Origin of the sequence: Chryseobacterium sp. YR221, assembly GCF_900176315.1 — a bacterium.
GTDB classification, from domain to species: domain Bacteria; phylum Bacteroidota; class Bacteroidia; order Flavobacteriales; family Weeksellaceae; genus Chryseobacterium; species Chryseobacterium rhizosphaerae.
The window spans coordinates 230,686-288,356 of record NZ_FWXM01000005.1; the positions used below are offsets into that span (position 1 = coordinate 230,686).

Annotated in this window: 51 protein-coding genes and 13 tRNA genes (2 of these 64 only partly in view); 9 read left to right on the top strand and 55 right to left on the bottom strand. The window is 36.4% G+C overall.

All coding sequences use genetic code 11. The features are described 5' to 3' along the window. The 4 genes from B8967_RS16095 to B8967_RS16110 all read right to left on the bottom strand — a co-directional run. Positions 1 to 2,443, bottom strand: partial view of an MGH1-like glycoside hydrolase domain-containing protein gene (locus B8967_RS16095; protein WP_084086747.1) — the 5' portion only. Its footprint begins 212 nt before the window's first position; 2,443 of the gene's 2,655 nt are visible here — the first part of the coding sequence; it begins with the start codon at positions 2,441 to 2,443; the stop codon falls past the left edge of the window. Positions 2,444 to 2,518: 75 nt separating this feature from the next. Further along, the gene (locus tag B8967_RS16100; protein WP_047489343.1) at positions 2,519 to 3,328 is read right to left on the bottom strand and encodes a glucose 1-dehydrogenase; all 810 of its coding nucleotides are present in this window, start codon (positions 3,326 to 3,328) and stop codon (positions 2,519 to 2,521) included. Positions 3,329 to 3,401: 73 nt separating this feature from the next. Beyond that, positions 3,402 to 3,875, bottom strand: a complete 474-nt coding sequence (locus B8967_RS16105; RefSeq protein WP_084086748.1) for a GNAT family N-acetyltransferase — start codon at positions 3,873 to 3,875, stop codon at positions 3,402 to 3,404. 8 nt (positions 3,876 to 3,883) lie between these two features. Next, positions 3,884 to 4,501, bottom strand: coding sequence for a DUF1684 domain-containing protein (locus tag B8967_RS16110; protein ID WP_084086749.1), 618 nt, complete (start codon positions 4,499 to 4,501; stop codon positions 3,884 to 3,886). Positions 4,502 to 4,633: 132 nt separating this feature from the next. Here B8967_RS16110 and B8967_RS16115 point away from each other — a divergent pair, with 132 nt between their 5' ends. Beyond that, positions 4,634 to 6,214, top strand: coding sequence for a GMC family oxidoreductase N-terminal domain-containing protein (locus B8967_RS16115; RefSeq protein ID WP_084086750.1), 1,581 nt, complete (start codon positions 4,634 to 4,636; stop codon positions 6,212 to 6,214). Position 6,215: 1 nt separating this feature from the next. Here B8967_RS16115 and B8967_RS16120 read toward each other — a convergent pair whose 3' ends face one another. The 4 genes from B8967_RS16120 to B8967_RS16135 form a co-directional block, all read right to left on the bottom strand. Further along, on the bottom strand, positions 6,216 to 7,082 hold the full coding sequence (locus B8967_RS16120) for an AadS family aminoglycoside 6-adenylyltransferase (protein ID WP_084086859.1): 867 nt from the start codon (positions 7,080 to 7,082) through the stop codon (positions 6,216 to 6,218). A gap of 3 nt (positions 7,083 to 7,085) precedes the next feature. Further along, positions 7,086 to 7,484 (bottom strand): hypothetical protein, encoded by a 399-nt coding sequence (locus tag B8967_RS16125; protein ID WP_047489356.1) that lies wholly within the window; start codon positions 7,482 to 7,484, stop codon positions 7,086 to 7,088. A gap of 76 nt (positions 7,485 to 7,560) precedes the next feature. After that, on the bottom strand, positions 7,561 to 9,066 hold the full coding sequence (gene mqo / locus B8967_RS16130) for a malate dehydrogenase (quinone) (protein ID WP_084086751.1): 1,506 nt from the start codon (positions 9,064 to 9,066) through the stop codon (positions 7,561 to 7,563). Positions 9,067 to 9,364: 298 nt separating this feature from the next. Then, the gene (locus B8967_RS16135) at positions 9,365 to 10,387 is read right to left on the bottom strand and encodes an NAD(P)H-dependent glycerol-3-phosphate dehydrogenase (protein WP_052188629.1); all 1,023 of its coding nucleotides are present in this window, start codon (positions 10,385 to 10,387) and stop codon (positions 9,365 to 9,367) included. A 244-nt stretch (positions 10,388 to 10,631) separates the two neighbouring features. Here B8967_RS16135 and B8967_RS16140 point away from each other — a divergent pair, with 244 nt between their 5' ends. Then, positions 10,632 to 11,666, top strand: coding sequence for a M23 family metallopeptidase (locus tag B8967_RS16140; protein ID WP_047489554.1), 1,035 nt, complete (start codon positions 10,632 to 10,634; stop codon positions 11,664 to 11,666). Positions 11,667 to 11,820: 154 nt separating this feature from the next. On the opposite strand, the gene B8967_RS16145 is transcribed toward B8967_RS16140, so the two are convergent. From B8967_RS16145 to B8967_RS16165, 5 genes are all read right to left on the bottom strand, one after another. After that, a complete protein-coding gene (locus B8967_RS16145) occupies positions 11,821 to 12,996 on the bottom strand; it encodes an MBL fold metallo-hydrolase (protein ID WP_084086752.1) in 1,176 nt (391 codons plus the stop codon). Between the two features lie 18 nt (positions 12,997 to 13,014). Next, entirely contained in the window at positions 13,015 to 13,668 is a 654-nt protein-coding gene (locus B8967_RS16150; protein ID WP_047489365.1) for an NAD(P)-dependent oxidoreductase, read from the bottom strand. 59 nt (positions 13,669 to 13,727) lie between these two features. After that, the gene (locus B8967_RS16155; RefSeq protein ID WP_047489369.1) at positions 13,728 to 14,138 is read right to left on the bottom strand and encodes an Rrf2 family transcriptional regulator; all 411 of its coding nucleotides are present in this window, start codon (positions 14,136 to 14,138) and stop codon (positions 13,728 to 13,730) included. Positions 14,139 to 14,204: 66 nt separating this feature from the next. Then, entirely contained in the window at positions 14,205 to 15,155 is a 951-nt protein-coding gene (locus tag B8967_RS16160; RefSeq protein ID WP_084086753.1) for a hypothetical protein, read from the bottom strand. Positions 15,156 to 15,312: 157 nt separating this feature from the next. Continuing rightward, positions 15,313 to 15,747, bottom strand: coding sequence for an FKBP-type peptidyl-prolyl cis-trans isomerase (locus B8967_RS16165; protein ID WP_052188618.1), 435 nt, complete (start codon positions 15,745 to 15,747; stop codon positions 15,313 to 15,315). A 222-nt stretch (positions 15,748 to 15,969) separates the two neighbouring features. Between B8967_RS16165 and B8967_RS16170 the strand changes: the two genes are divergently transcribed. Beyond that, positions 15,970 to 16,980, top strand: a complete 1,011-nt coding sequence (locus B8967_RS16170; RefSeq protein ID WP_084086754.1) for a catalase family protein — start codon at positions 15,970 to 15,972, stop codon at positions 16,978 to 16,980. Positions 16,981 to 17,027: 47 nt separating this feature from the next. Here the strand turns inward: B8967_RS16170 and B8967_RS16175 are convergent, their stop codons facing one another. The 10 genes from B8967_RS16175 to B8967_RS16220 form a co-directional block, all read right to left on the bottom strand. Beyond that, positions 17,028 to 17,441 (bottom strand): nuclear transport factor 2 family protein, encoded by a 414-nt coding sequence (locus tag B8967_RS16175; RefSeq protein WP_084086755.1) that lies wholly within the window; start codon positions 17,439 to 17,441, stop codon positions 17,028 to 17,030. Between the two features lie 3 nt (positions 17,442 to 17,444). Then, a complete protein-coding gene (locus B8967_RS16180) occupies positions 17,445 to 17,972 on the bottom strand; it encodes a TetR/AcrR family transcriptional regulator (protein ID WP_084086756.1) in 528 nt (175 codons plus the stop codon). 132 nt (positions 17,973 to 18,104) lie between these two features. Then, entirely contained in the window at positions 18,105 to 19,145 is a 1,041-nt protein-coding gene (locus B8967_RS16185) for a TerC/Alx family metal homeostasis membrane protein (RefSeq protein WP_047489384.1), read from the bottom strand. 87 nt (positions 19,146 to 19,232) lie between these two features. Continuing rightward, positions 19,233 to 19,841 (bottom strand): TerD family protein, encoded by a 609-nt coding sequence (locus B8967_RS16190; RefSeq protein ID WP_047489388.1) that lies wholly within the window; start codon positions 19,839 to 19,841, stop codon positions 19,233 to 19,235. Positions 19,842 to 19,915: 74 nt separating this feature from the next. Further along, positions 19,916 to 20,863, bottom strand: a complete 948-nt coding sequence (locus tag B8967_RS16195) for a hypothetical protein (RefSeq protein ID WP_084086757.1) — start codon at positions 20,861 to 20,863, stop codon at positions 19,916 to 19,918. A 16-nt stretch (positions 20,864 to 20,879) separates the two neighbouring features. Further along, entirely contained in the window at positions 20,880 to 22,049 is a 1,170-nt protein-coding gene (locus B8967_RS16200) for a toxic anion resistance protein (protein WP_174772382.1), read from the bottom strand. Positions 22,050 to 22,051: 2 nt separating this feature from the next. Next, positions 22,052 to 22,609 (bottom strand): TerD family protein, encoded by a 558-nt coding sequence (locus tag B8967_RS16205; protein WP_047489391.1) that lies wholly within the window; start codon positions 22,607 to 22,609, stop codon positions 22,052 to 22,054. Then, a complete protein-coding gene (locus tag B8967_RS16210; RefSeq protein WP_084086758.1) occupies positions 22,599 to 23,423 on the bottom strand; it encodes a phosphoribosyltransferase family protein in 825 nt (274 codons plus the stop codon). The genes B8967_RS16205 and B8967_RS16210 overlap by 11 nt, the downstream gene beginning before the upstream one ends. A gap of 7 nt (positions 23,424 to 23,430) precedes the next feature. Next, complete coding sequence (locus B8967_RS16215; protein WP_084086759.1) at positions 23,431 to 24,099, bottom strand: HAD family hydrolase; 669 nt, start codon at positions 24,097 to 24,099, stop codon at positions 23,431 to 23,433. A gap of 330 nt (positions 24,100 to 24,429) precedes the next feature. Continuing rightward, on the bottom strand, positions 24,430 to 25,968 hold the full coding sequence (locus B8967_RS16220; protein WP_084086760.1) for a SulP family inorganic anion transporter: 1,539 nt from the start codon (positions 25,966 to 25,968) through the stop codon (positions 24,430 to 24,432). A gap of 586 nt (positions 25,969 to 26,554) precedes the next feature. Between B8967_RS16220 and B8967_RS16225 the strand changes: the two genes are divergently transcribed. Both B8967_RS16225 and B8967_RS16230 read left to right on the top strand, forming a co-directional pair. After that, on the top strand, positions 26,555 to 26,983 hold the full coding sequence (locus B8967_RS16225; RefSeq protein ID WP_047489403.1) for a transposase: 429 nt from the start codon (positions 26,555 to 26,557) through the stop codon (positions 26,981 to 26,983). 11 nt (positions 26,984 to 26,994) lie between these two features. After that, entirely contained in the window at positions 26,995 to 27,333 is a 339-nt protein-coding gene (locus B8967_RS16230) for a hypothetical protein (RefSeq protein WP_047489406.1), read from the top strand. Between the two features lie 1,359 nt (positions 27,334 to 28,692). Here the strand turns inward: B8967_RS16230 and B8967_RS16235 are convergent. Further along, a complete protein-coding gene (locus B8967_RS16235) occupies positions 28,693 to 30,207 on the bottom strand; it encodes a TROVE domain-containing protein (protein ID WP_084086860.1) in 1,515 nt (504 codons plus the stop codon). 450 nt (positions 30,208 to 30,657) lie between these two features. Here B8967_RS16235 and B8967_RS16240 point away from each other — a divergent pair, with 450 nt between their 5' ends. The 3 genes from B8967_RS16240 to B8967_RS16250 all read left to right on the top strand — a co-directional run bounded on the left by B8967_RS16240 (position 30,658) and on the right by B8967_RS16250 (position 33,428). After that, entirely contained in the window at positions 30,658 to 31,104 is a 447-nt protein-coding gene (locus tag B8967_RS16240; protein WP_047489409.1) for a VOC family protein, read from the top strand. A gap of 7 nt (positions 31,105 to 31,111) precedes the next feature. Beyond that, entirely contained in the window at positions 31,112 to 31,921 is an 810-nt protein-coding gene (locus B8967_RS16245; protein WP_084086761.1) for a helix-turn-helix domain-containing protein, read from the top strand. Between the two features lie 82 nt (positions 31,922 to 32,003). Continuing rightward, positions 32,004 to 33,428: an MFS transporter gene (locus B8967_RS16250; RefSeq protein WP_084086762.1), complete on the top strand. Its 1,425-nt coding sequence runs from the start codon at positions 32,004 to 32,006 to the stop codon at positions 33,426 to 33,428. A gap of 76 nt (positions 33,429 to 33,504) precedes the next feature. Here the strand turns inward: B8967_RS16250 and B8967_RS16255 are convergent, their stop codons facing one another. The 31 genes from B8967_RS16255 to B8967_RS16385 all read right to left on the bottom strand — a co-directional run bounded on the left by B8967_RS16255 (position 33,505) and on the right by B8967_RS16385 (position 57,078). Next, entirely contained in the window at positions 33,505 to 34,854 is a 1,350-nt protein-coding gene (locus B8967_RS16255) for an SWIM zinc finger family protein (protein WP_084086763.1), read from the bottom strand. Between the two features lie 4 nt (positions 34,855 to 34,858). Continuing rightward, positions 34,859 to 37,558, bottom strand: coding sequence for a DUF6493 family protein (locus B8967_RS16260; RefSeq protein ID WP_084086764.1), 2,700 nt, complete (start codon positions 37,556 to 37,558; stop codon positions 34,859 to 34,861). After that, entirely contained in the window at positions 37,539 to 40,070 is a 2,532-nt protein-coding gene (locus tag B8967_RS16265) for a DUF6493 family protein (protein ID WP_084086765.1), read from the bottom strand. The genes B8967_RS16260 and B8967_RS16265 overlap by 20 nt, the downstream gene beginning before the upstream one ends. Positions 40,071 to 40,386: 316 nt before the next feature. Next, positions 40,387 to 41,811 (bottom strand): helix-turn-helix domain-containing protein, encoded by a 1,425-nt coding sequence (locus B8967_RS16270; RefSeq protein ID WP_228406225.1) that lies wholly within the window; start codon positions 41,809 to 41,811, stop codon positions 40,387 to 40,389. A 116-nt stretch (positions 41,812 to 41,927) separates the two neighbouring features. After that, on the bottom strand, positions 41,928 to 42,359 hold the full coding sequence (locus tag B8967_RS22680) for an AAA family ATPase (protein WP_228406227.1): 432 nt from the start codon (positions 42,357 to 42,359) through the stop codon (positions 41,928 to 41,930). Between the two features lie 119 nt (positions 42,360 to 42,478). Then, positions 42,479 to 43,030, bottom strand: coding sequence for a 3'-5' exonuclease (locus tag B8967_RS16275; protein WP_047489426.1), 552 nt, complete (start codon positions 43,028 to 43,030; stop codon positions 42,479 to 42,481). Between the two features lie 129 nt (positions 43,031 to 43,159). Continuing rightward, positions 43,160 to 43,723, bottom strand: coding sequence for a metallophosphoesterase family protein (locus B8967_RS16280; protein WP_084086766.1), 564 nt, complete (start codon positions 43,721 to 43,723; stop codon positions 43,160 to 43,162). A gap of 205 nt (positions 43,724 to 43,928) precedes the next feature. After that, positions 43,929 to 44,942 (bottom strand): RNA ligase, Rnl2 family, encoded by a 1,014-nt coding sequence (locus tag B8967_RS16285; protein ID WP_052188620.1) that lies wholly within the window; start codon positions 44,940 to 44,942, stop codon positions 43,929 to 43,931. A gap of 5 nt (positions 44,943 to 44,947) precedes the next feature. Next, the gene (locus B8967_RS16290) at positions 44,948 to 45,511 is read right to left on the bottom strand and encodes a DinB family protein (protein WP_084086767.1); all 564 of its coding nucleotides are present in this window, start codon (positions 45,509 to 45,511) and stop codon (positions 44,948 to 44,950) included. 62 nt (positions 45,512 to 45,573) lie between these two features. Further along, complete coding sequence (locus tag B8967_RS16295) at positions 45,574 to 46,059, bottom strand: ribonuclease H-like YkuK family protein (protein ID WP_047489429.1); 486 nt, start codon at positions 46,057 to 46,059, stop codon at positions 45,574 to 45,576. A 108-nt stretch (positions 46,060 to 46,167) separates the two neighbouring features. Next, a tRNA-Trp gene (locus B8967_RS16300) sits at positions 46,168 to 46,238 on the bottom strand. An 8-nt stretch (positions 46,239 to 46,246) separates the two neighbouring features. Next, a tRNA-Gln gene (locus B8967_RS16305) sits at positions 46,247 to 46,319 on the bottom strand. A 67-nt stretch (positions 46,320 to 46,386) separates the two neighbouring features. Then, positions 46,387 to 46,459, bottom strand: a tRNA-Phe gene (locus B8967_RS16310). A 71-nt stretch (positions 46,460 to 46,530) separates the two neighbouring features. Beyond that, positions 46,531 to 46,606, bottom strand: a tRNA-Leu gene (locus B8967_RS16315). Positions 46,607 to 46,842: 236 nt separating this feature from the next. Then, a tRNA-Glu gene (locus B8967_RS16320) sits at positions 46,843 to 46,914 on the bottom strand. Between the two features lie 81 nt (positions 46,915 to 46,995). Continuing rightward, positions 46,996 to 47,079 (bottom strand) — tRNA-Tyr (locus tag B8967_RS22535). A 142-nt stretch (positions 47,080 to 47,221) separates the two neighbouring features. Further along, a tRNA-Cys gene (locus B8967_RS22540) sits at positions 47,222 to 47,303 on the bottom strand. A 259-nt stretch (positions 47,304 to 47,562) separates the two neighbouring features. Then, a tRNA-Asn gene (locus tag B8967_RS16325) sits at positions 47,563 to 47,634 on the bottom strand. A 5-nt stretch (positions 47,635 to 47,639) separates the two neighbouring features. Then, positions 47,640 to 47,713: transfer RNA gene (locus B8967_RS16330), tRNA-Ile, on the bottom strand. Between the two features lie 90 nt (positions 47,714 to 47,803). Continuing rightward, a tRNA-Pro gene (locus B8967_RS22545) sits at positions 47,804 to 47,875 on the bottom strand. Between the two features lie 68 nt (positions 47,876 to 47,943). Continuing rightward, positions 47,944 to 48,017: transfer RNA gene (locus B8967_RS16335), tRNA-Arg, on the bottom strand. 7 nt (positions 48,018 to 48,024) lie between these two features. Continuing rightward, positions 48,025 to 48,098: transfer RNA gene (locus B8967_RS16340), tRNA-Ile, on the bottom strand. A 5-nt stretch (positions 48,099 to 48,103) separates the two neighbouring features. Further along, positions 48,104 to 48,176, bottom strand: a tRNA-His gene (locus B8967_RS16345). Between the two features lie 568 nt (positions 48,177 to 48,744). Beyond that, positions 48,745 to 48,873, bottom strand: coding sequence for a penicillin-binding protein (locus B8967_RS16350; RefSeq protein ID WP_167449355.1), 129 nt, complete (start codon positions 48,871 to 48,873; stop codon positions 48,745 to 48,747). A gap of 156 nt (positions 48,874 to 49,029) precedes the next feature. Next, entirely contained in the window at positions 49,030 to 50,052 is a 1,023-nt protein-coding gene (locus B8967_RS16355) for a soluble NSF attachment family protein (RefSeq protein ID WP_228406229.1), read from the bottom strand. Next, entirely contained in the window at positions 50,042 to 51,736 is a 1,695-nt protein-coding gene (locus B8967_RS16360) for a hypothetical protein (RefSeq protein WP_047489435.1), read from the bottom strand. Before B8967_RS16360 ends, B8967_RS16355 begins: the two co-directional genes overlap by 11 nt. Further along, positions 51,726 to 54,104, bottom strand: a complete 2,379-nt coding sequence (locus B8967_RS16365; RefSeq protein ID WP_084086769.1) for a hypothetical protein — start codon at positions 54,102 to 54,104, stop codon at positions 51,726 to 51,728. The genes B8967_RS16360 and B8967_RS16365 overlap by 11 nt, the downstream gene beginning before the upstream one ends. Beyond that, on the bottom strand, positions 54,095 to 54,838 hold the full coding sequence (locus B8967_RS16370; RefSeq protein ID WP_047489438.1) for a hypothetical protein: 744 nt from the start codon (positions 54,836 to 54,838) through the stop codon (positions 54,095 to 54,097). Before B8967_RS16370 ends, B8967_RS16365 begins: the two co-directional genes overlap by 10 nt. Beyond that, positions 54,811 to 55,944 (bottom strand): AAA family ATPase, encoded by a 1,134-nt coding sequence (locus tag B8967_RS16375; RefSeq protein WP_047489439.1) that lies wholly within the window; start codon positions 55,942 to 55,944, stop codon positions 54,811 to 54,813. The genes B8967_RS16370 and B8967_RS16375 overlap by 28 nt, the downstream gene beginning before the upstream one ends. Next, the gene (locus B8967_RS16380; protein ID WP_228406231.1) at positions 55,944 to 56,591 is read right to left on the bottom strand and encodes a hypothetical protein; all 648 of its coding nucleotides are present in this window, start codon (positions 56,589 to 56,591) and stop codon (positions 55,944 to 55,946) included. The genes B8967_RS16375 and B8967_RS16380 overlap by 1 nt, the downstream gene beginning before the upstream one ends. Positions 56,592 to 56,688: 97 nt before the next feature. Beyond that, positions 56,689 to 57,078 carry a VOC family protein gene (locus tag B8967_RS16385; RefSeq protein WP_084086770.1) on the bottom strand — a complete coding sequence of 130 codons (390 nt, stop codon included), beginning with the start codon at positions 57,076 to 57,078 and terminating at the stop codon, positions 56,689 to 56,691. A gap of 310 nt (positions 57,079 to 57,388) precedes the next feature. On the opposite strand from B8967_RS16385, the gene deoD reads away from it, so the two are divergent. Next, positions 57,389 to 57,671: the 5' end (the start) of a purine-nucleoside phosphorylase gene (gene deoD / locus B8967_RS16390; RefSeq protein ID WP_047489445.1), read on the top strand. The gene runs 428 nt beyond the window's last position; 283 of the gene's 711 nt are visible here — the first part of the coding sequence; its start codon is at positions 57,389 to 57,391; its stop codon lies off the right edge, out of view.

Consider the following 57,671-nt stretch of genomic DNA (forward strand, 5'->3'; position numbering starts at 1 on the left):
GGCGTTTCCCATTTTCGTCTTTTAAAAATATTTTTGAGAGTCTTTTACTTAAAGAATCCGCTATCTGATCCAGATTAGAATAATTTCCACTTCCTGTAGGGTATTCTACCATAAAATCCGGGCTGTAGTAGAAGAAAAAACGCTGAAGGCTTTCAATAATAAGAAAATTAATAGGAAACCAAATGGGTCCACGCCAATTACTATTTCCGCCAAAAAGCCCGCTATCACTTTCTGCAGGGGTGTATTTCACACAATAATCCGTTTCATTAAGCTGTAAAGTATATGGATTTTGTTCATATTCTTTCGACAAAGCTCTGACTCCATAATCACTTAAAAATTCCTCCGTATTCAGCATCCTGCTCAACAGTCTTTTTAAACGATGGCCGCGAAGCAAAGATAAGAGGTGTTTAGAATCCTGTCCTTTAACTTCCCATCTTGAAACCAGAGAAGCGAGTTCCGGTTTATTTTCCAGTACCCATTTCATTCTCTTCTTAAAATTGGGAAGATTTTCAATCATTTCGTCATCTATGACCTCAACGGCAAACATTGGTATCAACCCTACAATTGTCCTTAACCTTAAGTACATATGGGTATTGTCACTGGAGGCAATCGCATCATAAAAAAATTCATCTTCCTCATTCCAAAGGCTGAAATTTTCATCCCCCATATTATCCAATGAATGGGCAATAGACAAGAAGTGTTCAAAAAACTTCATAGCCATTTCTTCGTACACCTTGTTATATAATGCCAGTTCGAGTGCTATTCTCATCATATTCAGTGCAAACATGGCCATCCAGCTTGTCCCGTCAGCCTGTTCGAGCTGCTCACCATTGGGAAGTGCAGAATTCCTGTCGAAAACGCCAATATTATCAAGCCCTAAAAATCCTCCTTCAAAAATATTATTCCCGTTACTGTCTTTTTTGTTCACCCACCAGGTAAAGTTCATCAGCAGTTTCTGAAATGCACTTTCAAGAAATTCAAGATCCGGTTTACCTCTTATATATTCATCAATTTTAAACACTCTAAAAACAGCCCATGCATGTACCGGAGGGTTAACATCGCTGAAATTCCATTCATAGGCAGGAAGCTGACCGTTAGGATGCATATACCATTCAAACAGGAAAAGTTTAAGCTGATGTTTGGCAAAATCAGGATCAATTAATGAAAAGCTGATAGTATGGAAAGCCAGATCCCAGGTTGCATACCATGGATATTCCCATTTATCAGGCATGGAGATAATATGGGCATTGTTTAGATGCTTCCAGTCATAATTTCTTATTTTATCCCTGGATTTTGGTGGTGACATTTCTGCAGGATCTCCTTTCAGCCATTTTTCAACATTATAATGATAGAACATTTTATTCCAGAGCATTCCTGCAAATGCCTGTCTCTGCACCATTTTTTCATCTTCTGACTGAATTCCCTTCTGTACTTCAGCATAAAATTCATCTGCTTCTTTCTGTCTCAGATTAAAAATAGGATCAAAATCATTAAAGGGTTCTTTCAATTCTTTATCCGTCATCCTGAATTCAAAGGTTTTTGACTCTTTACCTTTAAAATCTTCATCAATAAAGAACGATGCTTTTGTGCCTACATTTTGGGAGTTAACCGACTGTGCATTCCCTGTCAATATAAAATTATTAATCCCGTCTTTGCAGTATTCTGATATATTAGGTGACTGATAAAGTCTTTTGTTATTGGTTTCATTATCACAAAACAAAGTCTTTATAGATTGTTTTGCATAGATATTTTTTATTTCAAGGTCTTTATGACTTAGTCTGATATGATCTGCTTCATGGGCGCTCATCTCCGGTTGATACTCATCATAGCCCCAATTCCATGTATTTCTGAACCAGACAGTAGGCAGTATAACAAGAGAAGATTCTTTTTCAGCCTTGTTGATAATGGTAAGTCTTATTAAAATATCATTTGGACCTTCTTTAGCATATTCAACGAAAATATCAAAGTATTCATTAGTATCAAAAATTCCTGTATCAATGAGCTCATATTCAGGTTCTGTTTTATCTCTTCCTGCATTGGTTTTCACAAGATCTGCATATGGGAAAGCATTTTGCGGATATTTGTACAACATCTTCATATAAGAATGGGTAGGGGTAGAATCCAGGTAATAAAAGTATTCCTTTACATCTTCACCATGATTTCCCTGCCCGTTGGTAAGACCAAAGAACCGTTCTTTCACCATTTCATCCTTTTTATTCCAGAATCCGACAGAAAAGACCAATTGCTGAAGGTCATCACAGATGCCACATATCCCTTCTTCACCCCACCTATATGTTTTAGCTTCTGCAGTATTATGACTGGTATAATTCCAGGCATCCCCGTTCTCACTGTAATCCTCACGTACAAGTCCCCATTCACGGTTACTTACATAGGGGCCCCACTTTTTCCATGAAATATCTGAAATTCTCTGTTTTTCTGACATAATGAAATCATTAATAATTCAACATCCTCTACTTTGAAATTTTAAAACCTGCCAAACCCAACTTATAACTCTCACCTATCCTCCGGTTGAAAAGCTCTCAAACGTAGTCATTCCCCCATCAACAAAAATGCTGGTTCCGGTTATATAATCAGCAAGGTCACTGGCGAGAAATGCTGCTAAGTTTCCTATATCTTGCGGCTGTCCGATTCTGTTGTAAGGGATAAGGGTAAGAAGGGCATTAAGTGCTTCAGGAGTTTCCCAGGCCCCTTTATTTATTGGAGTTTGGATTGCTCCCGGACAAATAGAATTGACCCGGATCCTATCCGCTCCGTATTCCTGTGCTAAGGTCTGCATCAGCATTCTGACAGCCCCTTTACTCGATGCATAGTTGGCATGTCCTGCCCAGGGAATAATTTCATGAACGGAACTGATGTGAATAATTTTACCACAGGCAATAGATCGGGATGGATCAATACCCCGACGGAGAAATTCTTTGACAGCTTCTCTTGCACAGAGGAATTGCCCCGTCAGGTTGACACCAATCACGGCATTCCATTGATCTATTGTCATCTCTGTAAATTGGGCATCTTTTTGAATTCCTGCATTATTAACCAGTATATCCACGGTACCCAATTGAGAGACAACATCCTGAAACATGGCAATGACCTGGTCTTCTTTAGAAACATCACACTGGTAGGTGATACCTTTCCCTCCTGCATCGGTAATTTCTTTTAAAACAGCCTGTGCCTCTTCTAAAGATCTTTGTGAAGAGTGATTGACAACAACGGCAGCGCCTGCGGCAGCCAAAGATTTTGCAATTCCTGAACCTATTCCACTGGAGGCTCCTGTAACGATAGCCACCTGATTACGAAGTGATATTTCCATGTTTTGTCATTTGGTGATACTCAAAGTTATGGAAAGAAATCAGGAGGATGGGAATTTTGAATTTAAAATTTTCTTAAAGTTTCTTGTACATAAGATATTGAGGTCCACTTCTTCCGATTCTCGTTTTCCCTTCATAGGAATATCCCGCTTTAAGGTAAATATGATAGGCTGACTCATTTTTCTGATTCACAGCAAGAACAATTTCATTGCAATCTTTGAAATGATTTCTTATAAAATCATCCACTTTCATCATGGCTGTTTTTCCTATTCCTTTTCCCTGCATTTCAGGATTTACAGATAATGATCTCACCAGAACAGAATTTTTATTATCAGTCAGTTCGAGCTTATCTTGACCAAAATCAAGTACGAAAAAGCCGACAGGATTTCCATCCTCAAAAATGGTAACAGGAAATGCATCATGATCATCCCTTTCTTCTATTCTCTGCAAAGCTTCTTCTGCTAATGCTGTAAATTGTGATTGCTTTTCGTCCAGCGTATATGTAATGGCTGAAAGATGTTCCGGAGTAAAAAATTCTAAGCTTACCATAGTCAAATTTAGTGATGATAGATATCTTCATACATTACCCCTGCACGTATTTCCACAGGAAGTTTATTTTCTTCAGGCACAATAGGACAGTTATAATCGTAGGCATTGTAAGCACAATAAGGGTGGTAGGACTGATTAAAATCCAGTACTATTGTATTTCCTTTTGGAATTTTCAGATCCAAATATTTTCCCCCACCATAGGTTTCTTTTTCATTGGTAGCATCCCGGAATGGAAGAAAAAGATAGTCCTGATATTTCTTCTGCTTAATTAAATCCAGGCTTTGGTATAAAGTAAGGGTATAAGGCTTTCCGTCCAGCTTAAAGCTTGCCTTTCCATATTCCTGATAAGACTTTGTTTTCCCTGAAGAAGTGGGAAGATCAAAAGGTTTTGTATCTTTTGATTTAACAAATTTTGCCGTAATTCTATATTTCATATCGATTGGAAAGAAAGGATGTTCTTTAAAATTTTTAAAGTTATCTCCCCGCAAAGGCGTTTCTTTCGGATTCAGATATTCAGCATTGAGTTCTTTCTGAAATTTTTTCACATCCATCACTTCTTTAGAAGTCGTTTTTTGGGAAAAAGCCCAGAGAGGAAGGATCAGAAAGAGCCATATAATTTTTTTCATAAATGCTATAAATTATAAGTAAAACTATGAATTTTTCAGGGTATAAACAGTTAAAATTATAATAAAAAGTATAATCTGTTTTAAATAAAACACGCTTTTGTGAAGTTAGCATACTTTTGAGAAGCAAAGCTCATGGACAGGAAAAAATTCATTAAGACAAGTGTATTAGCAGTATCAGGCTTTTATTTTCTTCAATCTAATCTATTCCGGGCTGCAGAGCGGACAAGCGATAAGCAAAACAAAATTATAGAAGCTCCGATTGTTATCATTGGTAGTGGGTATGGAGGGGCTGTATCCGCTTTACGTCTTTGTGAAGCCGGAAAAAAAGTAGTGTTGCTGGAAATGGGGCTCAACTGGGAAAAGTCAGGAATTCCTTTTTCTAACCTGCTGAAACCGGGAAAAAGTTCTGCTTGGCTTAAAAAGAAAAGCATTGCCCCATTCATGAATATTTTTTCTTTAACTCCTTTTACCGGAACCCTGGACCGTTTAGATTTTGATCATATTAATATCTGGGTTGGACGGGGTGTTGGCGGTGGATCGCTCGTTAACGGAGGAATGGCAGTAACTCCTAAAGAAAGTTATTTCAAAGAAGTTTTCCCCCAGCTGGATGCAGAGAAGTTTTATCATCATTATTTCCCTTTGGTTCACGAAGAGCTTAAGGTAAATATCATTGATGAGGAGTTTTTAAAAGACTGTCCTTATTACAAATTTACACGGGTGGGAGAAGAGGAAGCTCATCAGGCTGGTTTTAAAACGATGAGAGTTCCCAATGTATATGATTTTAAATATATGGAGAAAGAATTTCGAAATGAAGTTCCCCGCTCTGCTCTTAATACTGAAGTGATCTATGGAAACAATCATGGTAAAAACAGTTTAGACAAAACCTATCTTAAGAAAGCACTGGAAACGGGAAATCTTGAAATTCTTGATCTTCACCGGGTAGATGATATAAAACTGAATGATGATAAAACCTATAGTGTAAACGTACAACAGACTGATACATCAGGCACTCTAATTGCTGATAAAATATTCCATTGTAAAAAGCTTATTCTTGCTGCAGGTACAATGGGAACTTTACAGCTTCTGTTGCGATCCAATGCTGTAAACGGATTACCTCTTCACGAAGGCATCGGAAAAAACTGGGGTAACAATGGGAACTTTATGACCGGAAGGAATTGGGTAAAGCCTCTGTCCGGAGGAACAGGAGCAAAGCAATCTACCATTCCGGTAGGTGGTATTGACAACTGGGATGATAAGGAACATCCCTTCTTTACTGAGATTGCACCTTTACCTATGGGAATGGATGTAGCCACTGCCTTGTATTTATTAATTAACAGGGTTGATAAAAAAGGAGAAGTGACGTATGATACCATCAATCGGTCTCTGAAGTTGAATTGGGATGAAAGCCATACGGTCAAAATGAAGGAAAATGCCAAATACTTTGTCAGAAAAATGAATAAAGCCAATGGAGGAACCAGAAGTCATTTCCTGTTCAATAATGGTTTTGGAGCAGATGTCTGCTATCATCCGCTCGGAGGATGTGTACTGGGTGAAAACACTAATGAATATGGTAAATTAAAGGAACATGAAAATCTCTATGTTTTAGATGGGTCATTAATCCCCGGAACAATTGGAGTAAATCCTTTTGTTACCATTACTGCCATTGCAGAATACTGTATTGAAAACCTGATCAAAGGGAGTGAATTTGCTTAAATCACGGCATTGATTTTACTTCAAGAAGATAAGTTCTGATGTCACTTTCAAGTTTAGAAGGATACGTAAAGTTCAGTTTTTGAGCTAAAGCAGTTCCCAGTTCATGAACCAGGTCAGCGAAAGCAAACAGAGCAGTCCAGTTTTCATCAATGGAACTTCCGGAAAATGTAGCCTCCATTCTACTCCATAAATCTTCCGGCAGGTATTTTTTAAAAAGCCTTCCATGCTTATTGGTAGTCATGTTATCCCAGTTATGGTCGTTACCAATATGCCATTCAACCAGACTAACCAAATATTCTGCTCTCAGGATATTCTCAGACATGAATTTAGCATAAAAAATATCACCCCGTTTCAGACATTTTGCCACATAGGTGGTATCCCACCAGAAATCATTCATCAGCTGTTGAAATTCTTTTTCATCAGGCTTATGAATCATGATAGACTGATAAGTGGGAGGTTTCAGATCTTTTGTCAGGCCATCTTTATCAATCAGCACTTTATATCCTACATCCCAATCTTCTGGAAGTGCTCCTTTTTGTACTTCTTCCATAAATTCAGACACCTGATACAGCTTAAAATCAACTTTTACATGATCTCTGTACAAAACCATTTTCATGGCATGTCTTCCTTCAAAAACAGTATCATCTTCCTCAATCATAGAAATGGGATCTCCAAAAAGCTGAAGCCAGCTATTTCCGGATTCATAGTCTTTTCGGCTTTCAAAAACCAGTTCTACATCAAGATCACTCAGGTCATCTACCGGAGCATAAGGATTCACCAATGAACTGGTCAGAAGAACAGCCCGGATATCGGGATTGTTTTCAGCCCACTGAATAATTTGTTCCAGCTTTTCCTCTCTTATTTTCATCATTCAGAATTCTGATATTTTTACACGATACACATCTGAAGAATTTCTCTTAATAGATTCTACAAAGAACCCTCCTTCTTCAGGAATCACTTCTTTTAAATCAAAACTTTTACAGTCTTTCGGAAGCCCCGAGAATATCAGGGTAAACCAAAAATCTTTCATGAAGGGAACCGGTGTCCAATAAGGGGAAATTGAGATATTTTCTGCATGAATCAGCTTACTTCTATGCTCAGACTGATTATCAAAAAGATACGTGGAATGCCAGATCCTGATCAGGTTTCCCAGGAATGGTGATGCCGGAAAACAACAATGTATAATCACCTGTTTCTCCTCTTCTATTTTTGTTTGAAGAGACTCCAGGAGTTCTTTTGCTATGAGCGGCTTTACAACTACTTCTTCCACCTTTTTATAAGTAATAAGTAGTAAGCAATGAGTAATTCTGCTTGTATTGCTTACTACCCATTGCTTACTGCTGATGTTAATATTCTAATTCTAATTTTTCTTTTGTATAATTTCTCACCTCTTCAGTAAGTTCCGGATGTTCTGCCAATTTCTTCCCGTAGGAAGGAACCATTTCAAGCAATTTACTTTTCCATTCTCCCTGAATTTTTTCCGGGAAACATTTTTCAAGAACATTCAGCATAGCATATACCGCTGTGGAAGCCCCTGGTGAAGCCCCCAACAAAGAAGCAATAGTACCACTCTTGTTTACAACCACTTCAGTTCCAAATTCCAGTTTACCTCCTTCTTTTTCGTCTTTTTTAATAACCTGAACTCTCTGTCCTGCTACTTTCAGTTCCCAGTCTTCCTCTTTGGCATCTTTTACAAATTCTCTCAAATGCTGCATTCTCTGGGATTTTGTCATGGCAACCTGCTGAATAAGGTATTTTGTCAACGGGATATTATGCCACCAGGCACCAAATAATGATTTTAAATTTTTTGTATTAACACTTTCAGGTAGATCAAGGTAACTTCCTTCTTTCAGGAATTTTGTTGAAAACCCTGCAAAAGGCCCAAAAAGAAGAGCTTTCTCGCCATCGATAATTCTAAGGTCAAGGTGTGGAACAGACATTGGTGGGGCATCCACTGTTGCCTGTGTATATACTTTAGCCTGATGTTTTTTTACCAGCTCCTGATTATGGCTTACCAACCACTGTCCTGAAACAGGGAAACCTCCATAGCCTTCGCTTTCTTTAATATCCGAACTGTCTAATAACTGAAGTGCATATCCTCCGGCTCCGATAAATACAAAATCAGCAACAACCTCCTGTTTGTGGCTATGAATTCTGTCTTTTACCTTCATTTCCCATTTACCGTCTTCTCTTGGGTCAATATCTTTCACTTCATGGTATAAGAAAACCTCTACATTAGAATCTTCAAGCAGGTGTCTTCCCATTTTTCGGGTTAACGTTCCAAAGTTGACATCCGTCCCCATATCCATTTTCGTAGCTGCCATTATTTCAGATTGATTCCTTTTACTCATTACCAAAGGAATCCATTCTTTCAGTTTCTCATGATCGGAAGAAAATTCCATTCCCGAAAAAAGAACAGAATCAACCATTTTATCATGACGCTTTCTAAGATATTCCGCATCTTTTTCACCAAATACCAAACTCATATGTGGACATGAATTGATAAACTCTTTAGGCTCTTTGATATATCCCTTTGTAATCAGATAAGACCAAAATTGTTTTGAAATTTCAAATTGTTCAGCAATACTTTCTGCTTTTGTTATATCAATGCTGCCATCCGGTTTTTCAGGGGTATAGTTTAGCTCACAAAATGCAGAGTGTCCTGTTCCGGCATTGTTCCATGCGGCTGTACTTTCTTTAGCAAATCTTCCGAGTCTTTCGAAGATCGCAATTTCAAGGCTGGGATCAAATTCATGGAGCATTGTTGCTAAAGTGGCGCTCATAATTCCGCCACCTATCAGTACAACGTCATATCTAGGTTTCGGCGTTCTGCTTGTAAGCGATTGTGACATAATTTTAAATTTTACTTCAAATTTCGGGAAAAGTTTTAAAAAGAGAAACGATTTTAACACGTTAATTTTTCAGGAAACAGACTTCTTTAGTAAACAACAAAAAATCATGGAAAATTTCAATACGTCTTCATTGAAATGATTGATAATAGCAACATTTCAAATAGTAAAAACTCAAAAATACAGTTCCGGGGCTCAGCTACTATCTTTGATCATCACAGAAATAAATCCATAAAAAAACCCAAGCTGGGAGGCTTAGGTTAAAATATATTAAAACAAGGTTTATGCAAACCTTCTTTTTTTAATTCAGTTTCGCTGTCAGTTTTTTAAATTGCTTTTCAGCATTTTTACCTTCATAAAGAATAGCATACACTGTATCAATAATTGGTAATTTAAGTTTTTTCTGTTTTGCTGTTTTATAGATGGAATCTGCGGCGTAATATCCTTCTGCCACCATATTCATCGATTGGATTGCCGATTTTACGGTATATCCTTTCCCGATAAGGTTTCCTAAGTTTCTGTTTCTTGAGAAAAGTGAATAAGCGGTTACCAAAAGATCTCCCAGATAGGCACTTTCATTCACATCTCTTGGTGCTTCATAAATGGCTTCCAGGAAGGTTTCCATTTCACGAATCGCATTGGATACAAAAACTGCTGTAAAGTTATCTCCATACCCCAATCCACTTGCTATTCCGGCTCCAATGGCAAAAATATTTTTAAGAATAGCACTGTATTCATTTCCTAAAATATCTTTACTGGTTTGAACTTTGATAAAATCTGAACTGAAAATTTCTTTTAGCTTTTCAGAAGTTTCATCCTCTACCGTTGCAATTGTAAGATAAGAAAGCCTTTCCATTGCTACTTCCTCTGCATGACATGGTCCTGCTATAACCGCCTGATTTCTGAAACCAATTTTAAATTCATCACGTAAATAGTGGGCTACCACATCATTTACTTTAGGAATAATTCCTTTAATAGCAGAGATAAAGATTTTATCTGAATACTCACACGTCATTTTATCTAACGTATCAGACAGGTAAATGGATGGCGTTGCCAAAACAATAACATCACAGGCAGAAACCAATTCATTAATATCCGTGGTCAGTTTTAAACTTTTAAGATTAAAATGAGCCGCTGTAAGATAGGTGGGGTTATGTCCACGAAGCTCAATCGCTCCTTTTACAAACTCACTTCTTACACACCAGTGTACAACTTTACAGTTTTCAACAAGCATTTTTACGATAGCGGTTGCAAAACTTCCGCTTCCTACTACCCCTACAGAAATATCTTTTTTATTCTTTTTTGGATGAGAAGATTCTGACATTATTTTCTTTTTAGCCATAAATTGGAATGTGAACTGCAAAGATATTAAAACATAGACGTAACAAAGCTTTTGAAACAATGATAAAAGCCATTTTCTGAAAAAATTAACACTTAAACACAATTAAATATCTAATTATACGTTAAATACAGAAAATCATGAATTTTAATTAAAAATAAGTCACAAAGACTAATTTTAATTAAATTTGCAGCTTCAAAACCGTTTTAAACTTACTAAGAGAGGAAATATGAAAAAATTTCTAAACAGCAAGAAGAACGTAAACATTCTCCTCGGAGGGCTTTTACTAGTAGTTTTTGCACAAGGGATATGTATTGCCAAGTTATTCTCAGAGAAGGATGACAAAAATTACGAAGTAAACCTTGTAAAAATAAACACTGAAAGGGACAGTGTAGATTATTTGAAAATGAAAACAGATCTTAATCTTGTAGATCAGACTGTTTCACAGCTCAATTCTTTCCTGAAATCTAAGGACATTTCTAATGAAAAACTGATGGTTCTCAGCCAGGACAGCATTTCAAATTCTATTTATCTCGCCAAACAGGCCAACCGATATAGTCAGTATTTAATGGATCTGCAGAAAAAACTAATGCAGGTTCCCCTGGGAATGCCTACTGACGGATATATTTCATCAAATTTTGGGATTAGAAAAAATCCTATTCCATATAAAACTGTTTATGCTTCTGTAAAAACAAGTGCTGCCACAGAGTCTAAGCCTGTAGTGGCAGCAGCTCCAAAGCCGGAAGTAAAAGCTGAACCTGTGGAAAAAATTATTGAAGTGACAGACAGCTATGGTATTAAAAGGGAAATCAAGGTAATGGTAACTCCAAAAGCGGCTCCTGTGGCTGCTGCTCCCGCTCCCACTGCTGCAAAAGCTGTTGCCGGTACCACTTCTTCTTCTAAGACCATCGCAACTGCTGAAAAAAACAACCCACCTGCTGAAGCTGATCAGATGCAGTTTCATAAAGGATTAGATATTGCTGTTGCATATGGTTCTGATGTAAGAGCTGCCGCTGCAGGAACAATCATTTTTTCCGGACAGAAAGGAGGTTATGGAAACTGTGTTATTGTTTCCCACGGAAATGGATTAGCAACTCTATATGGACATTTATCACAGCTTGTTTCAAAAGTAAATGATAAGGTAAAAGTAGGCCAGGTAATTGCAAAATCCGGAAATTCAGGCCGTTCTACAGGCCCTCACCTTCACTATGAAGTACACAAAAACAATACTCCGGTTAATCCGAAGCTGTTTATGAATTTATAAAAAAAGGCTGTCCCATCGGACAGCCTTTTTCTTGTTATATCCAATTAAAAACTTTGTGAGTTATGAAATTGATATGTATTTCATACTAAGTTTTATTGTTTATATCTTGATCTTAAAGATGCTAAAAAATAGAATCAATAGGCAGATTCTTTTTTTATTTTAAAATCTTCAGAGTTCCTTTCGGATGAGTAAATGTACCGTCAGGTCCTGCAATATTTGAATATATTATATTTTTATTATAATCCTGAATATGGGTTACATTAAAACCCAGATGAGGTTCATGCCAATATACCATAAAAACATTCTTAGCCACTTCTACTGCAGTATATTGCACCGTATCTGTGGTATCTTTCGAAGGTCCGGCTGTTCCAAGGAATGACATGGTTTTATTATCTTTAAAATCAAGGATGAATTTTGTTGTTCCAAAATCTACCTCTACTTTATTTCCAATCGCCGGATAAGGTGATTTTAAATCCCAGGCCATTTCTCCCATAAACACTTTCACACCCATTTCCAATTCCTCTTTTCCGGGAAGAGTGGTATATTTTTTCACCATAAAATCTACAATGGCAGAGCTTGTTTTATTTTCTGTAACTGCTTTTTTATAGTTTTCAAGATAACCTTTAACAAAATCCAGGGACTGAGGAGAAAGTGACTGTTCTGAAAAATGGGAAGGAATCACCTGCTGAGGTTGTAAAGCTTTCATAGCATCAATCTGTGCTATCCACTGATCAATAGCTTTTACATTTTGAGTATCGGCCATCCAAAGATGTGAACCTGTAGAAACTGAAATTCCTCCAGCCACTGTTTTTAAAGACGGGATCCAGAGAAAACTATGGGCAGGATCTTCAGGATTCTGTCTGATCTCAATTTTATTTCCTTCAAGATCAGGAATGGCAGTAACAGCTTCCGGAACTATGATTTCTGAAGGAGCATCTCCTTTCATCTGTGGTTTCCAAACGGCCATCTTATCATCTTTTGAAGCAGCTATCAAATAGGCAGTCTGAGCTGTTGAAATAATCCTAGCATTTGGAAAGGCTTTTTTGATCACATCCAATCCAAAATAAAAATCTGGGTCACTATGTGAAATATAAACGGTTTTCAGATTTTTACCTGTTGCTTTTATTTCTTTCACCAATTGTTCCGCATATTGTTTCTGAAACTGAGCATCAACAAGCATGGCATCTTTATCCCCATAAATGATTGTTGAGGTAATGGAAAAAATTGCTTTAGATCCGGGATTATAGACTTTTACCTTAAGGTTACCAGCCCATACAAGACTTGCAAAACCAAGCATTACTGCCAAGGATAATAATTTCTTTTTAAACATATTTGTTATTTTTTATAATTAGTAAGCGGCTGTAAAACGTTCACGGATGTGATTATTCTGTTCCAATTCATCTACTAAAACTACGGCTACATCTTCAACAGAAAGACGGCTTCTTCCGTTGTCGTCAAATACGGGAGTTTCCAATGATGTCCTATACTGTGCAGTTCTTGCTCCTACATTAGCCTGATTCATTTCTACTGCCGGGCTGAAGAAAGTCCAATCCAATGTATTATTTTCTTTGATTTTGTTTAAATAATCTCTTGCTGCCGTTGCTCCCGGTTTGTATGCTTCCGGGAAATCAGGAGTATCCACAATCTGTACGTTGTCCGGAGTATATAGGCTTCCTGCTCCCCCCACTACGATAAGTCTTTTTACGCCTGCCTGTCCTACTGCTTTTTCAATGTTTACAGAACCATTTAAGAAATCATTATAAAGGTTTGGATTCGTCCATCCGGCATTGAAAGCACTGATTACAGCATCACTTCCTTTTAGAGCATCTGCCAATTCATCTACATTGTTTACGTCAACACTTTTTGCCGTTACATTCTCTTGTGTTTTCACCTTCGATGCATCTCTTACCAAAGCTTCTACCGAATACCCTCTTTCAGTTAATTCTGTTACCACGTGTGCTCCTACAAATCCTGTTGCACCTATTACTGCTACTTTTTTCATAATGTTATATTTTAAATTAAATTGTAATAAAATTTGTTACATTTATAGTTAAAAAAATTTTATTCGAACTGATCAGCGAATTCTCTCAATGATTTATCTCCTAAAAAGTTAACTACCAATTGATCTGTTTCTTCAAATAATGTATTTAAATGAACATTGATTTCCTTTCCAACGCTACATGCAGGATTGGGATTCTGATTTTTTTTGCCCAATACTTCTGTATTTTTTACCGCTTTATAGATCTCAGAAATTGTAATCAATTCTTCATTCTTTGCCAGCTGGCTCCCTCCTTCTTTTCCTTGTCTGCTAGCAATAAGACCCGCTTCTCTCAATACACTCATCTCCTTTCGGACAATTACCGGATTTACATTGATACTACCGGCAATCCATTCTGAAGTGAGCCACTCCTGAGGACTTTTTGCCAATAAGGTCATAATATGTACTGCCGTAGCAAATCTTGTATTGTTCATTATAATTACATGGCAAAGGTAAGCATTTTTTTAATTGTAACAAATTTTATTACAATTATTTTTTTCTTACAGTATAAGACGGTCCAGGTCCAATAAGAGATAACTTATATTTTGATTGATCTTTCGGGTAGCAGACTGCATCTGGTTGAGCATCGATGCACGACTGTGAAGATCTCCGGCCCTGTAGATCCCCCCATCACTGAAAATCACCGACTGATCAGCAGCATCTTTATTACCGTCAAACTGATAATGCAGCCATATTTCTTTTATGTTGGCGATAATAGATTTTTTTTCCATGCTTGAAAACCTTTTCTCGGTATACATATACCAAATAAACGGAGGAAAATTCGATGATCCCAATTTTTCTGTCCAGATATCCCTCAGCAGATTTCTATTATGGATAAATTCCACTTTTCTTCCTTTCGGGTTAAGTGTTGCCAACCCAAAGCCGGCTCCTAAAGCTCCCCCGCCAATATCAATTGCATTACTCCATCCATCACTTTTTACAATACCACCGGCTATGGAAGCTGCTGCCCCCGCGATGATAGAATATAAAATCAGTTTATTATTTCTGGAACTGTTAAGATCATTTACATAATTTTCAATTTGCTCTACCCTTTCTCCTTCACAATCAAATTCTGCGGCAACAGCATCCAATTCCGTTAAGGAAATAGCAATCTTGTTATTGATCTTTCCTTTAAGCTGTAAAACTTTAAGCTGGGAAGTAATAGAAGAGTCTTTTTTAAGCTCTATAATTTTATATACCTCATCCAGATTATTCAAGGCATTCAGGATCAGAATACTTTGCTCAGAAAGTACATTTTTAAGTTCTTTATTAGCTGTCAGAATGGAGTCAGAATTATACGAAGGCAGTTTGTTAATAAAGTTGTATTTAAAGGGTGCCTTACAATAGCTATCCTTCAGGGTCAATATATTCTGTTGAATAGCCTGAGTTTTTCTGGAAACACAAGATATCATTAAGCTAAAAATAGCCAAAAGGTAGAATAGATTTTTCATTCATTTATAAAATTTGTGCAGTATCTGAATGACCATAATCATGATTGACTGTTTCCAGACAACTATGTTTTTATAATGATTCATTTATACGAATATAATACAAATAAAAAAATTTACCTGAGTTCAGGTAAATTTTTTAATCTATTTTTAAGAAGAATTATTTAATATCCAGTAATTCAACTTCAAAAACAAGCGTACTGTTAGGTCCGATTTCTTTGCTGATTTCCTGATCTCCATAGGCTAAATGCGGAGGAATAATCAATCTCCATTTGCTTCCCACCGGCATAAGCTGAAGAGCTTCTGTCCATCCTGAAATTACTCTGTTTAAAGGAAAAGATGCAGGAGTACCTCTTTTTACAGAGCTATCGAAAACTTTACCTGAAATAGTAGTTCCATGATAGTGGCATTTTACAGTAGACTTAGGTCCTGGCTTGGCACCATCTCCTTCAGTAATGATTTCATACTGCAAACCGCTTGGCAATTGTACAACACTTTCTCTCTTACCGTACTCTACCATATATTCCTTACCATCGTTAAGGTTTTTTTCTGCCAATTCTTTTTTACGTTTAAATAACAAATCTGCTACTCCCATACTTTAATTTTTTACAAAGATAAGATTTGTTGCCGGAAATTGGAAGTCAGAAACAGGAAGTATTATCAATCAGGCACTTAAAAGTATTTATTCTAATCCTGTTTCTTAATACCGTTTAATATTTCAGCTTTCGGTGCGTCATCTCAGTAAAATTCAAACATTTGTAATACTCAGTTAACACAGATTCCGAAACTTGGCGTTATAATTGAATTTAAAAACTAAATGCCAACACCACTAAAATATAATAAGAAATTCGATGAACTCAATGAAGAGGAAAAGAAGCTTTTGGAGATCAATAAAAAATCGATTGCAGATTTTGTTGAGCAATCCTCTTCTATCAGTGATGTCAATTATGCTACAAGAAATGCTCATGCAAAAACCTATGCTGTAGCTGAAGGAACATTATGGGTGAATCCCAATATTCCAGAATCGCTGCATGCTTTTTTTGATAAAGAGAAATTTGATCTTATCATCAGGTTTTCCAATGCTCAGCCCACCATTAATAATGCTAAAAAAGATATTCCTGCGTATGGAATGGCAGTACAGATTAAAGATGAAAATGGAGGCCTTCTTGCCAATTTTCCATTGGCCAATTTTCCTTTATTCCCTGTTAATTCTGTTTCCACTTTTTTAAAGCTATTTACTGCTATCAACAGATCGTATATGAAAAAATGGAGTGGTCTATTTCCTATACTCGCTCAGGCAGTTAAAATAATCCCTGCAGTTTTAACGGGTTCTTTCTTAAAAAATATGGTAAAGCTTCTGCGCAAGAAAAATGATTTTATTCTGTCCTTTGATTATCATTCAGTAGGAGCCTACCGTCTTGGGGATTATATGATCAAGATAAAATTAAGCCCAAAATCTGTAGATAAGAATATGGGTAAGAATCAAAAAATAAAAGATACCTTAAAAACTTATTTTCAGACTCATGACTTCACAGCTGATGTTTTGATCCAGTTCTGCTATGACTTAAAAGATCAGCCTATCAATAAGCTGAATGTGGAATGGAAAAACTCACCTTATGTTAAAATTGGTGAACTGAAGATCAATAAAGGTTCTTTACTTAACGCACAAACCTGCACGAATGAACTGCTTTCATTCAATCCTTTTGAAAGCAAAACTATTTTTCAGCCCGTAGGAAAAATACAGAAGCTTCGGGACGAAGCATACAAGGTTTCTGTACAGACCAGAAGGAAAATAAATAAACTCTTACATGGAAAAGGAGCTTTATAAATCAGCCTGACACTAAGAAAGACTGTCATGATAACAGTCTCTTGGTTTTATCTGAACTTCCTGTCTTTTTCAGTAATCGACAGATCATTGATGCTTGCATACCTTTTCTGCATGAGTCCGTTTTCATCAAATTCCCAGTTCTCATTTCCATAGGCCCTGAACCAGTTGCCATCTTTTGTTTGATATTCATATTCAAAACGAACCGCAATACGGTTGTCAGTATGTGCCCAGTATTCTTTTTTGAGTTTATAATGGAGTTCTCTTTCCCATTTCTTACGAAGAAATATAACAATCTCTTCTCTTCCATTGATAAAGGTATCCCTATTTCTCCACTCACTGTTTATTGTATATGCTTTAGATACTTTTTCGGGGTCCTGACTGTTCCAGGCATCTTCTGCCATTTGAATTTTTTCCAACGCCGTTTCAAGAGTGAAAGGGGGAAGCGGATGTTTCTGTTCCATTGTTTATTGTATTAAATTGGTGACTATTCTTTTTGTTTTCTCAATCAATTCATTAGACTTGAAAAGCTGACTTTCAATGATACTGCTCTCAAAAAGCATATACATATGATCGGAAAGTACATCATCCGCCAACAATTCTAAAAAGTAGTTTCTAAGGTCCGCTTTATGTGACTGAATTACGCTGAGTATTTTGACATTATCCATTGGAATTTCTGATAAAATATTCAGAAAGCTGCATCCTCTGAAGTTTTCCTTCTGATTCATATAGATTAAAAAATCAAAAGCACTGATGATTTTAGACTGATGATCTTTTGCCTGTGATGAAAAATGATGAAGTTCGCTGAACCAAAACTGATGTCTTACCTTCAAAAATTCTACACATAGGTCTTCCTTGGATTTAAAGTGCAGATAAAAACTTGCTTTAGCAACTCCTGCATCGGAAATGATCTGATTGATACCCGTGGAATTATATCCCTGTTTTACAAACAAATCAAATGTTGTTTCAATTATTCTGTCTCTTGGAGAATTCATCTCTTTTTGTTTTGTATGACAAATGTATGATAAAAAAACAAAACAGACAAACTTGTCTGTCTGTTTTAATATGAGGCCATAAGAAAACCCTGAGGTTTACTTCTCAGGGCTTTTTTTTTATTTTAAAAACGTTTAGTCTTCTAATTTTTCTTTTTCCGCTTCTTCTTTTTCAGGGAATATAATGGATAAAAGAACCGAGATTACCAATACGCCTCCTACAATTCCTAAAGAAACAGGAGATGGAATGTGAATCCACGGTGCAATAAGCATTTTAACTCCAATAAATGAAAGGATAATGGCCAGACCGTATGGAAGTTTGCTGAACATGTGAATAAAGTTTGCCAGTAGGAAATATAATGATCTAAGACCTAAGATAGCAAAGATGTTCGATGTGTAAAGAATGAAAGGATCATTTGAGATCGCAAAGATTGCCGGAATAGAATCCACAGCAAAAAGAACGTCTGTAAATTCAATAACCCCCACCACTACTAAAAGAGGTGTTGCCATCTTGATTCCATTCTGAATGGTGAAGAATTTGTCACCATCATAATTGTCAGAAACTTTCCAGAAGCTTTTAATCAGTCTTGCTCCTGCTGTATTGCTGTAGTCTTCATCGTCATCATCGCCTCCGTCACCCCAGGATTTGATTCCTGCGTACACAAGAAACAGTCCGAACAGGGCCATCACTACATTGATCTGTACTGGTTTTCCGAAAACATTCATTTCAGGAAGATAAGTAAGGTTAATAAGTCCTACCCCAGCAAAGATAAATATAGCTCTGAATATCAGTGCACCGATAATTCCCCAGAACAACACTTTATGATGAAGGTATTTCGGAACTTTAAAGAAGCCGAAAACAAGAATAAACACGAATAAGTTATCCACAGAAAGGGCTTTCTCGATCCAGTAGGCGGCCTGATACTGTGTAAATTTCTCTACCGCAATAGCATGACTTTCCGGTGTTCCGTCTGTATTGAAAACCCAATACACTACGCCTGAAAAGATCATAGAAAGTGAGATCCACACGATAGACCAGATGGTCGCTTCTTTGGACGAGACTTCGTGACTTTTTTTATTGAATACCCCTAAATCCAGGAGCAGCATGATAACAACCGTTATCGCGAATCCCCAGACCAGGCCAGGGTGCAGTTCTAAAATACTTTGATGTTCCACTTGAGTTATATGTTATTATATGATAAAAGCAATAAGTGTACAAGGTACAAATATTGCTAATTTATTTATCTATTGATTGATAATTGTTTATAAGTAATTCATCTGTACAGTCTGAATTGTTTGTTCCAGTTTTCTATCTGCTGTAGGATCTCCGATCGCATTGAACTTCCATTCTCCGTTTCTCTTATAGAATACTCCCATTACCATAGCAACATGTCCTCTGAAAGAGGCATCGTTTGCGATATCATATTTAGCAAAAACTTCTCTTACGTTGGTAGGAGATCCTTCATAAATACGGATAGAAGCAAAAGGAATTGTTCCGAAATCCTGACCTTGGTAACTGTTTAGAACCATGGCAACATGTTCGATATTGGGTTCCAGTTGGCTGAAATCTACTGTAATTACTTCATTATCCAAACCATCATCTCCATTTATATCCCCTGTAAGGTCATCTCCACTGTGCTTTACAGATCCGTTTCTGGACTTTAGGTTTCCGAAATAAATGACTTCTGTTACATTTTTGTTTGAATCATATAAAATACAGCTTCCATCTAAGTCTACTGCTTCTTTTTTAGTTCCAAAAAGACCTTTTTTTTCAATTGCTCCCCAGTTGATTCCTACACAAGCTTGGGAAAGTTCTGCGCCGTTTTCTTTTTTAAGGTTAATTCTTTGACCTTTTTGTAAGTTGATAGCCATCTTTTTATGTTTAGTTGTTATTTACTTTTTTTGTGAAAGAGCGGATTGGCTTTTTTCACTTTTCAAATTTCGTATCAGTTATTATTCAAATTCAAATTAAGCATTGCCCTCAGGATATTTGTTTCTTCATCGAAATCAAATATTTTGCTCATAATATCTATATTTTCCAGGTTTTTTAAATAGTCTTTCAAAACACCTTCCACTTCTGTGGGTATACTGCGTTTTCTTTCGTTCATACTATTTTCCAGGTATTCATTTTTCCTTTTCAACTGATCGATAATAGTGCCCTGATTCGATTGATTTTCAGAAATATCGAGCTGATCCAGTTCTTTGTCAAAAAGATAAAGTTTCTTTTCATCTACACTGAAAATAAAATAATCATCAGACTGAAAGATCTTGAAAAGTTCATACTCATGAATTCCAAAAAGGTAGCCACAAACAAAACGTACTTTAAATCCCTGTATATTAAGTCTCCCCAACAGTTTTCTTTCAATGGAATAATCCAGATACTGATAGGCAGGAAAAGATTCAGACTTCAGCAGCGATTCATCTGCTTCGGTTCTGTAAAATTCCTGAGCATACTTCTTATGGAAATAGAGTACATTATCCCAATTGGCGGTAAAAACATCTTCCGTAAGATCTTTATACAATGTTTTCAAATGTTGTGAAAATACACCACTGTACATTTTCCTGTCCGTCTGAAAACTGTCTACCCGTCTTTCTTCAAAACCTGAAATATATTTTTTATTAATACCAATTTCATTGATGACAGTCAGCATATCATTTTCCTTCTGTCTTTTGATTTTGGTCAGCAATTCTATAAGGCTGTCGGTATATTGAAGGTGAAAAAGCTCCAGTTTGCTATAATCCAAAGCAGTATTCTCCTGGAACAGATTGTGGATAATATCTGTTTTGATGTAAATGGATATTATGTCAATATGTTCAAAAAAATTAGCCAGAAGTTTAAGCTTTGTTAACCTTCTTTTGCTTTGCGACAATATGGTTGCTGCATCATCCCCCACCTTGGTACCCTGTTAATTAACCTCTGACATTAGCTTTTAATTCATGCTCCAATGTCTGAAGATCCTGATCCAGTTTTCTTCGGTTATCAGCACCTTGCTTCTGGATCTGTTTCACTTCGTTTAGCGTATTGATAAGCATTGAAGTTGTTTCTCTTAGTGTTTCTACAGATACAATAGTCTGTTCATTGGCTCTGGCTACATTCACTGAATTCTGACCAAGACGTTCTGCATTCTTTTTTAAGATAGCCTCAGTAGTGGAAGATACTTTCTGCTGAATTTCAATATTCTGTTGCTGTCTGTACATGGCAACAGCCAGAGAAAGCTGGTTTTTCCATACCGGAAGTGTCGTGGTAAGAATTGTTTGTGCTTTTTCAGCAATAGAAACATTATTATTCTGTACTAATCTGATCTGTGGCAGCGACTGCATCATGATGACACGTACCACCTTAAGATCAGCCATTCTTCTGTCTAATCTTGCAATGAAATCTCTTTTATCTGCAATCTGATAGTCCTGATAGCTTTCAGGGCTGGCTTCCATCAAGGCAAGCTCTCCTGCAGCTCTTTCCATTCTTACATTTCCAGCAATTACCAGCTCTTCTATTTGCTTAATGGAATTTACATTACTTTCAAAAATAGTCTGCAATACAGCATTATCTTTTGTAGAAGTAATGATCCCCGCATTTACTTTATAAGAGATCTGCTCAATATTATTGATGATCTTATCATATTTTGTAAATAGGTTTTCCACCTGAGTCATGATCTTTTTCATGAAAGGCAATTTGCTTAGGAAACTCTTTACTTTATTTCCATTAAGCTCTTCTACGTCTACATAATTAAGCTCTACCAAAAGATCATTGATAAGTACACCTACTTCTCCTGAGTTTGATCTTCTTACATTTCCTAAGAAACTGTCACTCTGGTTCGATAATGTTTTCTGAAGCTCAGCTCCAAAATTCACAATAGATCCTGGATTAGCTTCGTCAATGGAGTTGGCAAGAAGCTCGTACTTCTGGCGTTCTTCCGGCTGCAACTGACTAAGGCTTACATTTCCCTCTCTGTCTACAAGAACTGCCGGTGCTGCATTTTGAACAGGCTGACTCGGCGGAGCCATTGGCGTAGGTTCAAATGTTTTAAGAGGTTCAATTGATCCTAGTGGATCTATGGGTTGATTTTCCTGATTATCCATACTTATTTCTGATAAATTGATACAAACTTCTCAAGGCCGTCTCTTTGTCCTGCTCCTACAGCCTCAAATTTCCATTCTCCGTTTCTGTTGTAGATTCTTCCAAACTCTACAGCGGTTTCGATTGAGAAATCTTCATCCAGTTCATATTTTAAGATTTCTTCATTCGTATCTGAATTAAAAATTCTAATGAAAGAATTTCTTACCTGTCCAAAGTTTTGCTTTCTAGCATCTGCATCGTGAATAGTAACGACTACTGTAATTTCCTGAATGGCAGCATCAATTTTTGTAAGATCGATTTTAATCTGCTCATCATCACCTGAACCTTCTCCTGTAAGGTTATCCCCGGTATGAATTACTGATTTATCCGGCGACTCAAGGTTGTTATAAAAAATAAAGTGGCTGTCTGACACTAATTTTTTGTCTTCACCCAATAAAAATAAAGAAGCGTCAAGGTCAAATGCTGTTCCTGTAGAAGTATTATTGATATCCCATCCTAAACCTACAGTAAATTTAGGTGCGTTAATGTTTTCTCTTTGTCCTTTTTGTAAGTTAATAGCCATAATATAATTCCGTTTGTGTTAAAGTATTGATGTTATTTTCGTATTCTTTTATTAAATGATAATTGTTACTGATGGCCAGCTCCAAAAGAAGGTCCATCTGTTCTTTTTTTACTTTAGACGTAAGATAATCAAAATTACTTGAATTAAGGCCTAAAATATATTTCACGATCCTTGTATTGAATTCAAAACTTGATTTTCCCATCACTTCAGCAACATGATGTACATTTTGTACTGCATAGTAATTGAAATAGTTTTCAATCTTAGGATCAAGGTCAAAATTCATCAGTTCAGCGTAGTACAGGAACATAAAATCAGCTTCTACCTTATATTCATTCAGGATTCTGTTCACTGTATATTCATGGCTTCCGGTAATTTTTATATCGTCTATAAAAATACAAAGTTTTCCTCTTAAAAAATCCTTATCTATATAATAAGTATCATTGGCAATCAGATTTTTACGATCTTCAAAATTAAGATTCCCATAATCTGTAATATAGGTATGGTTTCTATTGATTTTAGATAAAACACTTGATTTTTTTCCTTTTTGAAAGAGATAAAAATCCAGGTATTTTTTAAAGAAGAAACATAAAAAGTTGGAAGCAGTAGGAATTGCCATATATGGACTTGGAAGTACCACAATTTCTTTATCTGTATCTAAAATCTCTTTATTCTGAGAGATAAACCCCTCGAATAATTCCTTTGCAAATTTTTCAGCATACGACTTATCGCCATATTTGAAATAGCTGTATTCTGCCGGTGAGAAAGTGAACTCATCTGCAGAATGAATGTGGTGTAAGCTGTATCTTGTATTCATGTTTATTTTAGTGTTTAAGTAAATATGCACTGAAACCGAAGTCTTTCGCTCCTTTATAATCTGCCACAGGATTGTCTCCGATATGCAGAATCTTATGCATTGGAATATCCTGATCTTTAATCTTATTCTTCACTTCCTGAAAAATAAGTGGGTTCGGTTTGGAACAGTTTATCTCATCGGAGTAGATATGAAAATCTATATACTGATCCAGATTTTCATGAATCAAAAATTTCCTCATCGTTTTACCTTTGATAAATCCGGTATTGCTTAGAACATTAATGGTTTTACCCTGGTTTTTGATATCGTCAAAAAAATCATGGATATTTTCAAAAATAATTACCGGTTTGTATTCTAAAAAAAGCGCTTCGCTTTTAATATAAAATTCGTTCAGTTTTTCTTTATTTAAAAGCTTTATATCAATATTCAATGCGCCCAAGATCATCAGATAGATTTCAAAGGTATCTATATTACCTCCTGTTACCTCATTAATTGTATTGCAAAGATCATCGTAATATTTTACAGTTTTGGCAACGTCTTCTATGGGTTTGTCAACATTAAAAAACGAGGAGAACAGCTCAACTCTTTTTGTTTTAAATTCAGGATGAGATTTGATTAATGTGAGCCACAAGTCAAAGGAAAAATGACAGTGGTTATGAATGTCGATATCTGTTTTCAATATGTTTTAGTTAAAAGTTTTATTTAGCTTTTTTGAAAAAGATTTAAATTTTATTAATCATCAAAAAGTGTTTAGTTTTCTACTTATTCCCAAAGATAAAATATTTATCAGAAATGCATTACTTTAGTTCCCTGTTTTAAGATATTTTATGATTTATGGAACGAAATAAAAGCAAAACAAGGACCGTAATTTTCTTTTTACGGTCCTTGTTTAATTTATGAATACCTATTTTAAGAGTCGTGAACGGTCAATACGCTACGCTTGTCAATCTCTTCATTTACACTCATAGCACCGCTAGCTTGCGAAGCAAAATTCACGGTTGACAATCACCTATTTTTCAGGCATTACTTTATATGTGGGATCTTCCTGAATATTAACTTCAATCACGGCTTCAGCATTTTTAAGCATTTTGTGGCAATCTTCACTAAGATGGCGAAGGTATAATGTTTTATTTTCCTGTTTATACCGCTTTGACAGCTTATCAAGAGCATCCAGGGCGCTCATATCTACTACCCTGCTTTCTTTGAAATCGATGATCACCTCATCAGGATCATTTATTGGGTCAAATTTATCCGAAAATGCTGTGACAGAACCGAAAAATAACGGGCCATATATTTCATAATGCCTTACCCCGTTTTCATCCGTATATTTTTTCGCCCGTATTCTTTTAGCATTATCCCAGGCAAAAACCAATGCAGAAATAATGACCCCCACCAAAACTGCCAATGCAAGATTGTGCAGAATGACCGTTATCAGAGCCACTGTAATTCCTACCACGATATCTGATTTCGGCATTTTATTAATAATTCTGATAGAAACCCACTGAAAAGTACTTATAGCCACCATCATCATTACTCCTACCAACGCAGCCATAGGGATTTTTTCAATAACAGGAGCTCCAAACAGGATGATCATCAGAATCATCAAAGAAGCGATAATCCCTGATAACCTGGCTCTTGATCCTGCATTGAGATTCACCAGTGTCTGTGCCACCATTGCACAGCCACCCATCCCACCAAAAAAGCCGTTGGTCATATTGGCAACACCCTGTGCAACAGATTCTTTGTTGGCATTTCCTTTTGAATTTGTAATTTCATCCACCATAGACAATGTCAGTAGTGACTCTATTAACCCTACTCCGGCCATAATGAGGGCATACGGAAAAATAATCTGCAAAGTCTCCAAAGAGAAAGGAATCTGCGGAATATGAAAACTGGGAAGATTTCCACTTATATGGGCAATATCAGCCACTGTTTTTGTGGGAATATTAAAGCCCAGAACCACTGCAAATACTACGATAATAGCAACCAAAGAAGCGGGTACAACTTTTGTGATCTTTGGAAAAAAATACACGACAGCAATCGTTAAGGCAGTCAATCCACCCATAATATATAAAGGAAACCCCTGAAGCCAGCTGACGGCTCCATTAGTCCCTGTAATTTTAAACTGTTCAACCTGTGCCATAAAGATAATAATAGCCAATCCGTTCAGAAATCCATACATAACAGGTTGTGGAATGAGCCTGACAAATTTCCCCAGCTTAAAGATTCCTACCAGCATTTGAAATATGCCCGCCAATACTACAGTTGCAAAAAGATATTCTATCCCGTGAGATTGGATCAATGCAATCAGAACAACAATGGTAGCACCGGCTCCCCCTGATACCATTGCGGGACGTCCTCCTAAAACGGCTGTTACCAGTCCCATTATAAAAGCGGCATAAAGACCTGTAAGTGGTGAAAGCCCCGCCAGAATAGCAAATGAAAGAGATTCCGGAATCATGGTCATGGCTACGGTAAAGCCTGCCAACAATTCATTTTTATAATTGATTTTCTTCGAAAAATCGAATAAGCTTATGGTATTTTTCATTGATAGACAAAGGTATGTACTTGTACAATGGCATACAATTATTTTCTTTTGATCTTTCTTCTAATCTTTTTAAATAATTCACACCACCGTTATACAATATGTTAATTTTAATTAAAATTTTACTATAAATAAACTTTTTTACCATTCTTATTCTGCTTACTTCCAATTTTTGTTTAAATTTGAAAACAATTAAGCAAATTATTTACTATTGATAGGGAATGTTTACGTAAAGTTTTTGTTATCAAAACACATACCCCTTGTAAATAACTACTTAAATAGATAGAATTGCATGAAGAAACTTTAATAGGTTATATATTATTTACACAAATGGTAGAAAAAAGAGGTTTGAAAGAGAAGAGAGTTGATCAACCAAATGAAAATAAGAAATATATTCTAAGATCAATTAAAGTGGCAATGCCCCCATTCTTTTAAGATATTAAATTCATCTTGAACATTTTTTGGAGCATTATTACTCCAATACTCTATTGACTTCAAAATCAAGCCAATCCGTTCGTCCCTACTTTAATATATACTGCCTATTTTTTCAATGCATACATAAGTTTAATCAAGATAATATTCAATAAAAATGTTATACAAAGAGATCCATATCGGAAAGTTTATTAAGGAGAGAGTTGATGAAAATGAAATAACTATTGAGAGAATATGTAAATTTTTGGGAAAGGATGAAGAGTCTGTTGAAAAGATGTACGAAAAAAAATCACTAGAGGCAGATATTCTTCTACGATGGAGCAAATTATTAGAGTATGATTTTTTCAGACTGTATAGTTCTCACTTAATATTATATGCTCCTCCTTCTGCAGTAAATAAAAACCAGCAGAAATCTGATAAAATTCCATATTTCAGAAAAAATATTTACACTCAGGAGATTAAAGAATTTATCATGAAAAGGATTCTTTCGGGGGAGATGACACAAACTGATGTTATTAAAGAATATTCTATTCCTAAAAGCACACTCCACCGATGGCTTCAAAAGGTTGATAATACTAACGGATAAACAGATACAGAATGCGCCCGAATTACAAAAAGATTTATCATGATATGCTTACACTGGAACATCCTGAGAAATTACAAGACCCAAAAATCAAAGAGCTTCTTGAAAAGCTGAATACGTCTGAAGATGTCCTGAAGTTTAATGAAAAATTATTCCAGCAGTCCAGAGAAAACCAAAAGCTAAAAACATACGACAAAAAGACAATGCTGAAGCTTCTTCAATATCAAAAGAAGCACGGGCATTCTACCAGTTATATGTCTAAAAAATATAAAATAAGCAGAACAACACTCTCAAAATGGAAGATGATGTTTGAGGAAGACCTTGAAAATACAACGAAAAATGCCGGTAAATAATCTACCGGCATTTTTTTATAAAGGTAATGATAAGGAAAAAGCGGGCTGTACGTTGAGCCGGAATCGAACCGGATAGCCTTACCGGAGTTACCGATTTCGCTATTCCTCCCATAGTTGCGTAACGATGAAATTTTTCCTAACGACACTTATATTATTATTAAAATAAAGCTGAAAGTGCAAAGACGGACATTGTAAAAGTCTGAAAGAAAACAATCAATCGGACATTGTAGAAAATTATGATACAAAGATGTCTTACAGCTTCCAGCTTTTCTTTTTTATAAAACAAGGCAATAAGCAAAAAGTGATGTCGTGCTCTAACCCCTGAGCTACTCTTCCTACTATACATCGTAATCTTTTGTGAAAGAGACGGGATTCGAACCCGTGTCCCCGTCGTGATAATCGAAGTAACACTATTTTACGGCACTTGTTAGTTTTTTTTAATAAAAAGAGGCAAAAAATAAGAGAAGACTTTTATAAGATCATTCTCATGACCTATTCTGGAGTTGAACCAAATTAAACCGAAGTAAGCCTTCTCTACGGCACTCTTTATTACCTCAAGGTAAAATTGCGGAATCTTTCTTTTCCATATGCTCTACCTTCTGAGCTACATCCCGTTTACAACAGGGATGGCAGGAATCGAACCTGCGACCTTATGATGTGTAATCGAAGTATGATTCCAAAACGACACTTGAGTATGTATTTTATTTTTCATCAGTCATTGTGCTTTCTGATATAATCAAGGTAATATTCTTAGGATCTGTCGTGCATTTGCTCTACCTTCTGAGCTACCTTTCCTTTTCGGGGGAGAAGGCAGGATTCGAACCTGCGACCCAATGATTAAAATCCCGAAGTATGATCCTAAAACGACACTTGATATAAGTTGAGCAAGGCAATGATTCAAACAGAGACGTATTAACAAGGTGCTATCTTTACACCATCTGCTTCCACAGAACAGGACTTGAACCTGTACTTTTGTTACCCTAACGAAGTAACTCTGCTCTACGGCACTTACCCCTTTACTATTGATTATAATAATTTCATGGTTATTAATTTCTTGTTACAAATTTATGCAGCTTCTGCGCATTCTATTTACGTACTTATTTTTTTATTAAAAACCAAGCAATGAATAATAAGAGTGTATGGTATTCAATTAAAAGTTGACGATGGAACTCTTATCAACGGCATTGGTTATTTTATACCGGGCAATGTGGTGAAAGACTCTGTCAGTTTGGATTCGAAGAACGTCTTTTCTTACGGCACCGGTATTTTACTACTGCAAAATTACAAGCTAAATACGCATTCTTTTTACGCAGTTTGTTTTTTATTTTTTATTATCTTTTATTTTAAAAGCAGTGCCTCTTACAGCACTACTTTTTTTATCATTTCTACTGCCGATTTTTGGTCTTCCAATGCATTCAATACATCGAAAATTTTGTCTGACCAACCTGCAATAAGGTATACATCATTTTTTCTGACCTCTAGAGGCTGTCTACCATAACCCGCCAGATCAAAAATATACAGCTTCGCATTCGGAGCTATGGTTTTGTACCTGTTCCAGGAGTCTTCAAAAGAGTTTTTCAAGCCATGGCTGTCCCACATCTGGGTATCTGTGAACAACATTAGTTTATCCACTTTTTCCTTTCTCTTGATCAAATCTTCGATAACGAGATAACCATTTGTAGAGTAGCCCACTTCTCCTTCACGCTTGTAGAAATCAACATTTCTTAAAATGCTATTTTTGGGCATCGGAACACGCATCCAACGGTCACCGAATATACCTGTTACTACATTATTACACTGAGACTGCAGGATCATAGACATCAGCAATCCTATATCATACAACAGGACTTTACTCTTATTGGACACCGGTTTCTGCATTGAACCTGAAACATCCGCTGCAATGACCACTGAAGTATCAAAACCAAAGCCTTTAATATTCTTTGCACTTATCATTACTGCATTTTCAAGGGCTTCCAAAAGAGAGGACAAGTATGGAGAATCAGTATTTTTCAACTCTCTATAAGCTGCCAGGAATCTGAATGGTAGCTGTTTTGAGTTACCAACCGCTTTTTCGTCGGCCAAGTACCGGCATACTTTATCCATTGCTGAAGATGACACTCCCGCTTCTAAAATATTTCTAAGATTTCGCAAGGTTGCCATATAGCCCAGCTTATTGCTGAAGATCAATTCTTCCCATTTGCTTTTGAAGGCTACTTTTCTTTCTTCTTCAGTAGCGAATTTCTTCTGCCCTAATACTGAAAGTTCAACTTCCCAAGTATAAGGAGCTTCCAGGGTACCATTTACAATCTTGTTGAAAACAGCCTGTTGGTTCTCATCTTTAGCTTTTGGGTGAACCAGGAACAATGCATCTTTTAATGTGATTTCAGCTTTTCTATTGTATTTTGCAAACTGATATTCATCAAATTTATTGAATGATTTTACCAAACCTTTCTGAATCTGTTTTGATAATTTATTCAGTTTTTTTGTTTCTGTTCTTTCATTGGCAAGTTGGTAGTAAGCCAATAGCTCTGTGATTTCATCCGCTCTCTGAACAATGCCATCCACTGTCCGGCTTACTAAATCCGTACCTGAAGTCTGCTTTGCCAGCTCAGTTGTCAAAACCAATGGTATAGAACGCAGGTACATATCTCTTCTTGCATAGACCGCTAATTTCGCCACAAACTCCGGATCATTTTTTTTAATCAGAGACTGGATTCTTTCCAACCTGTCATTTCCTTTTTCATAAGATGTATTGGACAGTCCTGTTGTAACAACAGCGCTATATAATTCTTCTGCAGGTGTCATCACGTATGCTTTTGCACCTTCGTAGTTCCTAACTACTTTAGTCTCTTTTCTTAAAAAATTAAATTTCATGATTACTGTTTTTTTGTTAAACATTGGGAATCTATATCTTCCTCTCTAATTTCTGATGCAAAGTAAATACCTCATTACGCAATCATTTTGCGTAGATATTTTTATTAAATTTTTTTTTGCATTTTTATTTTGAATCATAAGAAACTGAGTGTTTATCGGAAATTTATGGTGGATTACTGATAAAAATCTAAGCACTTTATTTTTATATCTTGTCGTCATCCTATTGAAAAGCAGCCAAGCTCACTTCTATTAACAGAGAAAATGATGTTTAATGATCACATTATACATTATACATTATACATTATACATTATACATTATACATTATACATTATACATTATACATTATACATTATAAAAACCGTCTATCATTCATTTCACGTTAAAAAATCACAGATACCAGCTTTTTAAGTATCGGTTGTCTAGCTTTGTGATGATTAAAAATTAGAACTATGATTACAGGATTATATGAAACACATGTTCAGGTAAGCGATTTGGAAAAAGCAGTAGCGTTTTATACAAAAGTATTAGGATTACAATTAGCACACAGGGATGAGACAAGACCTATCGCCTTTTTGTGGATTGGAGAGGACAAGAAATTTATGTTGGGATTATGGGAGCAAAAAGAGAATCTTCAAACCAGACATTTTGCATTTACGAGCCATAAAGAAGATATCCTGAATTATTCTGTGAAATTTTTAGAAACTAAAAATTTACAACCTTATAATTTTTTAAAGAACGGCACCGTTCAGCCAATGGTTTTTGCATGGATGCCGGCCCTGGCCATTTATTTTAATGATCCGGATGGCAACCAACTTGAGTTTATTTCAATTCTGGAGGGTGAAGGAAAACCAGAGCTGGGAGTACTTACCTATGAAGAATGGATCAATCTTCAATAAATCCCATATGAATCCTGAAATCCTTTATACCCAGGATACTGACCGTTTTCTGGCAGCTATTCCGCAAAAAAACAATTATTATGTGGTTTTATTATGCTTGAAAGGAAACACACTGGTTAAAATCGGGCATCATAGTTTTGAGCTTGGCCCGAATATGATTTCTATTCTTTCGCCCGGTAAAATTTTTTCTACCGAAAATCCTTCCGTTGATCTGGAAGTTATTCAATTACATTTTGATCAATCATTTCTCAATAAAACTTTTGTACGGGAAGGGATTGTAGATGAACTTTTAGAACTGAATACCGACTATCCTCCTGTTTATACTCTGGATGATTCTTTCCCCCGTGTGCTGGAAAAATTCAGATCCATCAGGAATGAACTGACAGAGCAGTCAGCTTATCATCTGGATCTCGTGCGTCTGATCACATTAGAAATATTATATGAGTACAACAGGGCTTGCGAATTCTGTTTGCTAGGCTTCAAAAAAAATATGAATCGTAATTATCAGATCACTTATGAGTTCAAAAAACTGGTTGACAAAAATTTTACCCATTGGAAAACAGTAGCAGATTATTCTTCTTTTTTAGGGATTACGGCCAAACACCTCACAGAAGTCATCAAGATAGAAACCGGATATACGGCATTACAACTTATCCATGAAAGGTTATTGTTGGAAAGTCAATATTTATTAAAGCATACAACTTGCTCTGTCAAGGAATGTGCCTATATTTTGGGATTCGAAAGTCCTTCCTATTTCACCCGTTTTTTTAAAAACAATACCGGCAGTAATCCTAATACATATCGTTGTCAACCGTAAAATGTGACAGATAAACCGCAGTTTAGATATTGCCTTTCTTTGGCTTAGTCCTGAAATTTGTACTCTTATATTATCACATCATATGAAGGGTACAAACAATCGATCAACAGCTATAGAAAATACCTCCTGGTATGCTTTATTTTCTAATGGAAACGGAATAAAAGCCGTCACCTTGGCATTGGGGGTTATGCTTCACGCGACCAATGTTTATCTTGCTACAACAGTGATGCCTTCTATTATAAAAGAAATTGGAGGATTAGAATATTACGCATGGAATACCACTCTATTTGTAGTAGCTTCCGTTATCGGCTCTGTTATTTCTGCTAACCGGATATCAAAGCTGGGGCCCAGAAAATCTTATCAGGTGGCCATTCTGGTTTTTTCAGTGGGAACCTTAGTCTGCTCCCTGGCTTCATCAATGCCTATTTTACTACTAGGCCGTTTTATACAGGGACTTGGTGGAGGATTGTTGTTTGCATTGTCATATGCCATGATCAGAATTGTATTTTCGGAAAATTTATGGCCCCGCGCTATGGCACTCATTTCAGGAATGTGGGGTATTGCTGCTTTTTCAGGGCCGTTTATAGGGGGTATTTTTGCGGAACAAAATGAATGGCGGTGGGCGTTTGGAGTTCTTTTGATTATTTGCCTGGTTATACTGATCATCTCTTCCGTCATTCTTCCTAATACAAAACGTGCAAAGGAGATTCCTTCCATTCCTTTTTTGAAACTTTTAATGCTTGTTCTTGCTTCTTTTTCTGTTTCGGCCGGAAGTATTTTTGAGAATAGTTCAGTCAATATTGCCGGAGTAGTTCTTGCCTTATTTTTCCTGTATATGGTAAAGATCAGAGAAAATAAAAATTCAGAAGTCCGTCTTCTTCCCTCCGGTTCTTATAGCCTCTCTTCCTCTTTAGGAAAAGTATATGCTGTTATGTCCCTTTTGACAATTGCAACCTCCATTGAAATTTTTGTCCCTTACTTTGCTCAGGTACTTAATGGATTCTCACCGATACAGTCTGGATACCTTACCGTACTTATCGCTATCGGCTGGACTCTCTCTTCTATACTATTTTCGGGGGTGAAGGCTGATTTTTCCAACAAGCTGATTCTCTCCGGATGCACCCTCATGCTTATAGGTCTAGCCGGGCTCACTATCATTTCATTTCCTATGGATATCACCTCAACATCCACAAAGCTTGTTTTAACCTGTATTTTCCTGTTTGCCATAGGCATGGGAATCGGAGCCGGCTGGCCCCATTTATTAACCAAAGTATTCTCTTTAGCTCCTAAGGGAGAAGAGGAACTGACTTCAACTTCAGTAACTACAGTACAGCTCATCGCCACAGCTTTTGGAGCTGCATTGGCAGGTCTCGTGTCAAATATTGGAGGCATCACAAATCCCGGAGGTTTTGAAGGTACCCAAAATGCATCCTTAGTATTATACGGAACATTTTCATTAGCCCCTCTCCTTGCGATGATAATTATAGTGTTTAGAAATAAAAAATAAATAGATATTGAATGTTACCGTTATTCTAACGGACTCCGGCAAGCCCTTTGGGCTTGCCGGAACTATATATTAAACCTTAATCGGCCTTATTCACAATCTTTTTCACTGCCAGAACATGTTTACAGGGACCTCTCTCCCCCTGGTATTTACTGAACCATTCGCAGGTACAGCGTTCTTTTTTATCTTCAATAATTACCGTATGATGAACACCTGTTCCTTCTACTCTGGCCTCAGTTCTTTCTTGAGTATGATGTAAGATTTCAACCTTTCCGTCTTCAATTAATTTTTCAGCATTTTTCAGACGGGGATTTAACCCTACAATACGACTCAGTTTAAAAGGCAGTTTCCGGTAGAAAAATCCATTATCATCCAAATCATAGCCCAGCATTCCCATTGCTGCCAGCCTACCTGTAAGATCAGCAACCTTTTTCAGGCTGACATTTTCTTCCAATGCCAGAACTGTTGTGTTAAAAGATTGATTGGCATAAGCATATTTATCCAATGCATCTATCCACTCATCAGCAACATCATTAATTAAATTGTCTAATACAGCACCTTCTCCGGAAAATCCACGCCAGCTTTCTCTTGATAAAGAAAAACTGAATTTTATATTCCCCATATAAAGCTGCCATGTAGTAGACTGCATATTGGGATGGGCAAAGACCTTCATATGATCTATATAAGGAAGAAGAGGTTCCAGCAGACGAAGCCTGTGAATACCTCCCACACAAACTGCATCCATAGATTTCACAGGAGAAAACATGGGTTTATTTCCTCTTACAATAAGGTAATAGTCTGATTTCACTACTCCTTTCGGCATTCCTCTGAACAGCTGTTGTGTCTGAATTTTATTGAATGTATGCAGCCTTTCTGATTGGGATAAATAAACCTGAACCGTTCCCAATCCATTGATCCATTTTAAAGGCAGAGGAACTTTCCTCTCCACTACTTTTGTTTCTTCTTTATACAGGCCCACTTCTTTTTCGCCTACCGAAAGTACAATACTCTCGTTGGGACGAATGCTTCCTAAAGCATTAATCATAGGTTGATTAAAATCTACATTTGTAGTACCACTTTCCAGAAATTCTCCATCCAATCCATCAGGCAGAACATCTATACGTGCATACACTCCTGCACAGTGCGAAAATCCTTCAAAACGTAATCTTTCATTCCCTGCAGTCACAATAGGATCTTTAAGCAAGGCCATTTGAAATGGAGAAAGATTAAAGCTGGACTTTACAATATTTGAAAGACTAATCAGGCATCGGGCCAGGATAAATGGCTGTCTCACATTGCCCCAGAAAAAACAGGGGACATCAGTATTCTTCTGAATCTCGCTATATTTTGCAAGAAACAGTTCTTCCAGCGCTCCCTTTTTTACCAAAGATGATGATCTGGAATAGTTGTAAATAAGCGTATCTTCCATAAATTTATTTTTTAAGAAGAAGATTGCAGATTTTTTTCAGGCTTGAGTTTTCTTTCCAGTCGTTTAATTTTTGTTGTACATCTCCATTAGCTTCCGACTGGTTTAAAGCTAAGACTTCGTGATAAACCTCCAGTAATTTTTTCAAATTAGTGACAGGTTCTTCCATTTGAAGTAATATATTTGATATTAATTCTTCCAGTGCATGATTATGATTTTTACTGACATTAAGCATATGATGCTGCATAAGATCAGTTAGCCTTTTAACAGGCGCCCATTCCAGTTTTTCATGCAAGCCGATCACTTTTCCTAACCGTGCATTGTTGATCATTTGATGGGAAACATGTTCCAACCATATTTCGGCAGCAATCCCCCTGATTGTTTTATCGCCATCCAGGAAAATAGTTCCCAAAAAGAGATATCCCATTTCATCCAAAGGCTTTTTAATCTGATAAAGGGCCTTGGCAGTATTCAGAACCAGATTTCTTTCATATACTTCTGCCAATCCCGAATAGAACAGACATATTTTAATCACTCTGGCAAGAATATTGGCCTGGGCATTGGGGAAACTCCACATAAAAGCAGGAATTTCAGAAAAATCCTTTTGCTCCGCAATAAAATACTCCATAAGCAGCTGATCCTTTCTCTTTTCAAAACGGTATTTTGGAATGCTTATGTTCAGCTCAACAGGGTAATATGAATTCTTATTACTGTCTATTGTCTTCCATTCATAAATTCCGGAAAAAAACTCCTGAGGGATATTTTCATAGCCAAAATCTTTAAACTCATCAAAAGCAACGTTCTGAGATCGTGTGATTCCAGCGGTCACCCACCAGGCAGGATGTTCAAATTTTCCTTTAGGGCTTTTATGTTTTCCAAACAGGAACAACAGGAGATCTTTATATTCTCCTTTCAGATTTTTCTCAGCCAGTGACACTGCTTCAGAAACATGGTCTAATGCACATCGTTGTAAAGCTAGCTGCACATCCAGCGGATTGGGCTCAATATTTTTATTTTGGTAGGTTTCAAATCTTTCTACCAGCTTCACCGGAGAAATCCAGCAAGGAGCATGGGTTATGGTAGACAGCAATGGGGTCTTATCACCTGATTGGATTTTATGATAAGCATCCATGGCAATTTCCTTGAATACGTTCATAGCAAGACCTCCTACACCAACCCCTTCTATTGGGCCTATTTTTTTATAATAACTTGAATAGGATTCTCTTGACGCCTCATTTTCACGCGTCTTAGCATATATTTTCTCCAGGTTTTTCAATTCTAATGGGAATTTCTTCAATAAGCTTAATCCATAATTAATAACCAGGTTGCAGAGGATCACATTAAAATAGGGAACCTCCCATTTCGCAATTGTTTTACAGGCTTTCAGAAATACAGGTTCTATTAATATTACAGATTCTGTATTCACTTCATCACCAAAACGGATGAGCCCGGCCAATGCAATATCATAATAATAGCTTTCCGGATTTTCTATTGCCAACGGAAGAAGGAACATTAAATCTTCAAAGCTTTTAGGTTCTTCAACCCTGTTTTCTTTGGTAATTAATGCTAATTTCTCAGTCGTAATATCCTCCAGCTCTTGTTGCTGTGTATCTTCAATATACTTTGCCAAAACAGGACGTATATTAGTCAGTATATTATCTGAATAATGAGAAAGGGCTTCTTTTATATTTTCAGAAACAGGAATATATTTTATAATAATCTTTGATGCTTTGGACTGTATTCCGTCATCCTTACTTACAAATGCTGTGCTTAAAGCTATTCCCAACATTTCTGGGTTAACTCTTCTTCTCTGAAAAATTTTTTCCGTAAGGATAAGGCTGGAGGCCACTACGGTTTTGACTTCAGAACTTAATAAATTAGGCAGATAATGGGAAAATTCATCTATTTTAAATTCAGGATTCTGAATTATTTTTTTCAAATGTATCAATATGGTATTGATTGCTTTGGATTGGGCAGACGTTAGTCCTGCCAATAATTCATTCTGAAGCTCCACAAGCTCCTCATCTGTTGGTTTTAATGCAGTAAATACATCCATAAACCAACCGGTAACATTTTTATTAAAGTTTCTATTGGAAGCCAGCAGGCATTCTCTCAAAAATCTTTTTCTGTCAATTTTCTTTTCTGCAACCAGCTTTTGAATGATAGGAAACCATTCTTTATGGAATGGTAATGATTTAGAAGGATATTCACACAAATACCAGAAATGGGTTTTCAATGTGTCAGGGTGTTTATCCAGGTTCTTCGGATAATTGCACAGATGATACCCCAACAGCTCAGGTTTAGGGTGTATATATCCTTTCTCAGCCCATTCCAAAACGTTCTGATAATTAAATGTTGTAGATTCTGCCTCTACAGATTCATTGATAAAGTCTGAAAACCAGTCCGGGCATCCCCACTCCAGTATTTTCTCAGTCTGCTCTATATTCCGGAAAAGACTCCAGTAGTTTTTTCCAAAATTTTTCTGATCCATACAGGCAAGTGATGCAATATCTACAATAGAATGCTGATCTACAGAACCGGCAGTATGGTAGGAGTTTTTAGTCATGACGATCTTATTGATCTCCCTGTCCATTTTTTTTATCGTCGGTACGAGTGCTTTTCTTTCGTCAACAGAAAGTTGTTTCAAAAAAGGTACGATCTCATGTATTTTTCCCTCATTAAGGATCTCATAAAGTCTTTCTTTCATGTGTTTTAATTTGATGAATAATTTTTTTCAGGTTATTTTCTCTTTCCCAATCCTGGAGCTTATCAGCAATAGCTTCGTCTGCTTCGGATTGGTTCAGGTTTAGTAGTTCATAATAAAGCTCAAGGATTTTTTTCAGATTAAAAACAGGTTTTTCAATGGCTGTAAGGGTGGAGGTCAGCAGTTTCTCAAAAAGCTGATTATGTCTGGAACTCAAATTGATACATCCAGCCAGTCCGTCTGTCAGTCTTTTAACCGGAGCCAATTCAAAATTGATATTTTCACCGATTAACATTCCTAGTTCCCGGGCATCAAAATCCTTTGAAAACGCCCTATTTATCAGTACTTCAAAAGCCATACCAGAGAATGTTCTATCTTTATTCAGCAAGCCGGCAGATAGAAATACATAATGTATAGGCTGAAAAGGTAAATTCAGCTTCATCCATGCATCAAGGAATTTTATATTTCCTTTAATATCATACTGATAAACAGCATTGGATAAAGTCTCATTATATTTTTTTGCGAAAACAGAGCCTGAAAAATAAGGAGCTGTATATAGAATACAAGTCAGGTCATCATGATAAACGCCATGATAAGAATTGAATAAATAATCTAAAAGAGTTGAATCTTCCGGAATTTCTTTCCGGTTTTCAATACTTACCAATAATTGAGGAATTTCCTCCGTATTATTCCATTTATAGACTTTTCTGCTGCTTAGTTTCCAATCAAAATTACCTTCAAGATAGGCATTCTCATACCTGTCTGTAAAGTAATCCGGGTTGAAAACAGGTTTCAGAAAATTAAAATATTCTGCATTTAGCAGTTCTTTTGCATATTGTTCAGCTTGTTTCAGGTTTTCTTTTTTCACCCGAAGGACAGCCATTTGGAGGTCGAAAGCTATAGGCTGCTCATGCTGATCCTGGTATATCTTTATTTTGTCAATCAGTATAAAAGCAGAAATCCAGCAGGGGGTATGATCCGGAACTGAAAGAAGCGGAAACTTCTTTCCTTCTTTTAAAGATTCGAAAATATCTAAATAAAACTGTTGATAGGCCTTGAAAATTAAAGGGGTTCTTTTTTCACCCCAATTTTCCAATCGGGGAAATTCTAACCGGGCTTCCAGCAGAATATCAGAAGCTTTCTTTTGCTTCAGCAAGCCATAATTGATAAAAAATGTAGCTAATAAATGGCGTAGCCCCGATGTTCCTTTTAATTTATAGGCTGCTTTAAATGCGGGCTCAAGCTTATTAAAATGATCATCTTCAAGTTCGTGATTAAGCCTCATCAACGTTGCCAGAAACTGATCGATATGATAAGTTTCTTTGTTATTGAACACCCGGGAAGCCAAAAATATAAAATCTTCTATCGTTTCCACAGAAGCTATAGGTTGTGGTTCATACCACAAACCACTTACAAAGTTCTGTCCTTCCTGATGTTCAGGTTTTTCTTCGTCAATCAGAAACTGACCTAATAATGTGTGGGTATCTGAAAGAAAATTCTCTTTATAATACTTGAGTTCTTCTTTTATAATATAAGATTCCGGGTTACCATATTTAGCAATAATTTTGGCTCCTTTCGTCTGTATCGTTTTATCTTTATTTAAAAATACAGGCATCAAAAGAACACCTATCTTTTCTCTGAATTCTTCATTGCTTTTGGCAATCTTTTCCAATGCCAGCAGTACCCCATTTAAAATATTCTTGGTAGAGAGTGTCAACAGAGGTTCTACAGCATCTAAAAATGCTTCTGTTTTAAAATCTTTTTCGGTAATAACAGGATTTAAAATCTTTAGTATTCCGGAGAACAATGACTGTTGTGTAGAATGAAAGACAAGAAACAGCTCTTCCTGTAATCTCAAAATTTCTTTATCTGTAGGCTCAAGATAGGCAAAAAGCTCCAGGTACCAGGCGTTATATTCTTTGGAAAAATTAAATTGAATAGCCTGCAGAGCTGATTTTAGCACCCTGTTCCTGTCAATTTTATTTTGCTCAACAAGATTTTTTAACAGATCCTTCCAGTTTCTATCACCATAACGTTCCGTAACACTGCTTTCATATTCAAATAAAAGCCAGATATGTGACTCCAGGGTAACCGGATAGATAGATAATTCATCTTCTGAAAGTGATGATGTAAGCAGGGATGCACCTATTTCATCATTCACGGTAAGATAACCTTTCTGCTCCCATTCCAGCATTTTTAAATATCCAACTTCTCGTAAAAATGAATAGCTTTCCCCCAGCCATTCGGGAACATAAGATTCCAATAACTCATCAATAAGTGCTACCGGCATAGAATAATATCCCGGACTTACTTTTTCATATTCATTTTTGGTTTTACAGCACGCCAAAGCCGCCAACACAGAAATACTATTGTGCCCCCATTCTTTATTTATAAATTTCTTTAAAAGAGCGGCAATTTCTTTTTTGTCTTTCGGTGTAAGCTTCTTCAGAAAAGGAACAATCTCCTTAATTTTATAGTTTAAATATATGGCTTTAAACCCCTCCTCAATAAGCATAAATTCATTCTTGGCGGCTAAAATAACAAAAAATGCCAGACACGCAGTAAATTATCCCATAAAAGTGATTTTTTTAACAAAATATTAAGTTAATAAAAGCCGTTGTACCACATATTTTACATATTAAACTAAAATCCCCTATTTAAGATATATGTTTACAATGGGCTCAGGAATTCACTTCCCACCTTAGATTAAACCTTGGGTTTGTTTGTTTCATTTCAACCTTATTCTACATTCTAAAAAATGGGTTAAAAGATGATCCTGTTTTTCAGCAGCACTGCGGAAAAGATATCGTTGATTACCTCGAGAAAATGGATTACATTTTAAAAGTTCTTTCCACTTCTGTTAAACCCATTTTTGCCAGATGCCTGTAGACTGTTGCTAGGCTGAGATTTCTTTTTTCGGCAATTTCAAAAGGAGGCATTCCCTCATCAAATAATTGGAATGTAATAAGATGCGTGGGCTTTTTTACAACAAGTATAGAAGTATCCATTTCATTGACTTCATCAAATAAAGCAACATCCAGCAAATAACATGCTTTCAGCCTGTCGATATAGTCTGCAAGGTCAGCAAGGAATATCTTAGTTTCTTCATTATAAGCTTTTAAACCTTTAGTACCTATCGTTTCTGAGTAAAAATCTTTTAAAGGCAGCAAAAAATCTTCAGCCACACTTTTATAAAAAAAGGTTACCGCGCCTTTACATTTATCTTCAATTTCGGACCATTGACTATTTCCTGCTGTAAAGCTTTTGGCCATTTGCTGAATGACCCTTTTAAATCTTTCAGATATTTTAAAAAGTTTTTCACTTTCTGCTTTACAATTCTTTGACAACACTTCCCATCTTTTCTGATCCGGAATGTCTGCTGATAATGCAGTATTTGTCCAGACCATTACTGCATCTTTTAACCATCCTGCATCTATGGTCATCTGAACTTTATGCAGCGTATGATCATATTTTTCCTGTTCAAGGAGCTCCTCCAGAATATCAGTAGCGTCGGTAGCAGTCTGAAAATCTTCAATCCTGAGATCTTTACAGATTGCTTTCTGCGGAATTTCAGATTTCAGAACAATTCCATCCAGTGTACGACAACGGCTTAATGCTACATATACCTGACCACTGGCAAAAGATTTTCCGGCATCAATAATCACACGATCAAATGTCAGTCCCTGACTTTTATGAATGGTAACAGCCCATGCCAGACGAATAGGATACTGTTCAAAACTACCCAGAACTTCTGTTTTGATATTCTTGTCAGCATCAAGGCTGTATTTTTTATGTTCCCAGACCTCCTGCGTCAGCGTTATTTCTTCTTTGGTTTCATGTAATATGGCTTTTACAGTCTCATCATCCAAATAAGAGATTTCTGCAAGTTTACCGTTATAGAATTTTTTAGCTGGTGATGAATCATTCCTTATAAACATAATCTGGGCTCCTTCTTTTAACTCCAGAGTTTCCTCATTCGGATATTGGGATTCTTTAAAATCACCAATCACCGTAGCCTTATACAAGTGGGAATTCTCAGCGAGCTCAGCCAGTTTTTTCTGGTTAATATGATCTGCAATACGATTGTGTGAACACAGGTGGATATAGGATTCATTGTCAGGTTCAAATTCCGGTTTGTACCGCCTATTCAACTGATCAAGCTTTTGACTGCTAATATCTGCATGCCGGACTGCGTTAAGAATATCGAGAAATTCTTCGTCCTGCTGACGGTAAACTTTCATGAGCTCTACGGTCACCAAAGATATTTTCTGTAATGCTTTGGCAGAAAAGAAAAACGGTGTTTCATAGAATTTGGATAAAATTTGGGCCGCATCATCTCTTACTACCGGAGGCAGCTGGTATAAATCCCCTATTAACAGAAGCTGCGTTCTCCAAATGGTAACTGATTTCTTCTGACCCGTCTCAGAGAATGATCCATCATATCCAGAAGATCTGCTCTTAACATGGATACTTCATCAATAACAATCAGTTCGATCTCGCGGAAAAGATCCAGTTTGTCTTTTCTGTATTTGAAATGAGGAAAGAGCTCATTGATATTCATTGCCAGGTTAGGATCAATGTGTTCTGTGGTGGGCACAAACGTTCGTGACGGAATAGCAAACAGCGAATGAATTGTTACGCCACCGGCATTTATTGCAGCAATACCCGTTGGTGCCACAATGATATGCTTTTTACGCGTTTTTTTCACAAAATCGTTGAGGAAGGTCGTCTTCCCTGTTCCTGCTTTGCCTGTCAAAAATACGCTTCTGTTTGTATGTTCGAGTAATTCGACGAGTGCCTCCAATGAATAAAAAGTTTTAATCAAAGTTAAATCATAAAAAGCGATTCGCAATAGTAGCCATAAAAAAACTCCCTTTTTCAAGGGAGTCCATAGGATCATATCGTTTAGCTGACGACTGTATTTTAATAGTTTTTCAGGCACCAGTGCAGAATCTTTGCAATATTCCTGGCATCATCAACTCCCCGGTGATGGGTTCCTTCCAATGTAAGTCCCAACTCACCTAGAGCCCTGTTCATCCCTACACTTTTTCTTATGGTAGGATGAATCTCTCCGAATAAGGTTTTCACATTCATATGGTCATCTCCCATGGGATAATCCAGATAAAATCTCTGTGCCTGATCTTTAAGCATATTCAGGTCGTAGTTTCCATAGCTGGCCCATGTCAATTCTTCAGAATCGTACTCTGCTCTCAGGATGTCAAATGCATCTTCCAGCATGATTCCTTCGTTATCCAGCATGTTCTGGGTAAGGGTTGTAAGTTCCGTACAAAAAGGGCTTACTTTCGAGTATTGCGGCTTCACCAAAATACCTTCATTTTTGGAGATCTTTCCAGTCTTTGCATTCATAATACAAACCCCGATTTCGATGATCTCACTTTCCTGACCTCTGGGCGGGCGGTTGTCCCAGCACGTTGCTTCCAGGTCTACAATTAATATATTTTCTGTTGTTTTCACTTGTTTAAATTTTTTAAAATGTTTTAATTAAAGGGTTAAGAGCTAAGATTCAAGAGGTCGGGAAATTTAAATACCTAACCTTACGTTTAGCTTTTGGGGCAAAAATTCTCCTGCTCTATAACTCACTCATTATTCTCTCGGTCCAAATGGAGGTGTCCATTTTTTCTTTTTCATTATTTCTTTAACTTCCTCATAGGAAACCGGATAGAAATCATGACAGTCTACCCCTACATCAAAGCTCAACGCCATTTCATCATCCGGTAATGTTCCGTGTGAGTGCCCGTATAATTGCCAGATTCCACGATGAGATCCGTTCCAGGTGCGCATGGCGTAATGAAAGAGAATAATTTTCTGTTTTCCATTACCGTTCTCGGGTTCATCAACCTTAAGCTCATGGTAATCCCTTATCGAAGCAAACCGTTTGGGGTAAGTCAATGCTGCCCCTTCATGATTTCCTTTTATTAAATGGATATTACCATTCAGCCTGTCTAAAATTTCTTTAGTAAAATCAGGTTTTCCTAAACTGATATCTCCCAAATGGTACACGGTATCCCCGGGTCCGATTTTCTCATTCCATCTTTTAATCAGTTCTTCATTCATATGTTCCAAAGACTCAAAAGGTCTTTCGGAAAATTTTATAATATTTTCGTGACCAAAATGATGGTCTGCGGTAAAAAATATATTAGGTTTCATTTTTTTAAATTGTTGTTTAACCACCAAAGGACTTCACAATAAACAGTCATCTGATCTTCTTTATTTGCTGTTGAGATTCCTACGGAATGACCAACATAGGTGTTCTTCTCAAACGATTCATCGTGACTAAAAAATAACTAAATGCTTACCTTCTTTTGTGGTTTAGGTTTTATACATAAAAAAGTTCCGGTAAAAAATACCGAAACTAAACTTTAACGGTCATCAATTCTTCTTTGATAAAATCAATGACTAATGCATTCAACTTTTTGTTGATTCTTTTCTGCTCTTCTTTTTCAATGGTTGTGAAAACTGCCGGAAAGTCTTTTTCAAAATCTTCCAAAATATCCTGAGCAAAAAGACCGATAACTTTCCCTATGATTTTAGGTTCAAATTCACCAATCTTGCTCACTACATTATTCAGCCTGTTAACTGTTGCATACCTTTGTATTTCTTCCCAAATATTCTGAGCTGTTTCACTAAAATGGATTTGTTTCTGAACGGTTTTAGCCTGTTTTTTCACCATTTTAGATTTTTCAATCCATTTTTCATTCTTATTTTTTAGAATGACTCTTGCACCGTTTCCAAAATATTTCGTTTTCAAAGTCTTTACAATAGTTCCTTCACACATATTGTTCATTTCCGGTAACCCTAACCAGGTTGGAATTTTAGAATTGAAAACATTAGGGAACCTCAAAGCTTCTTCCAGGCTACCCTGAAACAAGGTCTTAGCATAGAAAAATCCCGTTTCCTCAAAAATTGAATTGATCATTTCTGTATCCAGATAAGTGACTCCGTTTAGCTTGATATCGAAAGCATAAAATTCGTTGTAAGGGGCATACTCAATACCTTTTTGCACTTTTACAGCACCTTTTACCGGTTCTACATCTTTATGTTCGTAGCCACCACCGAACAATTCGCCATAGATCACTATAGTTTCAACATTCGGATCAATAGTTTTCACTTTCTGAAACACTTTAATTACATTTTTTCTGTAACGTTCCAAAATCTGATGGGCATTGAAAAATTTTTCATCTTTTTCAATAAAAGCAGTTCTCTTCGCGATCTTAATTTCCTTTCCGTCGGTAAAGAATGAGAAATTGGCACCGTGAACTTTTTCCTGTACGATGAAAACCTCATCTCCAAAACCCTGCATCCTGATCTGTTCGATCACGCGGGCCTGGTAAGCATTTTCTATAGAGTTATATGTTTTGAAAATCATTTTTTTTAGTTTTTAATAGTTTCTGATTCATTATTCGCCATCTGGGTAAGATGTCTTTGGACGTGAAGTGAGAGAAAATAAATGTATTCATACACATTAATTTTCCCCAACCCATTCACTGTCATTGTAGTTTTACAGAGAAGCCCTTCTCCATTTTTCATTATGTCTAGATAGCTTAAACACTGATGATATTGCTGAGAAATTAAGCTTCTTATTTCAGGTAAACTCAGTTCTCCTTTTGGTTCCATATGTTCAGGTCTGATCCATTCAAACGCTCCATATTCACCTACCCTTACAAAATTTTCTTTATTAAAGCTATATTTTTTAATTTCAGAATTTAAATCCAGATTCAAATTATTTCGCATTGATTTTTTTGAGCCTTTTTCAATGAGAATCAACAAGAAGAAATTTGTAAGGTAAATGTGCTCTAAAATTTGTTGAACAGTCCAACCTCCATTTGAAGGCTGGTAGTTCAACATATTTTCACCTTTGTCGAACCATTTGTCAACTTCCCCAAAACTGAGTTTCAGATGTGTTGTTATCTCTTGAATTAATCTAAAAATATCCATTACATTTTTAAAGATTCTTTTATTTACTTTTTACCATATGAATCAATGATCACAATATCTCCTTATACCATCATATCAGCACAGTTGGAACTTGCGAAAGCAAAAGGCTTTGCTTTGAACACATATCCCATTCCCAGAATATATCCCATCGCATCTTTTAATGCTACATTGGATTTAAAATCAGGATCGGTATTAATATCCGCGTGTACCTCCATTTCTACTCCATAGGTATCCAATACAGAACAAATTGTGTAGGCAATTTCCACAGATTTGTTGACTTCATTCAGCATTCTCTCTTTGATACTGATACTCTGTATTTCTCTTTCTTTTCTAATAAAGGTAAACGCTCCTTTTCCTTCACGAATAAATACTACTGCCGTAGCATAATTGATGGCTTCCCCATATACATGAGAATCTGATCCCACACATACTTTCAGACGGTGTCCGTTTGCCAATTCGCGAATGATGGCTTCTTCTACCAGCTGTGTGATAGAGTGTTGGAAAATCTTTCCGTTCATATTCTGCCATGTTTGTTGTTGCGTTTCCATTTTTTCTACATACGTTTATTGATAATTAATAAATGATTACTGATTGATGAATGGCCAATAGCGGATTTTAAAACTGACCGCAATGCAGATTGACTATTCATTTTTTTGCACTCCGAACTGGACTCGAACCAATACTGTCAGTTTTGGAGACTGAAATGCTACCATTACAATATCGGAGTGGATGATGTTAATTCATTAGGATTCGAACCTAAACTACAAGAATCAAAATCTTGTGTGCTCAACCATTACACTATGAATCAGGCTATGAGTAATAAGCGATGCCAGAACTAATCATGTAGTAATGATTTACTTATCATTCATGTTTTGTGGAACAGACAGGAATTGAACCTGTACCTTTAGTTTTTCAGACTAACGTGCACACCTTGTACACCACTCTTCCGGCTTTTTATAGGTAATGAGTCATCAATAATTATTAATTTTCTCATTGCTCATTGCTTATCATTTATGTTTTGGTACGGAAAAAGGGACTCGAACCCTTAAAACCCTGATCCTAAATCAGGTGTGTCTGCCATTCCACCATTCCCGCAGTTTTTTATTAGTAATGATTTGTTTTTCAATGATTATTCATTACTTATTTAGGTTTGAGAAAGCTCTGTCTATTTAAAAACTATGCCTGTTAGTATTTGTAAAGATCAACTGCGCTTGACAAACCTTTCTCTTTTCCTAATTTCCATGTGCATGATAACTGGCCAAATGTATTTTCAAACTTGAATTTTCATGGTATCATTGTCATTCAATATTGACCAGTTCATGTACATTCTGTACTCTATAAGGGGATCGAACCCTTATTTTCTGCTCGAAAGGCAGGCGTCCTCACCATTAGACGAATAGAGCAATAAAACCAACTGATCAGGAATCGAACCTAAACAACAAGAGTATATTTCCTGCATGCTGCCATTACATTATCAGCGGTTGTGGAAGTAGTAGGATTCGAACCTACTCAGCAATGAAGCAACAGATTTACAGTCTGCCCCGACTCTCCAACTTCGGCGTACTTCCATTTTCATGAATAACTAGCAATGAGTCCCGTTTTCCAAGGGAGGAAATAAAGTTTGTCTTCATTTTTTTGTTTGATATAAGAACTTCTACGCTCGACAAACTTTTATATTTTCTCCTGAACTAATCTCATTTTAGTTATTTGAGATGGCTATGGGATTCAAACCCACTCAGCATATGCAACGGTTTTGCAGACCGCCCCGACTCTTCCACTTCGGCGAACCATCAGATGATAAATGATGAATGGTAATGGATTGATTTTTACCACTATCATCTCGTTTAGATATTTAAAAACAAGAGCCTGTCATTATTTTTTATTTGATATAAGAACTTCTACGCTCGACAAACTCTTCTTTTTTTATCAATGGCAATCAGTTTGTGGGAGAAGGAAAAAGCTTGTCTATAATTTTCGTGTTTGGCGTAAAGATCTTCTGCTCTCGACAAACTTTTACTTTTCTCCTGAAACAATTAACATTTTATTATCTGCGATTCTGGAAAGACTCGAACTTTCAACTTCCGGTTTAACAAACCGGTGCTCTACCATTGAGCTACAAAATCTTTTGTAATTCCGGAAGGACTCGAACCTTCAACCTTCGGTGTATCAGACCGACACTCTAACCACTTGAGCTACGAAATCATTTTACTATGTGAACAGTCAGTGTTCTTTATGGTTGTTTTTTAATTCACTTATATAGCAACGTTTACCATTGACTTATTCACTTTTTTGTCTGGAAAGCAAGATTCGAACTTGCGACCTCCCGCGTCCAAGACGGGTAAACAACCACCGTTATCTTTCCAGTTTTACAGATTCACTTCAAAATTCTTTTCCGAGAGACAGTCGGAGCTGAAATTTTCCGTGAATCTTTGTGATTCCGAAAGGAGTCGAACCTCTAACCCTGGGTTTAGAAAACCCATGCTCTATCCAGTTGAGCTACGGAACCGTTTTTGTAATCTCAGAAGGACTTGAACCTTCAACCTTCGGTGTATCAGACCGATACTCTAACCACTTGAGCTATGAGATCATTTTGGGTGTCTTCGGGGATCGAACCTTGTTCTCCGGTTCCACAGACCGGCGCTTTACCAAATAAGCTAAAGAAACCATAAAAAAAGCACCTCTTTTCGGGAGGTGCTTTATATATTCTAACGTAAGAAATCATTCACTGACCCACGTATATAAGCACCTTTTATCCACAATTCCACGATCAATAATACACAGAGGAGATACCGGCTCTTGTCCGAATACTCTTGAATACAGATTGAATATGTTATGTAATTGTTTCATTTTATTTTTTGTTTGTTTTTAAATTATTTTTTGAAATTCTGAAAACCTGTTGCTTTCAATTTTCGGTTGCAAAGTAAATATGATTTTTTGAAACCCGCAAATAAATTTTCAAATCAACTCATTGAAAATCAGTTAATTATGTTGTATTTTAAGAATAAGGAATACCTGTCCGCAATATATTGCGGATATCTTAATTACCTAAATGACTGTCTCTCACCGGGTTGCTTATCACTCTATTTTATCGTATTAAAGTTTCATTGTTAGTTATTAAATTTTCATGTTTATGGTTATTTTTTTTCATTCTAAATAATTTCTGACCTAAAAAACAAAAAACGCCTCGAAAAATCGAGGCGTTTTTGCAGTATTTTGATTAAATTTTTACGGGTTTACAGTAAATAATTTCCAAAGTCAGCACATTTTGCCTCATTCCATATCGTCCATTCATATCCGAATAACCCCTTTGTAGATGGGCGTCCGCATAGTTCTGCATTGATATGTGCTCTTTGTATTGTCATAATTTTCTGGGGCAAAGATAAATCTTTTTTGTAATTATTTTATAATTTTCACAGGATGGGGTAATAAAACAGTTGTTTTGAGCGCTCATTTTTTTGCTACAACTGACTTTAAAATTCATACTATTTTCTAATGGATTTTAAATGCAACGTTTACTTTCAATGTCTGAACATCTTATTTCTTCCGGTCTTAAATCTGGAGATATCTTTCAGGATCACCTCATCATCGGGATTGAAAAATTTCAGTTCGTTTACAATTTCTGAACGTGTTCCCACTTTTTCGGCAATGATTTGATAAGCAATGTTTCTAGTTGTTGTTTGTAATTTCGGATCTTTTCTGAACTCGTGTTTCATGGCATCCAGGTAGGTCATCTTTTTATAATCCGGAGTCTTTTCATATAAATTCCTAATTTCCGTTTCCAGCTTCTGAACATCATGGATATTGGCAAAATAGTTATTCAGGCAGTTGAAAGGATCTTTATCTTCTTCCCATCCTTTCAACAATACTTTTTGTGCCTCTTCTCTATTTTCCATCTTTTTACGATAGACCAAAGAAGCCTTTACCATCTGATTATTGGCTGTATAGTCATCAGCAACCATTTGGTAATAAGTATGGGCATTTTCAAGGTCATTAATTTTTTTATAAAGATCACCTACCTTCTCCTTCTGCTCCATCTCTTTGTAAAGATCAATAGACTTTTTGTATTGTTTTGCTTTTTCATAGCAGATGGCAGCATCAGATTTATTGTTTAATTTCTTAAGATATACCGCAGCAGCTTCATTGTAAAATGCTCCATCTTCCAGGGTTTTTGCTCCTCTGTAATTGTCCTGAAGTAAATTCATGTAGACTCTTGCTGCTTTTTTATACTCTTTTTCTGCAATATATTTCTCAGCGAGTTCTTCATATTTACTTCTTATTCTGTCAAACAATGAGCTTTCCAGATAAAAGCTTCCTCCACCTGCACCTCTTTTTCCTGAGTTTTGTGCATTACGTTCTTTATCTTTTAAAGCAGCAATTACAATAAGGATAATAAATGCCACTACTAAGAAAATCACCAAAGTACCCACCACACTCCAGAAACTTTCATGAAACAGCTGGGCTACGATTCCGATCACCTTAAACATCACTAAAAGGACAAAGGCAGCCATGAATTTGTCTATAAATTTCTGTTTATTCATCATCTTCAGTGTTTAAAATGGTTTTATCTTCCCTGAACAGACGGTAAAGAAGTAATATAACACAAATGATAAGGGCCCATACAAACCAGTTATAACCAAACATTTTCACTAACGGATAAAACAGGTATACCAACATAGTGATAAGTATGGCAATTAAAAGAAATTTTATCCAGCCCGGTACATTATCACCTCCGAGATGTAAGGCTTTTTTCTTAAAAATAAAGAGGTAGATTCCCACCGCACCAATCATAAAAATAATCAGATAAAGAATATCCGAAACCGGAGCCTTTTCTTCCAGCTTACTCCCTCCTGCTTCCACTCCTTTTACCTTAGATTTTCCAACAGGTGCTGAAGAAGCATCTATGAGATCTATGGTACCATAAAGTCGTCCTAAAGAATCTGCCATCAGGACCTGTTTCTTCTTGACCAGGTATTTTACCACATCTCCATTGACAGGTTCTCCTCTGCTATATTGTTTCAGGGAATCTGAAAGCCTCCGTTTCAGTTTTTCTGTTCTCTCTTCAATATGCTTTTTAATCTTCTTGGTGTACACTATTTTGAGAGAATCCCTGCTCTGTTTTTCTTTGGTAACAAGCTTGTCTATATCAGGACTGATTTCATTAAGGCTTCTTCCTCCTGCTTTTCTGTACTGTTCCCTTTCCTTCTCTTTGGCCGCTATCATTGTACTCGCCACACGTACTTCCTTAGATAAGGCTGTTCTTTTTTCCTGATATATAGAATCAATTTTCTGATCTATTTCCGAGATTCCGGATTGAAAGGCCACCATATCTGAAGGGGCTTTGACTGCATCGGTAACAATACTTCCTGAAGAAATACCAGTCTCTTCCTGTTCTTTCTTATTTTTATCGGATGGCAATGCAAATCTTAAAATAACAGCAATCACCAATACTGCCCAAAAAATCCGTCTTGAGTTTCTCACCCTTTTAGTTTCAGGTTTTCCATCAGAGCTTCCAAATAAACCTTCAAACCAGGTAAATTTTTCAAAACCATCTCCTCTGGAAGTCCCCATAATATCCAAAGGAACTCCTAGCTCGATAGCTCTTTCAGGATATTTTTCAATATATTTTAAATACTTTTCAATTTCTTTTTTATTTCCGGCCATTACCTTTTTGAGATCAAAAGGCAGGTTTTTCATCCATTCTTCTTCAGTTTGTTTTGGCTGTAATGCTTCCAGGATTTTTTCATCATCCATTTCTACAGTATAGCTCTCAATGTTCTGAGGAATATGAACACCATTTAATGGCTTTCTGATTATTTCCTTTATTTTGTCAGGTTCCTGAATTAAAGTAATCCAATCGATTTCTTCCGATAGTTTGACCAACCCAAACTCTGGATGCATAATGATAAGCCGGGAATCCAGATGTTCCCAGTCTTCCGGATTAATCTTAGGATAAAAGGTCGTATTTTCAGGTATAAAAAACCTGTCATTTACCGACTGAAAGTAAGCATTTTTCCCAATCTCATGTGGAATTTGATCATTAAAAATAAGAAAACACCCATACAGTATATTGGGAATATCTGATGGGATAGCAAAAGATTGTACGTGATTTAGGTTGATCTCAAGTATCTCCATTTCCTGAAGCCATACTACAGGTGAAGAGCCTTTAATTAAAAGCCCTTTTTTAGGATATCTGTTTTTCGGAAAAGGTTTAATTCTAAGCTCCATAATCCAAGATCTGTTCTATAAATGCTTTTAAAAATCGGGAACACATTTCTTCCATAGTTTTCACTTTCAACAAGGCATGTTCGGGAAGATAATATTCTGAACCTCCAAATTCTGTATACGTAGCCAACGATAAAAATCCGTATGCTGTAGAGGGAACAAAAAACTCTTCAATTCTTTTATTACTGCTTATAAAAGTCAGTATTCCCCGGGAATCTGTAATAATTTCGCTTCCATCGGGAAAGGTAAATTTATTTTTATTCTGCTCTGCAAAAATTTTAATTTCAGATCTGTTTTTGCTAAGATTTAATGAATTTTCGTAGATACTGCTAAGCTCATTATCTGAAATCACGAGATTATGATTTTCATTAATTCCTATTTTATTAAAACTATTGATAATTTTTAATCCACTTCTATCGAGTTTGGCTACTTCCGCCTCAACTTTCGCTTTGTTTCTTTCTATTTCTTTTTCCTTGCCGGAAATAGCTTCCAGCGAAACATTTCCATCAATATTTATTTTGTAATGAACTGGATTGGCAGAATGATACAAATAAAAACTTTTACCAAAATACAGCAGTTCATAGGAGTCTCCAATATTCATTCCGGTGAGATTCTGCTCAGAATATTCTTTTGTATTGATGTTAAGCTTGGAAATTAATTTTTTATCGGCCTGATATTGACACAGGATAAAATGCTGCTGTTTATTTTTTGCCAATGCAAACTGTCCTCTTGGTTTTACAGAGATCTTTTCAAATAAAACCTCACAGCCATGGAATGTTTTATAATAGTCATAAGAATGTCTGTCATAATAGTTATCTGACAGATAGGTTTTCAGCAAATGCTTTTTGGAACTTAAAACAAAAAATTCCCCTTCATATAAAAACTGAGCTATCTTGCTAACAGGCATTGGAAATAAAATAGGATAATTTTGAGGAAGATCTGTTTTTTTTCCGTTGATATTTTCAGCCACATGCTTTCTTCGTGGCGGATTAGCCCATAATTCCTGTAGAGGGAGTTTTATTTTCTGAATATGTTTTCTTGCTCCTTTATCATGTTTATAAAAATTGATCTCGCCGTCTGATGTGGTTGTTACCAGAAATTTGAGTTTTTCTCTGTTTTCATGGATTACTCTCTGAACCTTTTCATCTTTTATATTTTCCTGATGGGTAATAAAGAAAACTTCAATATCTTTTTCAGAATACTGTCCGCTAAAAAAACTTTCCAGTGTCTCTGAAACCTCAAGAACGGGGCTCACTTTGTTAAGGTTTTCAATAACTTCTTCTATCTTGTTGAGCGACATCGGAACACTATCTTGTCCCAAGGCAAAAACCCTGCATTCTGAGTGGGCTTTGGGATGTTTAATAATTGCCAAAGCTGAAGCAAAAGCCAACACTTTTGGGGTTCCCCAATTTCTAAGGGAGGTGTCGATCAGGATTACCCGCTCAAAAATATTTTCTTCAGGGGGAATTTCTCTTTGTATATAAAGAGCCTCATTATTGGCCACACGGTTCATAAATATTTCATCTTCATTGGCAAATTCTGAAAGAAGCATTCTGTGAAAGTCGCCTTTATTAGTCATATCAGAAATTCCTCCAATGGGTTGCTCTCCCGGAGAAAGGTGACGCATCGGAATTTTCAGCCCGCTCCAGATCCTTTTGATAAGGCTTCCTACCTGAAATGTTTTGGGCTCCTCCACCAATTCCTTAATAAAGTCTTTATCTGTATCTGAGGTTGTTTCTTCCTGTACCAGTTCATCATCCAGTTCAGGTTCCTCCACAAGTCCTTTCATTGCATCAATGATAGACTGAACGGTAGGAAATTTCTCATTGAGATCCAATGCTTTTAAATCTCTATTCAAAACAGATGGTCCGGCATATTTTTTTTCTGCACTTGAAGCCAGTTCGTGAGGTCTTTTATAATAGGCATTCAGATTAAGTTCTGCATTCACAGAAGAGATCCTGTGATGTACATCTTTAAAGAGAATCTGCAAAAGTATAATTCTATTTTGTCCCTGTTTATAAGTTTTGGGGAGTGATTTTATTTTTTCAAGAAATTCAATTTCTCTTTCTGCATTAAACTCAAAATTCCCCATACTGTAGAAGTCAGCTGTACGTTTTAAGGGAGTTTCAAAATCGGTATATCCTTCCTGCATGGCATATAAAACCATAAGCAATGCTCCAAACGGAGGCCATCCCTGCAGCTGCAGCTCTTTCAGGATTTCCATTACATAGGGTCTGTAAGCAATGGCTCCCACTCCCGGGACAGAGAGCAGGTTATGATCATGATACCCGGAATCTCCGGGAACATCTTCATCGGTTTTCCATTCCCAGAAATAATTTTCATAGGACTGGAAGTATACCTTTAATTCCATTCTTTTGATTTTTCAGTAAGACGGAATGAGCTGACAGACAACTGACGGAAATCAGTATCCTTTAAGGAAAGATAATTTCCATTTTCATCCCATAAAAGCCACCCGTCTGATTCTTTATTATATTTCTGCTGTAAAAATGTACTCATATTTTTAAACTCAAAATCCAAACCTGAAGGCAGAAGATGCTTATCTTTTGTCCAATACGTTTTTCCCGGAAGGCTTAATAACGGTGTTCCTAAGAACAGTGCTTTATCTCCTATGATTGTCCAGTTTATTCTTTCAAGTTTAAATTTTGCTGTTCCGGCTATGCTTTCACTAATATCTGATATTCGGCTTAATAAAGCAATTACCGGCTGTTCTTCATTATTTTCTTTTAAGCGGATCTGAATTTTTTCACTAATTCCGAAATAATTTTGATTAGAAGCCGGAAATGTAAGGCGCAATGCCTTATCTATCGGCGTCCAAAGTAAAGCAGAGCGCATCTTTTTACTTGGAACCAACGCATCTTTCCGGAATAAAAGACCATCATGCAGCTCATACAGTAAAAAATCTGGAAACTGATGAATTTCCGAAGCTATAACCTGTTCATCGGTAAAACCTTTGAGCCAAATCGTTTCATCGTCCACTGCAATCAGTACATTTTTCCAGTCTCTGATTGACCCCAGAAAATCTTCATCCCTTCTGGGAAGTTCTGCCCAAAATTCTTTTATACACTTTGAAGGATCTTCTGCCATAAGCTTTCAATTTCTTGCCGGATATATTCTTTCTGTTCGGGATTTCTGATCCAGTCACAACGGGTCTGGAGGTATCTCAGTTTATCTTTAATTACATTCTGTTCTTCAAAACTCAGTGTTCCGCCATTCCATTTATCGGTAAGGATTTTCACATCCTTCATTACTTCTTCCGGATTGGGCGTTTTGTTGTGCATCGCCTGTGGATGAGAATTGGGGTGGTCATCTTTTTCAATGGTCCTGTTGATGATTCCTTCCAGGATCTCAATCTGCTCTTCTGTATCCCAAATATGTTTCAGAACCCAGAGATCAGAGAGAATGGCTTCATTTCTTCCACAGATCAGGGCACTTGCAGCAATCAGGTTTTGAAGCTTCACGGCTCTACGGTCTGAAATGGCAATTCCGGTATTTCGTAGATTTATAATAGTATTCAGATAAACTTCATAAATGGGTCTAAGATCAATTGTTTTACACAAATTCTGAAGCTCTCTGATCTCATGTACCTGAATTTCGGGAGTTTCAGTTTCTTCTTCATTTTCAAGTTTTCTTCCGGCTAAAAGAACCTGATGTAATAATTCGGGATTTACATAATCTACGTTGATTCTCACCAGGAAACGGTCAAATAATGCATTTAATGCTTCATCTTCGGGAAGAACATTACTTGCACCTACAAACATCAGTGCCGGTAAATGTTTAGTTTCTTTCCCTCTTTTGAATATTTTTTCATTAAGGGCCATCAACAGTGAGTTCAGGATAGCGGAATTGGCATTGAAGATCTCATCCAGGAATACCATGGACGCTTCCGGCATCATTCCTTCTGTATTGGTAAGAAGCTCTCCTTCTTTTAATTTTCTGATATCAAAAGGTCCGAAGATTTCATTGGGTTCTGTAAAACGGGTCAATAAATATTCAAAGTTTTTTCCATCTTTTACCGTTTTGGACAATGTTCTGACAATGGCTGATTTTGCAGTTCCCGGAGGACCATATAAAAAAGCATTTTCTCTCGCCAAAAGACAGATTCCCAGTAGATCTACTACATCATTTTTACCTACAAAAGTATCTTTTACGTAGGTAAGGACTGTATTAAGTTTATTGATATTCTGAGTCATTAGTTTTCTTCAGTTATTATTTTTAGTTCTCTCCAGAATGCGTCTTTATGCATTCCCAATTCTGCAATAAGCATTTTATTGATCGTTGGAATTTCCGCTAGTTTATAATCTCTTTTTTCAAGAATTCTTTCGAGATACAATTTCCGGTATGTACTGTCTTTTAATTCTTCTTCCCAGTTTATACCCTTCAAATCAAGATCATATCCTATTCCCGAATAATGAAATTCTGTCAGAATATCTTCAAGCATCCCAATCAAAACATCTTCCGGATCCAGTGTATTCAATGCTACAATGATCTGTGGCAGGAATCTCAAAGACAAATCCGCAGATAGTACAGAAGAGATATCTTTTTTTTCTTTAAACTTGAAAATAAGGCGATCAATATTTTTTGCTGTATTTTCTCTGATCAGATAAAGCTGAGCACTGTGATACAGTATTTTTCCTGCCCACACTGCTGCTGCTCTGTCACATGGCATTCTTCCAGATAAAAATTCAAGCCTTTCCTTTTCAAATTCTGTCTCAAAATAATCCCCTGCCTCTGCTGCTTCTTTGGGAGAAATCTCCTGGAAGTTTGAGAAAAGGGTAATGCATTCAGTTTTCCTGAGCAAAAAGATCGTATCTAAGAATGGTGACCTGGTTTCCATCATCTAACAAAAATAGAATTATTTCGTTGAGAATAAAACTTTTGAATAGGGGATTGATGTTAAATGTTGCTTTCTCTATTTCAACCCCCATATAACAATATCAGGCTACTATTTCAACAATATTGTTTTCCGGATCAAGAATAGCACTTTCATAGTAACCGTCACCTGTAGTTCTGGGTTCTCCGGCAATGATATAACCATCTTTTCTCAGGACTTCTGTAAGTTCATTTACATTTTCTTTAGTTTTGACAGCAAATGCCAGATGGACAATCCCAAACTGTTGAGAATCATAAGAGCTTGTATTTTCTTTAATACCGGGACGGGTCATAATTTCAAGACGGCTGCCACTATCAAAACTCAGAAAATAGGACTCAAAATTTTTAACAGGATTATGGTATTTTTTGTTGGAAACGGCCCCAAAATATTTCTGATAGAATTCTCTGGTTTTTTCAAGATCTTTTACCCAGATGGCAATATGTTCAATTTTCATTTTTCTCTATTTTACTATTGTATAGCAAAGTTAGCAGGCTTCACTTTGCAATATCCGCTCTCTGTTATTCTATTCTTGTTCTGTATTTACCAAAAATACGGGCTGAAAATCATTTAAAAGTTCAGGTTTGCAATGAATACAGGCTCTCTCAATATGAAGTTTTCAACAGACGGTATACAAAACCGTATTTAAAATACTTATATATATCATTTTATGCATTATCTTTTCATGAGGTGGCTTCGTTATTCACTCCCTGTAATGTCACAGACAATCTAAAAGTTATTATCTTTGCATCTGTCAAAATAAAATTATGAGTATTCACATCAGTGCAAACAAAGGAGAAATTGCTAAAGTAGTATTGCAGCCGGGGGATCCGCTTCGTGCACAGTATATTGCTGAAAATTATTTAGAAAATGCAAAACTGGTAAGCAAAACCAGAGGTATATTTTATTATACAGGTCTTTATAAGGGTAAAGAAATCACGGTAGGGGCAAGTGGAATGGGCTTTCCAAGTATTGGGATCTATTCTTTTGAACTGTTTACAGAATATGAGGTAGATACTATCATCAGAATTGGAACTTGTGGTGCTTATA

Coding starts and splice junctions, on each gene's coding strand:
- B8967_RS16355 (WP_228406229.1), bottom strand. CDS start 50,052: ATGATGAATAAACAGAAATTTATAGACAAATTCATGGCTGCCTTTGTC.
- B8967_RS16140 (WP_047489554.1), top strand. CDS start 10,632: ATGAAAAAATTTCTAAACAGCAAGAAGAACGTAAACATTCTCCTCGGA.
- B8967_RS16295 (WP_047489429.1), bottom strand. CDS start 46,059: ATGGAAACGCAACAACAAACATGGCAGAATATGAACGGAAAGATTTTC.
- B8967_RS16220 (WP_084086760.1), bottom strand. CDS start 25,968: ATGAAAAATACCATAAGCTTATTCGATTTTTCGAAGAAAATCAATTAT.
- B8967_RS16150 (WP_047489365.1), bottom strand. CDS start 13,668: ATGAAAAAAGTAGCAGTAATAGGTGCAACAGGATTTGTAGGAGCACAC.
- B8967_RS16240 (WP_047489409.1), top strand. CDS start 30,658: ATGATTACAGGATTATATGAAACACATGTTCAGGTAAGCGATTTGGAA.
- B8967_RS16120 (WP_084086859.1), bottom strand. CDS start 7,082: ATGAAAATAAGAGAGGAAAAGCTGGAACAAATTATTCAGTGGGCTGAA.
- B8967_RS16230 (WP_047489406.1), top strand. CDS start 26,995: ATGCGCCCGAATTACAAAAAGATTTATCATGATATGCTTACACTGGAA.
- B8967_RS16200 (WP_174772382.1), bottom strand. CDS start 22,049: ATGGATAATCAGGAAAATCAACCCATAGATCCACTAGGATCAATTGAA.
- mqo (WP_084086751.1), bottom strand. CDS start 9,066: ATGTCACAATCGCTTACAAGCAGAACGCCGAAACCTAGATATGACGTT.
- B8967_RS16205 (WP_047489391.1), bottom strand. CDS start 22,609: ATGGCTATTAACTTACAAAAAGGACAAAGAGAAAACATTAACGCACCT.
- B8967_RS16290 (WP_084086767.1), bottom strand. CDS start 45,511: ATGGATATTTTTAGATTAATTCAAGAGATAACAACACATCTGAAACTC.
- B8967_RS16260 (WP_084086764.1), bottom strand. CDS start 37,558: ATGAAAGAAAGACTTTATGAGATCCTTAATGAGGGAAAAATACATGAG.
- B8967_RS16375 (WP_047489439.1), bottom strand. CDS start 55,944: ATGACTCAGAATATCAATAAACTTAATACAGTCCTTACCTACGTAAAA.
- B8967_RS16365 (WP_084086769.1), bottom strand. CDS start 54,104: ATGGAATTAAAGGTATACTTCCAGTCCTATGAAAATTATTTCTGGGAA.
- B8967_RS16250 (WP_084086762.1), top strand. CDS start 32,004: ATGAAGGGTACAAACAATCGATCAACAGCTATAGAAAATACCTCCTGG.
- B8967_RS16255 (WP_084086763.1), bottom strand. CDS start 34,854: ATGGAAGATACGCTTATTTACAACTATTCCAGATCATCATCTTTGGTA.
- B8967_RS16360 (WP_047489435.1), bottom strand. CDS start 51,736: ATGGAGCTTAGAATTAAACCTTTTCCGAAAAACAGATATCCTAAAAAA.
- B8967_RS16170 (WP_084086754.1), top strand. CDS start 15,970: ATGCCAACACCACTAAAATATAATAAGAAATTCGATGAACTCAATGAA.
- B8967_RS16105 (WP_084086748.1), bottom strand. CDS start 3,875: ATGGTAAGCTTAGAATTTTTTACTCCGGAACATCTTTCAGCCATTACA.
- B8967_RS16265 (WP_084086765.1), bottom strand. CDS start 40,070: ATGCTTATTGAGGAGGGGTTTAAAGCCATATATTTAAACTATAAAATT.
- B8967_RS16110 (WP_084086749.1), bottom strand. CDS start 4,501: ATGAAAAAAATTATATGGCTCTTTCTGATCCTTCCTCTCTGGGCTTTT.
- B8967_RS16155 (WP_047489369.1), bottom strand. CDS start 14,138: ATGAACAATACAAGATTTGCTACGGCAGTACATATTATGACCTTATTG.
- B8967_RS16280 (WP_084086766.1), bottom strand. CDS start 43,723: ATGAAACCTAATATATTTTTTACCGCAGACCATCATTTTGGTCACGAA.
- B8967_RS16165 (WP_052188618.1), bottom strand. CDS start 15,747: ATGGGAGTAGCAGATTTGTTATTTAAACGTAAAAAAGAATTGGCAGAA.
- B8967_RS16350 (WP_167449355.1), bottom strand. CDS start 48,873: ATGACAATACAAAGAGCACATATCAATGCAGAACTATGCGGACGCCCA.
- B8967_RS16245 (WP_084086761.1), top strand. CDS start 31,112: ATGAATCCTGAAATCCTTTATACCCAGGATACTGACCGTTTTCTGGCA.
- B8967_RS16235 (WP_084086860.1), bottom strand. CDS start 30,207: ATGAAATTTAATTTTTTAAGAAAAGAGACTAAAGTAGTTAGGAACTAC.
- B8967_RS16225 (WP_047489403.1), top strand. CDS start 26,555: ATGTTATACAAAGAGATCCATATCGGAAAGTTTATTAAGGAGAGAGTT.
- B8967_RS16180 (WP_084086756.1), bottom strand. CDS start 17,972: ATGAATTCTCCAAGAGACAGAATAATTGAAACAACATTTGATTTGTTT.
- B8967_RS16385 (WP_084086770.1), bottom strand. CDS start 57,078: ATGAAAATTGAACATATTGCCATCTGGGTAAAAGATCTTGAAAAAACC.
- B8967_RS16145 (WP_084086752.1), bottom strand. CDS start 12,996: ATGTTTAAAAAGAAATTATTATCCTTGGCAGTAATGCTTGGTTTTGCA.
- B8967_RS16210 (WP_084086758.1), bottom strand. CDS start 23,423: ATGAATACAAGATACAGCTTACACCACATTCATTCTGCAGATGAGTTC.
- B8967_RS16370 (WP_047489438.1), bottom strand. CDS start 54,838: ATGGCAGAAGATCCTTCAAAGTGTATAAAAGAATTTTGGGCAGAACTT.
- B8967_RS16175 (WP_084086755.1), bottom strand. CDS start 17,441: ATGGAACAGAAACATCCGCTTCCCCCTTTCACTCTTGAAACGGCGTTG.
- B8967_RS16160 (WP_084086753.1), bottom strand. CDS start 15,155: ATGAAAAATCTATTCTACCTTTTGGCTATTTTTAGCTTAATGATATCT.
- B8967_RS16115 (WP_084086750.1), top strand. CDS start 4,634: ATGGACAGGAAAAAATTCATTAAGACAAGTGTATTAGCAGTATCAGGC.
- B8967_RS16190 (WP_047489388.1), bottom strand. CDS start 19,841: ATGGCTATCAACTTACAAAAAGGTCAAAGAATTAACCTTAAAAAAGAA.
- B8967_RS16380 (WP_228406231.1), bottom strand. CDS start 56,591: ATGATGGAAACCAGGTCACCATTCTTAGATACGATCTTTTTGCTCAGG.
- B8967_RS16100 (WP_047489343.1), bottom strand. CDS start 3,328: ATGGAAATATCACTTCGTAATCAGGTGGCTATCGTTACAGGAGCCTCC.
- B8967_RS16135 (WP_052188629.1), bottom strand. CDS start 10,387: ATGTCAGAATCTTCTCATCCAAAAAAGAATAAAAAAGATATTTCTGTA.
- B8967_RS16285 (WP_052188620.1), bottom strand. CDS start 44,942: ATGATTTTCAAAACATATAACTCTATAGAAAATGCTTACCAGGCCCGC.